The organism is Chryseobacterium kimseyorum (assembly GCF_025971945.1).
Lineage (GTDB): Bacteria > Bacteroidota > Bacteroidia > Flavobacteriales > Weeksellaceae > Chryseobacterium > Chryseobacterium kimseyorum.
In genome coordinates this window covers 1-57,671 of record NZ_JAPDHW010000016.1, presented here as the reverse complement: position 1 = coordinate 57,671, position 57,671 = coordinate 1, and the positions used below count along the sequence as shown (strand labels likewise).

General features: G+C 34.8%; 46 protein-coding genes (1 of these 46 running past the window's edge). 6 read left to right on the top strand and 40 right to left on the bottom strand.

Annotation, left to right across the window (positions count from 1 at the left end; all coding sequences use genetic code 11):
• From OMO38_RS17330 to OMO38_RS17240, 19 genes are all read right to left on the bottom strand, one after another.
• Positions 1-159: the start of a M23 family metallopeptidase gene (locus tag OMO38_RS17330; RefSeq protein WP_264751447.1), read on the bottom strand. 708 nt of this gene lie to the left of the window's left edge; the window shows 159 of its 867 coding nt (coding positions 1-159); the start codon lies at positions 157-159; its stop codon lies beyond the left edge, outside the window.
• Between the two features lie 4 nt (positions 160-163).
• On the bottom strand, positions 164-2,152 hold the full coding sequence (locus tag OMO38_RS17325; protein ID WP_264751446.1) for a type IV secretion system DNA-binding domain-containing protein: 1,989 nt from the start codon (positions 2,150-2,152) through the stop codon (positions 164-166).
• A gap of 54 nt (positions 2,153-2,206) precedes the next feature.
• Positions 2,207-3,073, bottom strand: coding sequence for a DUF4138 domain-containing protein (locus OMO38_RS17320; protein WP_264751445.1), 867 nt, complete (start codon positions 3,071-3,073; stop codon positions 2,207-2,209).
• 5 nt (positions 3,074-3,078) lie between these two features.
• Positions 3,079-4,290, bottom strand: coding sequence for a conjugative transposon protein TraM (gene traM, locus OMO38_RS17315; RefSeq protein ID WP_264751444.1), 1,212 nt, complete (start codon positions 4,288-4,290; stop codon positions 3,079-3,081).
• Positions 4,280-4,633, bottom strand: a complete 354-nt coding sequence (locus tag OMO38_RS17310) for a hypothetical protein (protein WP_264751443.1) — start codon at positions 4,631-4,633, stop codon at positions 4,280-4,282. The genes traM and OMO38_RS17310 overlap by 11 nt, the downstream gene beginning before the upstream one ends.
• Before the next feature lies 1 nt (position 4,634).
• Positions 4,635-5,249 (bottom strand): conjugative transposon protein TraK, encoded by a 615-nt coding sequence (traK, locus tag OMO38_RS17305; protein ID WP_264751442.1) that lies wholly within the window; start codon positions 5,247-5,249, stop codon positions 4,635-4,637.
• Positions 5,250-5,271: 22 nt separating this feature from the next.
• Positions 5,272-6,519: a type IV secretion system protein gene (locus OMO38_RS17300; protein ID WP_264751441.1), complete on the bottom strand. Its 1,248-nt coding sequence runs from the start codon at positions 6,517-6,519 to the stop codon at positions 5,272-5,274.
• Between the two features lie 2 nt (positions 6,520-6,521).
• On the bottom strand, positions 6,522-7,349 hold the full coding sequence (locus tag OMO38_RS17295; RefSeq protein WP_264751440.1) for a hypothetical protein: 828 nt from the start codon (positions 7,347-7,349) through the stop codon (positions 6,522-6,524).
• A 4-nt stretch (positions 7,350-7,353) separates the two neighbouring features.
• A complete protein-coding gene (locus OMO38_RS17290; protein WP_264751439.1) occupies positions 7,354-8,094 on the bottom strand; it encodes a hypothetical protein in 741 nt (246 codons plus the stop codon).
• Position 8,095: 1 nt separating this feature from the next.
• The gene (locus OMO38_RS17285; protein WP_264751438.1) at positions 8,096-8,779 is read right to left on the bottom strand and encodes a hypothetical protein; all 684 of its coding nucleotides are present in this window, start codon (positions 8,777-8,779) and stop codon (positions 8,096-8,098) included.
• Between the two features lie 10 nt (positions 8,780-8,789).
• A complete protein-coding gene (locus tag OMO38_RS17280; protein ID WP_264751437.1) occupies positions 8,790-9,443 on the bottom strand; it encodes a hypothetical protein in 654 nt (217 codons plus the stop codon).
• Complete coding sequence (locus tag OMO38_RS17275) at positions 9,430-12,492, bottom strand: TraG family conjugative transposon ATPase (RefSeq protein WP_264751436.1); 3,063 nt, start codon at positions 12,490-12,492, stop codon at positions 9,430-9,432. The genes OMO38_RS17280 and OMO38_RS17275 overlap by 14 nt, the downstream gene beginning before the upstream one ends.
• A 16-nt stretch (positions 12,493-12,508) precedes the next feature.
• On the bottom strand, positions 12,509-12,829 hold the full coding sequence (locus OMO38_RS17270; RefSeq protein WP_264751435.1) for a DUF4133 domain-containing protein: 321 nt from the start codon (positions 12,827-12,829) through the stop codon (positions 12,509-12,511).
• Position 12,830: 1 nt separating this feature from the next.
• Positions 12,831-13,151: a DUF4134 domain-containing protein gene (locus OMO38_RS17265; RefSeq protein WP_264751434.1), complete on the bottom strand. Its 321-nt coding sequence runs from the start codon at positions 13,149-13,151 to the stop codon at positions 12,831-12,833.
• Positions 13,152-13,268: 117 nt separating this feature from the next.
• On the bottom strand, positions 13,269-13,802 hold the full coding sequence (locus tag OMO38_RS17260) for a hypothetical protein (protein ID WP_264751433.1): 534 nt from the start codon (positions 13,800-13,802) through the stop codon (positions 13,269-13,271).
• A 24-nt stretch (positions 13,803-13,826) separates the two neighbouring features.
• A complete protein-coding gene (locus OMO38_RS17255; RefSeq protein ID WP_264751432.1) occupies positions 13,827-14,477 on the bottom strand; it encodes a ParA family protein in 651 nt (216 codons plus the stop codon).
• A gap of 43 nt (positions 14,478-14,520) precedes the next feature.
• The gene (locus OMO38_RS17250; protein WP_319804256.1) at positions 14,521-15,894 is read right to left on the bottom strand and encodes a relaxase/mobilization nuclease domain-containing protein; all 1,374 of its coding nucleotides are present in this window, start codon (positions 15,892-15,894) and stop codon (positions 14,521-14,523) included.
• Positions 15,895-15,986: 92 nt separating this feature from the next.
• Entirely contained in the window at positions 15,987-16,355 is a 369-nt protein-coding gene (locus OMO38_RS17245) for a hypothetical protein (RefSeq protein ID WP_264751430.1), read from the bottom strand.
• A complete protein-coding gene (locus OMO38_RS17240; RefSeq protein WP_264751429.1) occupies positions 16,352-17,164 on the bottom strand; it encodes a hypothetical protein in 813 nt (270 codons plus the stop codon). Before OMO38_RS17240 ends, OMO38_RS17245 begins: the two co-directional genes overlap by 4 nt.
• Before the next feature lie 1,431 nt (positions 17,165-18,595).
• Between OMO38_RS17240 and OMO38_RS17235 the strand changes: the two genes are divergently transcribed.
• Entirely contained in the window at positions 18,596-19,561 is a 966-nt protein-coding gene (locus OMO38_RS17235; RefSeq protein ID WP_264751428.1) for a YihY/virulence factor BrkB family protein, read from the top strand.
• Positions 19,562-19,884: 323 nt separating this feature from the next.
• On the opposite strand, the gene OMO38_RS17230 is transcribed toward OMO38_RS17235, so the two are convergent.
• Positions 19,885-20,484, bottom strand: coding sequence for a hypothetical protein (locus OMO38_RS17230; RefSeq protein ID WP_264751427.1), 600 nt, complete (start codon positions 20,482-20,484; stop codon positions 19,885-19,887).
• A 435-nt stretch (positions 20,485-20,919) separates the two neighbouring features.
• Here OMO38_RS17230 and OMO38_RS17225 point away from each other — a divergent pair, with 435 nt between their 5' ends.
• The gene (locus tag OMO38_RS17225) at positions 20,920-21,522 is read left to right on the top strand and encodes a Crp/Fnr family transcriptional regulator (RefSeq protein ID WP_264751426.1); all 603 of its coding nucleotides are present in this window, start codon (positions 20,920-20,922) and stop codon (positions 21,520-21,522) included.
• 358 nt (positions 21,523-21,880) lie between these two features.
• Here the strand turns inward: OMO38_RS17225 and OMO38_RS17220 are convergent, their stop codons facing one another.
• The 7 genes from OMO38_RS17220 to OMO38_RS17190 form a co-directional block, all read right to left on the bottom strand.
• Positions 21,881-22,738, bottom strand: a complete 858-nt coding sequence (locus OMO38_RS17220; RefSeq protein WP_264751425.1) for a toprim domain-containing protein — start codon at positions 22,736-22,738, stop codon at positions 21,881-21,883.
• 440 nt (positions 22,739-23,178) lie between these two features.
• On the bottom strand, positions 23,179-24,267 hold the full coding sequence (locus OMO38_RS17215; RefSeq protein WP_264751424.1) for a hypothetical protein: 1,089 nt from the start codon (positions 24,265-24,267) through the stop codon (positions 23,179-23,181).
• A gap of 54 nt (positions 24,268-24,321) precedes the next feature.
• Positions 24,322-24,972, bottom strand: coding sequence for a hypothetical protein (locus OMO38_RS17210; RefSeq protein WP_264751423.1), 651 nt, complete (start codon positions 24,970-24,972; stop codon positions 24,322-24,324).
• 2 nt (positions 24,973-24,974) lie between these two features.
• Positions 24,975-25,226 (bottom strand): DUF3853 family protein, encoded by a 252-nt coding sequence (locus tag OMO38_RS17205; protein WP_264751422.1) that lies wholly within the window; start codon positions 25,224-25,226, stop codon positions 24,975-24,977.
• Positions 25,223-25,780, bottom strand: a complete 558-nt coding sequence (locus tag OMO38_RS17200; protein WP_264751421.1) for a hypothetical protein — start codon at positions 25,778-25,780, stop codon at positions 25,223-25,225. Before OMO38_RS17200 ends, OMO38_RS17205 begins: the two co-directional genes overlap by 4 nt.
• 546 nt (positions 25,781-26,326) lie before the next feature.
• The gene (locus tag OMO38_RS17195) at positions 26,327-27,172 is read right to left on the bottom strand and encodes an RteC domain-containing protein (RefSeq protein WP_264751420.1); all 846 of its coding nucleotides are present in this window, start codon (positions 27,170-27,172) and stop codon (positions 26,327-26,329) included.
• 46 nt (positions 27,173-27,218) lie between these two features.
• Positions 27,219-28,742 (bottom strand): helix-turn-helix domain-containing protein, encoded by a 1,524-nt coding sequence (locus tag OMO38_RS17190; RefSeq protein ID WP_264751419.1) that lies wholly within the window; start codon positions 28,740-28,742, stop codon positions 27,219-27,221.
• Positions 28,743-28,797: 55 nt separating this feature from the next.
• Between OMO38_RS17190 and OMO38_RS17185 the strand changes: the two genes are divergently transcribed.
• Complete coding sequence (locus OMO38_RS17185) at positions 28,798-29,223, top strand: transposase (RefSeq protein WP_264751418.1); 426 nt, start codon at positions 28,798-28,800, stop codon at positions 29,221-29,223.
• Positions 29,224-29,381: 158 nt separating this feature from the next.
• Here the strand turns inward: OMO38_RS17185 and OMO38_RS17180 are convergent, their stop codons facing one another.
• Entirely contained in the window at positions 29,382-29,576 is a 195-nt protein-coding gene (locus OMO38_RS17180; protein WP_264751417.1) for a hypothetical protein, read from the bottom strand.
• A gap of 1,891 nt (positions 29,577-31,467) precedes the next feature.
• On the opposite strand from OMO38_RS17180, the gene OMO38_RS17175 reads away from it, so the two are divergent.
• The 3 genes from OMO38_RS17175 to OMO38_RS17165 all read left to right on the top strand — a co-directional run bounded on the left by OMO38_RS17175 (position 31,468) and on the right by OMO38_RS17165 (position 35,685).
• The gene (locus OMO38_RS17175) at positions 31,468-32,064 is read left to right on the top strand and encodes a Crp/Fnr family transcriptional regulator (RefSeq protein WP_264751416.1); all 597 of its coding nucleotides are present in this window, start codon (positions 31,468-31,470) and stop codon (positions 32,062-32,064) included.
• Positions 32,065-32,381: 317 nt separating this feature from the next.
• A complete protein-coding gene (locus tag OMO38_RS17170; RefSeq protein WP_264751415.1) occupies positions 32,382-33,107 on the top strand; it encodes a hypothetical protein in 726 nt (241 codons plus the stop codon).
• Between the two features lie 2,032 nt (positions 33,108-35,139).
• Positions 35,140-35,685, top strand: a complete 546-nt coding sequence (locus OMO38_RS17165; protein ID WP_264751414.1) for a peptidoglycan-binding protein LysM — start codon at positions 35,140-35,142, stop codon at positions 35,683-35,685.
• A 499-nt stretch (positions 35,686-36,184) separates the two neighbouring features.
• Here OMO38_RS17165 and OMO38_RS17160 read toward each other — a convergent pair whose 3' ends face one another.
• The 12 genes from OMO38_RS17160 to OMO38_RS17105 all read right to left on the bottom strand — a co-directional run bounded on the left by OMO38_RS17160 (position 36,185) and on the right by OMO38_RS17105 (position 57,401).
• Positions 36,185-36,736 carry a hypothetical protein gene (locus OMO38_RS17160; RefSeq protein WP_264751413.1) on the bottom strand — a complete coding sequence of 184 codons (552 nt, stop codon included), beginning with the start codon at positions 36,734-36,736 and terminating at the stop codon, positions 36,185-36,187.
• Positions 36,737-36,796: 60 nt separating this feature from the next.
• The gene (locus OMO38_RS17155) at positions 36,797-39,640 is read right to left on the bottom strand and encodes a DUF11 domain-containing protein (RefSeq protein WP_264751412.1); all 2,844 of its coding nucleotides are present in this window, start codon (positions 39,638-39,640) and stop codon (positions 36,797-36,799) included.
• Between the two features lie 2,070 nt (positions 39,641-41,710).
• A complete protein-coding gene (locus tag OMO38_RS17150) occupies positions 41,711-42,358 on the bottom strand; it encodes a response regulator (protein WP_264751411.1) in 648 nt (215 codons plus the stop codon).
• Positions 42,355-43,002: a sensor histidine kinase gene (locus OMO38_RS17145; protein WP_264751410.1), complete on the bottom strand. Its 648-nt coding sequence runs from the start codon at positions 43,000-43,002 to the stop codon at positions 42,355-42,357. Before OMO38_RS17145 ends, OMO38_RS17150 begins: the two co-directional genes overlap by 4 nt.
• Before the next feature lie 138 nt (positions 43,003-43,140).
• Positions 43,141-45,897, bottom strand: a complete 2,757-nt coding sequence (locus tag OMO38_RS17140; RefSeq protein ID WP_264751409.1) for a PAS domain-containing hybrid sensor histidine kinase/response regulator — start codon at positions 45,895-45,897, stop codon at positions 43,141-43,143.
• Positions 45,898-45,921: 24 nt separating this feature from the next.
• Positions 45,922-47,349, bottom strand: a complete 1,428-nt coding sequence (locus OMO38_RS17135; protein WP_264751408.1) for a hypothetical protein — start codon at positions 47,347-47,349, stop codon at positions 45,922-45,924.
• A gap of 16 nt (positions 47,350-47,365) precedes the next feature.
• Positions 47,366-50,170, bottom strand: coding sequence for a hypothetical protein (locus tag OMO38_RS17130; protein ID WP_264751407.1), 2,805 nt, complete (start codon positions 50,168-50,170; stop codon positions 47,366-47,368).
• A 9-nt stretch (positions 50,171-50,179) separates the two neighbouring features.
• Positions 50,180-50,980: a COG1470 family protein gene (locus OMO38_RS17125; RefSeq protein WP_264751406.1), complete on the bottom strand. Its 801-nt coding sequence runs from the start codon at positions 50,978-50,980 to the stop codon at positions 50,180-50,182.
• An 82-nt stretch (positions 50,981-51,062) separates the two neighbouring features.
• On the bottom strand, positions 51,063-51,608 hold the full coding sequence (locus tag OMO38_RS17120) for a peptidoglycan-binding protein LysM (protein ID WP_264751405.1): 546 nt from the start codon (positions 51,606-51,608) through the stop codon (positions 51,063-51,065).
• Between the two features lie 200 nt (positions 51,609-51,808).
• A complete protein-coding gene (locus tag OMO38_RS17115; RefSeq protein ID WP_264751404.1) occupies positions 51,809-52,354 on the bottom strand; it encodes a peptidoglycan-binding protein LysM in 546 nt (181 codons plus the stop codon).
• A 184-nt stretch (positions 52,355-52,538) separates the two neighbouring features.
• Positions 52,539-53,081: a peptidoglycan-binding protein LysM gene (locus OMO38_RS17110; protein WP_264751403.1), complete on the bottom strand. Its 543-nt coding sequence runs from the start codon at positions 53,079-53,081 to the stop codon at positions 52,539-52,541.
• Between the two features lie 411 nt (positions 53,082-53,492).
• A complete protein-coding gene (locus tag OMO38_RS17105) occupies positions 53,493-57,401 on the bottom strand; it encodes a response regulator (RefSeq protein ID WP_264751402.1) in 3,909 nt (1,302 codons plus the stop codon).
• Positions 57,402-57,671: the final 270 nt, after the last annotated feature.

The window sequence follows — 57,671 nt, the reverse complement described above, 5'->3', positions numbered from 1 at the left end:
CTTTTCTGCATCAGGTTTTTCTTTCTGGAAATTATGCTTTGGTGCACTGGATTCTGAATGCTTGTTTTCTTTTCTGGTCAGAGTATTGAACTGTCCAAAAACAAATGAATAGCAGAGCAAAATCATTGCAGCTACCAAATATTTTTCTTTCGATTTCATAATTTTATTCTTTGATATTTTCCTTGACAATGAGTTCTACTTCCTTATTGATTTTTCTGAAATTTGTCATCAGAACTTCCTCCTTACGATTAACACCTTTTTTATCCACGAATGAATAGTAATTTGGCATCGATCGGTAATTTCGTTCTTCTTCCTTGATGGCTTTCATATCCAGATTAATCTTGCCTCTTATTGCAGAAGTCTTATATTCTTCGGTACTATTTTTTTCGCCCTGCGCAATCATTCCAACCATCTCCCCGGTCTTTAATGCTGCAATTTTTCCTGCCGGAATCATAAAATCCATTTTTTCGTTGATGCTGGTTGTTGTTCCTTGTTGTGAAATAGACTGGGAATATGATTTTTGCTTAATCTTACCAAACAATTTTTCGAGCCATTCCAAAGTATTTTTATCTCTTGCCGAACCTGAGAGTATATTCCCAACAATAGCAGAAATAGTATCGGCAACTTCTTTTTTGTAAAACTGACGAAGCTGAGGAATCTCCTGAAGTCCTAAAACCACGGCAACTTTGTTACTTCGAGCCGTTGCCACTATAGTGTCAATCTTATGAATATAGATCGTCGGAAATTCATCAGCGATAATTCCACCTGGCAGATTATGCTTAGAATTTATAAGACGAAGAGTCCTGTTAAGGATTGAAGAATACAAAGCTGAATTGATATCCTGAGTTGCAGGATCTGAAGCTAAAATCATAATCGATGGATTTTGCTTATCTGTTATTTTCAACTCAACTTCATCTGCAGAAAATACCCAGAAGCTTTCTTTGGTTGCCAGACGGGAAAGGAATATTTTCAAAGTTCCAATCTGACCTTCCAGCTGATCAAAAGCTTTGTTTTCATATGCAGTTTTGAATGGGGAAAGCAAGGAAAAAATCTCTTCGTTGGAAAAAAGTGTATCAAAAATCTCTTTATAACTACGATTCATAAACGATAAAATATGAGGCAGGTCTGAATATTTCCCATTCTCGAACCTTGCAAAAAAATAAATACAGGAAGACAGAAAATTGATCGCCGATTGTGTAAAAAAAGCTTCTGAACCGCCTCCTGAACTTGCTCCGCCTTTTTGGAGAGATGACACCATTGATTCTGCCATTTCCTGCGCTTCAGCTAATGTTTGAATGTATTTTTTATGAAATGGATTTACTCTTCTGGACTTTTCAACTTCGTTCAGGTTGATGACATGAAAACTATAATTGTATCCAGATTCCTTACTTTTTTTCTTCAAGTACTGGTAATATGCGATCTGAGCTAAATCCGGAAATTTAAAATCATAGATGCAAAGACAGAAACCCTTAGCAATCATCTGACGAATCGACGGGTTAATGACACCAAATGATTTTCCGCTTCCTGGTACTCCGATGACAATTGTACCTCGAAAAGGGTCTATATTGATATATCCATTATGGGTTCTGTTATTATATCGGAATTTATAAGGAATATTAATAGACGTGTCCGTATTGACAAGTTCTTTGTTTTGATCAAAAGATTCTTCTTCCACATTCCATCGGTCCTTTCCCATTTTCTGCTGCATTAGTTTTGAAATACTGTCCGCGCCCATCTGAAGAATAACAGCTCCTAGAAAAGAAAGAGCGGCATAAATGACCTGATACAAATTAAGCCCTGGAAAAATTTTCGGCAATGAGCCATTTCCGGCCTCTTCTTGAAAACTCAAGGATGAGAAGATCATAGCCAAACCGACAAGCATCGGTACAACAATTTCTATAGCAATATTTAAGTCTTGCTTTTTCTTTGCTTTCGTCCCTGTAGCCACCAAGCCAATTAAAATCAACGTAGCAATCTTTGCATGGATCGGTGGATAAATGAAACTCATTTTTGTAAAATTCTTCAATAAATTGGTGATTACAGGTACATCAGCATTCAGATAGAATAAGGACATACAATCTAATGCGACCATCGCGTACACAACTTTCTGTAGAAACCCGTAAATTTTTATTTGATGTTGTTGTTCTTGCATTTTCTTATCAAAATTTAATGTGTAGAGTATGATCAAGTGAATACGGAACTTCCGCTAGAAAGTATCTGCTTTAAGGATGTCAGAATAGTTCACTTTCATTTCAATAGTTCTTCCCGACAGTTGCTCTTCAATCAACCTTATCATCAATACCTTTGAATTTGGATATGTGAATTTTTTGAAGACATAAATATTTCGGAAATTTTTCTTAAAATGCTTTTGAGGATTCAGCTGAAAAAGCGGGGTCATCTCAATGCTTTGATTGTTTGTTGCTTTATAGATTTTTTTGTCTTCAATTGAAAATTTTAACGCTTCAATATCATAGCTCAGATTTGAGTTATTTTTAAAAGTCATATCGAGAAAAATATAATCGCTGATCACATAAACATTATTGAGCTGAAGGCTGAGATTAAAGTCTTTCTCTACTCTTATTGGATTATTCTCAGATTTTTTCTGAATGATGTCCATTGCAAATTTTCTGAGCTCGAGATTGGAAAAGATCATTTTATCAAACTCAACAGGCTGCATTGCTTCCGGTTGAATATGAATATTTGTGACTGTATTCAAGCTTTCTGAATTTTTGTAAATGGCTTTATATTGAGCAATGAAGGACTGTCCCACAACGGTAATAATCCCAATTTTATCTCCATTGAAAAATGCAATTGGTTTTACTTTTTTTTCCTTCAGTTCAGAATTTTGTTCATTGGTAATTTTTATTCTTGCAATACTGGAAGTTGGTAAATCACCTGTCAAATTTTCAGTGGATAAGTCTACATACTGGATGGGTTCCGGAGAAATAATATGCAGATTAATTCCTTCCGTAATTTCGATTTCAGGCAAACCAGAGATTATTTGTTCCTTAGAGGCTGTCTGTGCATTGAGATTAGCAGCAAATAATAACAGTATATATATAATTGATTTCATTTTTATTATGGTTTGGTTTGGTTTTGAGATTCTTTCAATTGTTTTTCGTCAATCAGAAATACATAAGAATTGTACTTCAACTTGGCTTTGTTGGTTTTAATTAGATTGGCAATAGATTTAGAGGTGGATGTAAATAATTTGGAACCGATGGTTGTAAAAAATCCTTCTCCTCCCATATCCATCTGGGTGCCCTGAACGGAATTGCTTCCCATTTCACGAATCATATCTCTGAATACGCTTTGAGGAACATACAGACCTTTCATCCCGTCGACATCGTAAATTGAAAGGTTAATAGGGAATATTTCTCCTTTACCAAAAACAGAAATGATTTTAAGATCAACCCGTTGCATGGTAAATCCCGAGATTTGGCCATACAATATGGAACCTTTAGAAATCTTTCTGTTTCCAACAAAAATGTCTTCTAATAATCGAAATCTAATCCTGCTTCCTAAAAATCCTTTATTATCTTCATCAATTAAAGCCTTGATAAAACTGTTGTCCCTTTCTTTATAAACCGCATTAAAAGCAGTATTAATACCCGATTTGCTGACATTGAATGTAGTATTCAGGAACTCTTCCATTTTTTCTCTGTTAGCTTTGAGTTTATTTTCTGCGGTGAGTTTATTCTGATATTCAGGATCTCTTGCTTTCTCCAAAGAATCCATGACCAGCATCTGTTGCTTCAGATACTTTACAGGATCATGTTGTACAGTTTGTTCCTTTCGTTTGGAATTCTCAGCTTGAAAATTGCTTTCAGGTTTTCCATAGGATTTGTCATTCAGCATCTTAATAATCTCGGATGATCTTTTATAATCTTGACCCTCTTTCTCTTGCTTGAGATCGTAATAAGATGATAAATTTCCCTTCGCCTGATATTGATCTTGTCTGGAAGTGATCGCTTTTAAAGAATCTATTCGTCGTTTCTGAGCAAAGGATAACTGATCTTCGTAATTCAAAAGGCTATCAGATTCCTTTCCCAATCCGTCAAGCATAGTTCTATTGTCGTCTTTTTTAAAGAATGCATCATAAGCATCGTTTTTGGTCATAATAGAATCCTGAGTTTCTCCGAGAGACAGCGACAGCTCCTTTGGTTTTTCCTCAGGTTTTTCTCCTTTCACAAACTGAGCACCGATGTAGACAAAGAGAAAAATAAATGGTAAAGCAAGGAGTGGCAGAACATATCTTTTTTCTTTGAAGTTGATTTTCTTAATGTCCATTTTTAAATTTTTGGTATTGATTAAACAGATATTCTATTCGCAAACTGTCTTCTTTCAACAATTCCTTTCGGTCTCTTTTTACTTTCAACAATTGCAGCTCGCCTACAATTTTCTCCATTTCCTTATCATTTTTTCCTTGATTACTTTGGGCTACAGTACTTTTCGAATAAAGAACAGGTGGTTTTATCTTAAATGGTATATCAGAAGGAAAGAAAATGCCTTGTAATAGGGATATGATGAAAGAAAATGATAGGAAGACTATGGAATATGTAAAAAATTTCTTAGGATTTTTGGCTGACCATAACAACCATTTCTGACCTGTCGTTTTTAAAAATGCATTCATTTCAGTAAGAATTTTTAGATTGGTTAGAAAGTTCCTCGTTATTAATAATCCGCCAGTTTTTGAGCAGTACGCCATGAGGATTATTGGGGCTACGGATGATGTCTTCAAAAAATCCTTCGGAAAATAATTTTCTGGTTATGACGGAAGATTTTCTGGTAATCATCTGTTTTCCGAAAAATTGAAATTTGTTATTTTCTTTATTCAGCAAAATAGAATCGGTGTGAATACTTACCATTGAACTGGAAGCAACGATCTGATTGTAGAAGCCTTTTTCTCTAAGATTGGTGTATTCTTTCTTTCCACTGTCATCAATGAGGTATAATGATTTTTGAATATTTTCTTTGATATAGGAATCATCAGGAGCCAGCGTAAAGAAAAGTCGATGGAATAATTCGATCTGAGCTTTATATTCTACCGGTCTGTTCAGAAGAACGTCGGTTTGTTTAGCAAGAACAGGAACTCCATTATCCAAAATGTAGATCGATTTTCTGGAATCCTCGATCATTCTGTAAGCAAAAAAAAATCCAGCGATGACAATTAAAAAGGCAAATGCAATCGCTCCTAATGAGACTATCTTATTGATCTTTATTCTTTGTTCTAAGTTTTTTATAAGCATTTTTCAGATATTTTAAGGGGGATTATTTTCCATTTTTCATAGCGTCTTGAACTCTTCCCGAAGCAGAACCTGTAGCAGAAGATTTTACCGTTGCAGCAACTGCGGTAGCACCTCCCGTCTTGGCAGCCAACACGGCTGTTTTTGCACCGCTTGACATTTTACCTACAGCACTTTTCACTTTTGTCATTACTCCGGCTCCCCCTGCAGTCACGATTGTATCTGCGATAGTTGGTGTCATCAGAACTCCGATACCTGTCACGATATAAGCAACACAGGTAAAGAGTTGATTATAGATCATTCCCGAATTACTTACATAGACCATCAAAGCGTCTAAATTGGTAATAGTTCCATTGCTTAGAAGTGTGTCATACCGTTCAATTTCCATTGTATAGCCGGATGCAATAAGTTGTTGACCTATGTTGATGATGGTATAGGCTACAAAAGTGTACAGATTGATATTGATGAATTTTGAGACCCAGCTATAGAAAGAGTTTTCAAATCCTGGAACCAATGCCATACCGACAGCAATAGGACCTAGAATAATTAATATATATGCCCAAATCTTCTGAATAAAAAAGATGAAATACACACACACTCTGAGAATTGACAGACAACAAAATTCAATGAGTTCTGCAACTAATTTCTGCATCTGGAACTCCATTCTTATCGACCACTCTTTGATAGGCTGAATTAATTTGTCCAGTCCCTCACTGATGTCAAACCATGAATCATCAGCATCTTCAGTGGTATTCTCAATGACCTCCTGCTTCGCATCTTCTTCGGCTTTCAGTTTGATAACGGCATCCAATAACTGCTGTTGTTTTTTAAATCTTTCGATCCTTAGATCATTGACCTCAGATTCAATGTCACTAAAAATGGCAATTCCAGGTTCAGCAATGGCTTCAAAAGGTGCCTGGAGCAGATTAACGAATCCTGTCCAGTACACTAACGTGAATCCAATAAGGACCGGTTTCAGCATCGGTATAATTTCCCATTCTCTGTCTCCTGCGGCCATCTGCCATCCCATGTATCCCAAGTACATTAATGCACCCAAACCACCAATAGCTCTTCCCACCAATGCAGAACCCTGTGCACTGTCTTGTACGCTGTTATCCAGTTTTGTAAAAACTTCCATAAACCATTTTTCAAAAGCACCGTCGCCTTTCAAAAACTGAAGCAGATTACTGTAATCACTATCGGTTTGCGCAAATCCAAAAACCGGCAGTAATAAAGCCAGACAGCAAAAAGTATTTGTGATTGATTTATTCATATCTAATATTTGTGTTTATATTTCAGCATCACCTCTTGAACAATTTGTTTATCTGAAGTAGAAGTTGATTGTGCAGGCAGTGCTGTAGGCAAATGGCTATTTAAAATATTCTTATAGTCTAAAAGCAGTGTCGTTTTATCATTGTGCTTTTTTAATTCCTGAATAAATTTCCTCCATCTGATCAGTGTTTCGTGATACATTACAAAGCGTTTTCCTCTTGGCATATCCATCGTCCGGGACATCGAATATTTTTCTTTGATAAGATCCAATTCCTCCTGCAGCCTTCTTAATGTCCCTGTGGTGGAAAGCGTTTCATAGGTCTGCTGATCTTTAAGCCTCCATTCAACAAAATTCTGTGGAGTATCCGGAAATTCCGTGATGGGCTTTAGCATCCGTTTGTAGTAAAGTAACCAGAGAGGATCGGCATCGACAGTTGCTGAAGTCCAGTGAGCGAAATCCTGAACACTTCTTTTATAAATAGTGTCGGAAGCAGCTTTGATCTTTTTTGCTTCTTCCTCCTGAAACTTCAGCTGCGCCAGTCTTAAATTCTGTTCTCCAGTTGGTTTCAGTGGTCTGATATCATCACCATCCTTATACTCTCTGTTGATTTTTGGAGCCCACATTCCCCATACCGTGGCGTATGCAAAATTGGTTTGTACTCCAAGGAAATATTTAGGATAAGGCCTCCAGTCCCCCCAGCTTTCAAAAGTCATTCTCTTGTGCTGTGCTACGATAGCAGGATCATTCAATCTTTTTACACTTTGTCCAAATAGATTTGCTGCAATGAATAATAAAAGGAAAAATTTTCCTTTTGTAAATAGATTTTCCATAGGTTTAGTTGAATATGTGTTTGTATTTTTGGATAATGTCTCCGACAATAGCTTTGTCGATATTGAGGTAATTTCTGAGTATCGGAACCTGGTACAGATAAGGGATCTTCTTGGCATTTTCCAATCGTAAGATGATATAGAGAATATTCCCATTGATATTTCTAACCCTAGAAAATACTTTTTCAATCAACATTTCCCTATCCATCGCATCCATAAGAAAATCTTTATCTTCATTCAGTATGTCTTGGGTAACTTCCTGCTGAAGTTTTAAAGTTTGCTTACCTATTTCTGTATAATACTTCGAGATTAGCACGGCATACTCCGGATGTTGAGCAGAAAGGTTAAGCATCTTGTTGGAATTGGTCACGATCTTGCCCAAATAGTGATACAGATACATCAATTTCTTACTTTGGGTAAGGGCTGAATTAACATTTTTAAGCTGTTGATAGATGTATTCCTGGATCGCAATTACTTGAGCAGTTTTATTATTGATATCTTCATAAAGTTCTTTTTGCTTTTTATAGGAATCTAAGAAAGCCTGCTCACTTGCTAATCGAACTCCATGATTTACTGTGATTTGGGATAAAAGCTTATCATTGATAACGATCTGCTGGCTTTTTATGGGAAAGCCTGAAAATCCAACTATTACAAAGATTACTGTTTTTTTTCTCATATCTTTTACACATCCATTAAGGACTTCGCGAAATACATTCATCGGCTGAAAGGAGATACTATTCGATTTCATTTTAAAAGGATTTGATATTGTTCATTATACTTTCCACTACTTGCTTATCTCTGTTGACGTAGTATTGAAATGCTCTTTTATTTCTTAAAACTTTCGCTTTGATATCCCTAATCTTTAAAAGCATAGAGGTTGAATTTCTACTGATAGCTTTAACTTCACTTAAAGCATAATCCAGTAAAACCTTACGTTCAGATTTTTCCATCTGATTAATCGCTCCGTATGACAGGATAATCCCGGTAATTAACCTCGTTACCATCTGTAGATCATCGACAAACTGCACTTGGGAAGGCAAAACAGCTATGATAGAAAAAGGTGCTGTATTGATTTCATGAATAATAGCAGTCTGATTATCTGTTATTTTCGTTATTTCCCTACTTATTGCAATTCCTGTGGGTATACCCTGAATCGCAAAAGAGACAATTCGCAGTCTGTCCTGTACTTTGGTAACTTTATCTTTGAAACTTTTCCATTGCGCATGATTAGCAGTTTCAACCGTGGCATTCAGCGTTTGATTTTGTCTCATTTCTTTCTGCCTGCCATGTTCCTTCATCGTTGCATTGATCTCAAGATCCATCATCGGAAAAGAAACATTCTCCTTCTGCCATGCTGGTGTTGAGCTACCACCGGAAGAAGTAATTAAGATATACACCAATGGAAAGGATACCATTTTAAAAATCTTTTTCATCCCATCAGTATTAAAAATTTTTCTTATATCTGTTCATGATGTCTTCTACAATCCCTTTGTCCGTATTAATGTATCCTGCGAAAGGATTGATCGAATTCCAAAAGCCTAATCTGTTCGCTTTTTCTAACCGTAGTTTGATAGCCAAAAGCCACAGTTTAAGAGTTTTCACATTACCCGAAATATTATGCAGAATTTTATAGCGGTCTCCGGCTGTAGCCAAATTCAATTCTCCGGAAGTAAGGATATCGGAAATATCTGTGATGATTTTCAGGCTTTGCTCATACGTTTTTTGTGAAGCTTTTATTCCGAAAATAGCATATTGCGGATGCTCCGAAGCCAACTGAACAACCTCCGAGGAATACGCGTAGCATTTATTAAGCTCAGAGTAAATCTGCTGAACCTGAATACCGTTCTGCAGAGTTCCGGAAACTTCTTTAAGACCTTTCAGTATCTTATTCTGAATATCATTCGCCGCTACCATTTGGGTTCCTACCCAAGATTGTGCATCTTTCAACTTTGACGTCTCCTCTATCACATCATTCTGCTTGGCCTTTAGATTTTCGGAATACAATATCATTGCAGCTGTCACTGTTGGATCGATGTAGGTATTCTGAGCAAGTAAAAAACTCCCGAATCCTAAAAAGACTACACTAAGCTTCTTCATGGTGATATTTTTTGTTGATTAATTCTGAGAAACTGATTTGGCGGTCTTCCAAGTCCTGAGTGATAATTTTGAAAACATTCTTCCCTTTATTTTCACTTTTCATCATTTTGTAAAAAGAATCAAGTTTTGAATCCAAGGGATTTTGGTACAGATTGACCAGTGATACAAGATTCTCTAGACTTTCTCCAAATTCTTTTAAATCCGATACAATTCTGCTGAGTGCTTCATCGTAATTTCCATATTTCTGAACGTAGTACTCCACCGCTGATTTCTCCGGTTTTTCTGTAGTATACGTCAGGTACTGTTCTATCGAAACTTCATTTCCATACACTTCTCCTTTAGAGCCCCGTTTGAGATAAAATTCTTTGAACCTGCTTCTTCCGGATTTGTTGTTAAGATTGTTGATGGTGAAAATCTTGTTCTGCTCCACCTTATTTAAGGAAAGCAAGGCTGATATGCGGTCAAAATTGTCTTTAAATTTGGTCTGGTCAAGAAGAATGAACGTATCAGAATTGTTAATGATACTGTCTTTTACCACGGCATTTCCAATGATATCATCCAGCTCCTGTGTTACCACAACTGCTTCGCCCCAGAACTTCCTAACTGTTTTATAGAGATAAAGGATATATCCACCCATCAGCTTACTGGCGATTGCCTTCCATGCTTCTTCGATAATCAGAGCCTTCCTTCTGTCTTTTCTCAATCGCATTTTCTGGATGAACGTATCCATGATGATGAGAGTCACAATGGGAAAAAGCTTTGGATTATCTTTTACATTATCAATCTCGAATACGATAAATGATTCGTCAAACAAGGTGTTGTCGGCACTTTCATTGAGTGTAGTTCCATAACGCCCACCTTTATAAAAATCCTTCAGAACAAACAGAAATGTTCTTAAATTAAATTCCCTTTCCGTGATACTGTATTTTTTATTGTTCAGATACAGAGGAAGGAATCGATCACAGTAATCATAGAAACCATTAAATGAAAGTTCTTTGGCCTCCAACTTTTTTTCAAGTTCTCTAATTTTTTTGATAATCGCTTTTCTGAACGACTCACTCCAATGCTCGTCTGTTTTTGAGTGATTTATAATCTCATTCGATTTGACAAGGATCAGTTGGGTTTCGTTATAAATTCTACGTCTTACCTCATCATTCAATGTATCATAAGCTTCATATATGGTATAGAACAAACCGCTGTCATAATCAGGATTATTGATATTTTTATCTGGATGATAAAATTTCAGCAATTTTCTTCCAGCTTCCTTTATCTCTTCAGAAGATGCATTGAAAGCAATTTCTAAAACATCATAATAGGTACGTTGTCCTTTAACTTCATTCTCATGTTCAGCATAGATATCTTCTTCGTGAATATTATATTTATTTAAATAGAGGATTAATTCCTCTGAGCTTTTATCATGATACCAAGGAGTTCCAGAATTGAAATACTGATGATAGTAAGACATCAGCACATTGTCTAAAATTGATTTTTGTGCAGACGACATCGATGCATCAGGACCTTGCCAGATTAAGAAAATCAGATTTGTTAAAAACTCAATCTTTTCGATATTGAATTCTTTTTTGTCCATTAGAAAAGGATTCATTGTAATGGGTTTTTCTTCAGTGTACTGAATGTATCTGCCGCCTTTATATTTACAGGTTCCCAAATAAGAATCTCCTGTATCAACGATAACCACGTCATAATTATAGGTGAGATATTGCTCGATGATATTATTCATCAGAAAACTTTTTCCCGATCCGCTTGGACCAAGAACAAACTTGTTCCGGTTATTGATCCTCCCAATCTTCATGGGTAGGTCAGCAGGGTCGACCTTCAACGGAACACCCTGCCGATCTGTAAACCTCAAATAAAAATTGGATTCCTCATTCACGGGGTAACTCTCCTTAAAAAAAAAACACAAGGCCGCTTCGCTTGTCGTCATAAAAAGATCGTACTCTCTGAGCTCTGTAGCATTCCCCGGAATAGCTGAGCGAAAGAGTTCCAGCTGGTTGTATGCATTTCTGGAAACGATGATCCCCTTTGTGAAAAGCTTATTTTCAATCATCGACTGGATGTTTTCCATTGCCTCTAAAGTCGTTGCAGAAAACAAAAGTGAAAAATGAGCATTCACAACCAATTGTCCGTCAACAGCAATATTGTGAAGAAGCGTTTGGATTTCTTCCGCTATGATCGCATTGGATGGAGAATTGTTAGCCGCTCCCTCATGCTTTTTCTTTTTCTTGTCTAGCTCTCTTTGCTGCTGTGCCTGATGAGGGATCGTAATGACCTGATTATAGATAATAGTCTCATAATCCTCCAGTTCATTGATAAATGTAAAATTATCAACAGCTGTTTCAGATGCAGCTCCATTACCTCCTAGAACAGAATATGGTTCAATTTCAGAAGGAAGATCTATATTTTCAACATCGACAAAAGAAACATTTTTAACAAATCGATTTCCTATCTGTAGGTATTCACTTGTACTTTTAATGTTGTCAAAACTCGGAACATCAGACAACTGCATTGATAGAATACCTGATATATAATATTCAAAGTCTTTTTCAAATAAAAACTGGGGTTCGCAATCATTCTGTTTCAACAGCATCACGATCTTTTGACATTTGTCCCTTAACTCTTTATAGCTTTTATCGGAAAAATGATAGTGTTTCATTTTCTTTTTCAGCTTATCATCAACGATATCTGTCAAATAAAGTACGGTTTCAATCGTCTTGAAAAGTCTGCCATCAAAATGCTCTGAGTATTTTTGCTGTAGAAATTGATTGGACTGTTCTGCACTATATTTCTTCTTTGAAAAAATATCGAGCTTTTGTACAATCCTACCCTCTCCAATAATGGATACCACTTGGTTTAAAACAGTATGGAAATTCAAATAATTATCCGGGTCAGCAGAATATTGATTAACAGCATTTTTTATACGGATGCCTATAATCGGATTTCCGTACTGCCCAAACAAAACATCAAAATCCCACCCGAAATCTTTCCCATAGTCGAACCCAATAAAGGGTATGTCAAATGCGTATTTTTTCATTTTCATTTTGATTTATTTAATTGTTGATTTTAAACCCTTCCGGTTTGTTTTGGTTTAAATGCTTAGTATTGATCATCCTCTTAGGAAAAATAAAAATCTGATTGAAGTTTTTGGTCTTGGCATAAAGACCGTGCTTGTCCTGCCTTTTGAAAATGAGATAAACACCTCCTGCTGTTACTGCAATCCCTAATAGAGAACCCAGTAATCCGAATTTCGAAAGAATTAGTGCTGCGATGACACCCACTCCGATGACACCGACTGCATGGAAGATGTATTTCCCTTTGAGTCCAAAGAATACAAGGGGTTTCTTAAGCCCCTTGTAGAGATAGAAACCCATATTAGGCAAAGAATGCTGTTACGAATTCCGGAACTACTAACAAGAAGATCATCGCACCTCCATAGCCCAGGATTTCTTTATTGACATCCTGATCGCCATTCGTCCACTTGTTGTAAACTCTCAAACCTCCGATGAAGCCGACCAACCCTCCGACTGCTTTTAGAATCAGTTTGATAGGATCCCAATAATCCTTGATGTCATTCGCTGCATTGGAAATCGCAGTTGCGCCGCCCTGAGCAAAAATTGGTGTTACGGCAAGGAGTAATAATGCAGCTGTAAATAATTTTGTAAAGACCAGAATACGCTTACTCTTGTAATTCATAATGATTAAATATTTATGGTTAAAATTGTATTATTAAGTCCAGAAAAAGGCATAAGGGGTGTGCTATCCACCATATTATGGCGGATCATTGGGTGTTGAAAGATGTAGATTAAGCTTTTAAATTATTGATTGATAGACCTTGTAACCGTCACGGTCTGCAAGAACCTGTACACTGGTTTCAGCAAGGTTTAGGAATTGATAGAACTGCTTCTGATAGAATTCATATTTTGATGCATGTTGATCTACTACAACTTCTTCTTGAAAATTATCAGACTCGTCAGAGATAGCAATCTTTACTGTTTTCTCAGGTTGTTGATTCACTTGAGATCGTTCATCAAAACTGTCGACATCTTTTTCAGACTCGAATTTGTTTCGCCAATATTCAAGATCATTATTCTCATCCAAACTTTCACCTGCATCTGAGAACAGTTCTTTTTTATTAAATGACTGAGGAGTGTTAATATTTTCTACGTCATCGATACTTACTTCTGTTATCTCATCTGCATTCCCGTCAACAAACTCTTTGAAGGAGTATTCTTCGGTGTCGTCCTTTTTTTTGGAATTATCCTTTTTAAGATAAAGATCGTAGATCGTATTTCCTGCATAATAGAGCAGATAAACAGTAATAATGCTGATCATTATTTTATTCATTTTATAAAGTATTAAGGATTTTGGTTATAAAGTAATTTCAAGGCATTTATTGATATAATCTGTTAATTCCAGGAAGGAATTTTTAACGGCATATTTTTGTTCGTAGGTCAGTTTCCTAGTATCTATCGTCTGCAGGCAATTCCTTTTAAATACCGGACTTTTTAATAAGACCCCGTACTTACTAATCTCAGCATCCATTCCTTCCTGATTCTGATACTTATAGCCTTTATCATATTTTGACCGAATAAATACCCGTTCTGCCTGACTTTCAATCAATCCTAAAAAGTTAATAAAGACCAATGTCGATTTTGCTGAGACATTTGAATACTCAAAAGGAATAACGATAAAATCACTGTAAATAAGCAGGTCGCTATATTTTGCATCCAATGTTCCTGCAAGGTCAAAAAGATAAACCTCATCACTTTCTTTCATCTCAATAAGATTTTCAAAATCACAAACAGGTTCTTCATTCTCCTCATCGATTATCTTCACCTCGTAAAGCTTGGGGATATCAAGAGGCTCATCTTCTTTCCACTTGTGGTAAAAAGATTTTTGAAAATCAAAGTCAAATACATTGACCTTTCTCTCTGAAGAAATTGATAAGAAGTTGGCAAAAGCAATAGCTAACGTTGTTTTACCTGTTCCTCCTTTCTGTGTAGCAAAAGTGATTATCATCGTTTTAATTATTGTTTTAATTGATTGGAAGCTAAACTAAGTCTTACCTTTTCCTTTTCTTTTTTCGCTTTTTAAGCTCATCTTCAGCGGGATCTTTTGCTAAGCCTGAACTTCTACGTAGTTCAAAAAGCATTTCGTTTAAAGCTGTGTCCAGTTCATTTTTTTGTTTGTGTTCAGCAGTTGATGCAACGTGTATTTTAGGATCCAGTAATTTTTGATAATGCTTCTCTCCAATCAAAGCTTGCACTTCTCCTATATAGTGCAATCTGGAGTGAATAGCATAATATTTTCCGTCTTCTGACTTTACAATACTGACCTCATTCTTATTTTGTGTCTTCAGATATTCTTTTACATCATTTCTGATCGCACGAAATGTTTCTTTGTTTTTAAGTTTTTTATTCTCAAAAAGCATAAAAGCTTTGACCTCATTATCTCGATTTTGATTGTTAAAAAAATCCAATAAAATTTGTTTTTTATCACCGTCCCTAACATTGTAGTCTTTGAGACTTTCAAACAGTTTCTTATCTATTTTTTCAGAAGTAAATTCAAACAACTCACTCATCTTCATGATCTCGCTTCCCTTATAGACTGACTCTGTTTTATGATCTATTAAAGTGTAACCGAAAGGTTGATATTCATCGCTATGATGAAAAATCAAGTCTATCCCAAAGACATCTCTCAACTTTTTCTGAAGCTCACTTTCAAATTCAATCTTCGGAATAAGCTCATGTTTTTCCTTTCGCTTTTCTTCTGGAAGCATTGCTTCTTGTTTCCTGTAATCCTCGACTTTGAAAATTTTATTGGAATAAATATCTTTATATTTCCATAGAATTGCTCGAAGCTGCCGTTTTCTGTACTCCTCATTTCTATTGACAAACGCCAGCTGATTTTCTGATATTGTTCGCTGAAATACGCCGTTTTTGAGAATGGTTAAAGATTGGTCATCATTTGTAATTTTGCTCATTTGGTAGCCATTTCTCTCGAGTAGGCTTTTCAATTGATGGACAGAACTTGTTTTATAGTTCAAAAGCCTGTTTAACGCAACCTGCGATTGAATTCCATAAATTTTTTCTAAAGTATCGCCTAACGCCTTTTGAGACCTTAGCTTTTCAAAGCTGTCATTAATCTTCTTTCCTGTCTGTTTGTCAACTCTGGTTGTAACAATATGAACATGATTATTCTCTGTATCATTGTGAAAGACCACAATAAAGGGCTGGCCTCCGTATCCCATTTCATCCATAAATACTTCGGCAATCTTTGCTAGTTCTTCTTTGGAGTGTTCCTGAAATTTGGTAGAAATCACTACGTGAAACTGAGGCTTACTTATCTTTTTGTTTGCCGCTGAAATAGCTTTCAAATAATCCCGAACCTGCTGTTTATTGCTTTTCTCATTGATGAACGAAGGAAAGTTTTTCATTGTCATCAATTCCCCTTTTCCTTCACTGACCTTCTTGTCGTTATAATTTACCCCCGGAAAATTTGAAGATCCGGGAGCCATAATCTTAATGATCATTTAGCCAGCAACGTGTAGATACTCTCAAATATTCTATTCTGTTTCTCCTTCAAAACTATAATCTCTGTTAGCCTTTCTGAAAAATAATTCAGATCCTTGGAACTTACAAATTTTTGACTGTTGGTAATCTTAGCAACCTGATTAATGTTGGTTTCAATTTTTACAAATACATTATCCTGGTTTTCAATAAACTCTAAAACTTTCTTTCTCTCATTATCCATCATCCTATTTTCAACAGAATTAATAATTAAATTTGTTAGGGAGATTTTTTTTTCTGAACAGACTTTTTTCCACTTTTCCTTTTGAATAATCGAAATCCTTATTTTGATGTAATCTCTCTTCTCAAAATCCTTCTTGTTTATCATTCTATTACATTCAAATAATTGATAGGAAACGTGGTCATACCACTAATGGTTCCGTCGAACTTTTCAATTTGGTTTTTCCAAAGTAGCAGGTTGAATTCGACGTTCGTTAATGAAATAATTCCCTGTTCTATTCCTGGACTAACACCATTAGAATTTCCGCTTACTAAAATATTGTTCAGCGAACCTACATTTCCATTCGACATAAAACCTAAATCCCGTAATGGTTTGGAAAGATTTAACATTACGTAGTTTGAATTGATAGGTGTTGAACAATTGATACTCACATCCAAATAGCCAATTGTCCCAAATCGCCTCGCATCAATCTGTCCGGTTATTCCAAGTCCTGATGTTCCTAATCGATATATTTTTGATGATAAAGCATACTGTCGTGGATTTGTAGGAAATGGCAGATAAGTGCTCCATGAGGTTTGCTCCACAATAGTATTTGCGGAAAGTGTTTCGTCCAATAAGATCAGAGCATCATAACAATTGGGCTCCTTAAACATCTGATTCCAAAACTGTCCATTAAAATAGTAGTAACCTTCTTCAACAACATGAATCACTTGCCCGGACAGATTTGATGAAGGTTGCGTAACGTAAACAATGGCACCTTTTTGCAATAATGAATAACTTTTATAGGCAAGCTGATCACCAGTAATTCTTGGCGGAATTATGCCATCAAAATGATTGAGCGAGTCTGGTTTGCCGACAACATGCAGAGTTGCTGAAGGATTCTGCGTGTTGACTCCAACTTGAGCTTTAATATGAACAGCTAAAACAAACACTAAGACTCTAAATAATTTTTCCATTGCTTTCTGAATAATATTTCTTTTGCAAAACTGGACAATAAAATCTTCGAAAGCAATAGATTTACAGAGGCTTAGGCCAAATACAAACAGTATGGAAACATCTGGATTTAGAAAAAATTAAAAAAGAATAAATTGGAGCAGTTTAGAATCATAAAGTAAATTTCACTCCAAATAAAAAAAACAAGTTCCGCTGTTTTTTCTCCTTTTTGCAAAAAAGGCAAGATCGTCTTTGAACTCGAAAATTTGCCAAAATTTGTGGGTACAAAGACACATCTTGCTCAAAAAAGTCATTTATCTTTCGCGACTCTGAAAAACAATTAGTAGTATAAAGAATCACTGGTATTTACTCTCTACTCTTTTTGATGGGAAAATGTAAAAGAGAAGCCTTTAAATATGAAAAATAATAAGTGCTTGTGAAATGAGAATAAGCCATAGTCTGGCCAATCAGATTGTGATTTTAAACGACAATTACATTACGCAGCTGACGTCTGTATATTTAATGCAGATCTGCATTGCACTGATATTAATATTACGCGGGTTAGATGATCATACCGTCCTATTTTTTATACATGGCCTAATTCTAAATTACTCACGTTTCATTGTTTTTTATAGGCAACCTGTATTTTATTTACGCAGTTGGGATTCCACCTGTAGTCGAATTATACAAGTAGTTCCATATTGTCTATTAAAGTATCTATTATTTTAGGACAAAATAAAAACGTAATCTCGCAACAAAACACCAGTAGAATTACATAATTTGGCCCCAATACACCTATGACACTTTTATATAAGTTGTTCATTCTGATAAGAATGTTTAAAAAGCCGCTTAACTTTCATGGTTCTGATAAATAATTTATAAGATAGTAAATCAGTGAGTTTTATCTTTATTGTTTTTGATGGGAAATTGTAAAAAGTGTAGCCATTAAATAGGACACAAAAATAATAACTGCTTGAAAATTGAGAATTCACAGAAGTATTGTAAATCTGATTAATGATTTTAACCTGTACTGATATTACGCAGTTGACCTCTAGCTATTTAACGCAGAAATGCAATTGCACTTATATTCATATTACGCAGGTTAGATGATCCATTTGGTCCTATTTTTTATTAAATGCATTAATTCTGATTTACGCAGGTTTCATTCTTTTTTGCCATTAACCTGTATCTGGTTTACTCAGGTAGGCTTCCACCTGTATTCGGACTATACATATACTTTAAGATTTTTATTGAAGTATCTATAAATTTTAGGACAAAGTAAAAATATAATCTCGCAAGAATGCACCTGCAGAAGTACGTAAAATCTTTCGCAGAGGCACCTGTGACTCTTTTAAAAAAGTTCGTCCTTCTTCAAATAGGTATAAAATTTGAATATCTACTTTTATCGCGATGTGTGAAAATTGTGATTTACCGTCTTTCTAAAAAAATAATCTATGAAAATACTAAATAACTTTTGGACAATACTAAAAGGTACATACAAGGACTGGAGTGCAAGGGATTTAGGGACAGAAGCTGCTAGCTTAGCATATAGTGCAATTTTTTCTATTCCAGGTCTTTTAATCATAGTGATATGGATCACAGGAATCTTTTTCGGAGAAGAAGCGGTACGAGGAGAAATCACCAAACTGATAGGAAGCATGATGGGAAAAGATGTTGGTAAGAGTTTAGAAGAAATGATTATAGGTGGTATGGTCGACAAAGAAAACATTGTGATGAAAATTATTGGAATCGTGACACTTGTTTTCGGTGCAACATCATTATTTTTCCAATTTCAGAAATCATTGAATAAGCTCTGGGATGTCACAGCGGCCCCAAAAAAAGCTTGGCAAAAATTCATCCTGGATCGGGCCAATTCTTTAGGAATGATTGTAGTTATCGCATTTCTTTTACTGATCACATTACTATTAAGCTCTTTTATTGGCCTTGCGAATGATTGGGTAATTCGTCGTTTTGGCATTGAAACATTGATAATGGTGAACATTGTTAATATTGTTGTGGGATTAATGGTAACAATATTTTTATTTGGTGCGATGTTTAAAATTTTACCTGATGTTGAAATTGAATGGAAATCTGTATGGGTAGGTGCAGCCGTGACAGCAGCACTATTCACCTTAGGGAAATACATTTTAACATTTTATTTCGACAAGTTTAACCCTAGTTCTTCCTTTGGCACAGCTGGAACAATTATTTTATTATTGCTCTGGGTCAACTATAGTTTTCAAATCATATTCTTCGGTGCAGAGTTTACAAAGGTGTACACCAAATTTATGGGACACAAGCTTAAGCCATCGAATCATGCTAAATGGAGCCCCCAAACAGTACCGGCAGAAGATGCTAAGGAAGTCATAACAGGTGCTATAAAAACTTCAGAGAAAAGTTCCAATGACACCATGATATAATTTGCACATAGCAATAAGTGAGGATAAGCACCAAAACACGGATCTATAAGTGAACACTGTTGTCATCTTTGTTTTTATTTTCTGTGCCCTATTTCAATATTTGTATCTTCCGTATTAGCTTTTAGATACTTGCCATAGACTGTAATGCAAAAACTTTATAACTCTTTTTTAGCACGATTTAATTTCTGATTTTGTTTCAAATGATAATGAAAAAATATCTTATCATAATCCACTGATTATTTATAGTTAAGGTTATATATGGGCACCACTACAAGGGTTAAATCGGTGGGTTGGTCTAAAGTGAAATTATTTGCACCTTTTTTTTATTCACTGTATTGTACCAAATGTAAATTCATCTCGCCAAATTCTACTGAATATTCTCTTTTTACAATCTTAAACAGTGGCGTTTTATATATATATTCTAAATTCTCCAAAATTTCATTATCACTGAAATTTAAAATATCACCAACCAATAATTCTCTATTACACACGATTTTTTGAACATCTGCACACTCATCATTGTTTTTATCAAAATACAAATAAAATATGTATAAGTTTTTTGTATTTTCCATTTCATTATTTTGAAATGTATTCGTTTTTACATCCTTTATTATTTCCGAATAATAATCATACCACCGACCAATTATGAATTCAATTGAACTTTTTGACTTAACGAGATCTAATAAAAATTCTCCGGCTTTTTTTCTATATTGATTTTCATTTTCAAAAAGCAAAACGTTTTGAATTTCAGAAAGAAAACTTTTAAAATCTTCTCTTACTACTTTACCTTTATAATCCTGAATTGATTTAAATACTGAAAGATAACTTTCTTCGGTATCTTTTTCAGTTCCAATCTCATTAACATATACTCTTAGAGTAGAAATAATAAAATCTCTTAATTCTACTTGTTTATCATCTTCCATATAAAATATTTTGTTGGTCAATAAGGCTTCACATATCAATTATATGCTTGAGATTTCTTTCACAATTGATTGATGTAAAATGCAAATCTAATGGAAATTGTTAAATAATCAAATAATCAAATAATCAAGTTTTCATTCAATGTATAATTTAATCACATTCATTTCATATATTATGGAATATTTATTGGTATCGATTTAAAATAATCTCCGACCTAATGAATAGCAGTGGTAATATGACCTTCGAGGTTCGTCTCTTGCACGTCCTGAAAGAGAATATCCACTTGACGATTATGACTAGAATTATTTTTCAATATGGAAGTTAAATTGTCACTTACTTTGATCTTAAGCTTGAGCACAGTGAGCTTACGTATTAGAATGATGATTATGTTAAGGGAATTATATAGTAAACCAACACCAACCATAAAAAATATTATTATGTCTCTTCCACAAGAACTTCTACAAACTATAGGAGCAACAGAAGAAAATTATAATCCCGGGGATTATATTTTTCATGAAAACTCGAGCCCGCAATTTTACTATCAGATAGTTACCGGCGAGGTAAAATTGAGCAATCACAATAGTGATGGCAAAGAATTTATTCAAAATATTCTGAGCTGCGAAGATGCACTTGGTGAATCGATGCTTTTTACAGAAAAAGGATATCCAACAAATGCGATTGCCTTGACTCGGTGTACCATTATAAAAGTTGCTAAGATTACATTGCTCAATTACTTAGCAAATAAGCCTGAACTTTATCTAAATATTTGTAACTCGCTTGCAGAACGACTTAATCAGAAGTTTCTTCTGATGCAGAAAATATCGAGTCCAAATGCAGCAGAAAGATTAAAAGAGGTTATCGAGGTAATGAAAAAAGAACAAAATCATAATAATGTGCAGCCTTTCACATTTGAAGTTCCTGTAACCAGACAGCAACTGGCATCACTAACAGGATTATGTCTTGAAACGACTATCAGGACTATAAAAAAGATGGAACGAGAAAATATACTTCGTATTAGAAATCGTAAAATCATCATTTAATGAGCCAATTTGTTTTAATTACCATATATGTGAAGGTAGATTTTGCACCAGAGTCTAGTTTCATATTCTCTAATCAATTAAGATTATGTAGAGGAAAAAAAGCTGCTTAAGTTTAGTCTTAAAATCCATGAAAAGATTAAATATTATTATCGCAACATCAAAAAAGCTCCGAAAGTAAAAAGACAAAGAAATTACTAGTAAAGCTGGACAAACGATATTATCTTCTGATGCAGTAGATAATTTTACAGCATTTCTAATGATGGCTGAAAAGATAGACCTTCATTAAGCTGAAAAGCATTTCCAGAAGCATTCGTAACAATGAAAAAGAATGCTACTTATACTCTACTAAAAGATTCACTTAATAATCGCAATAACGACCTGAGCTGCAAAACCATTCATTCAAATCATTAAAACCAGTATAAATTGATGCACAGTCTCGAACAGCATTGTATTGATTGAAAAGCTTATCTGTAATTAGTCGTCCATTGGAATCGTTATCCAGAAAAAGGGATATTATATTGTATTTTTTCATCAACTCCTCAGCTTTAAAAAGCATGGCAGTTGAATTTAAAACAAGGTAATCTGAAACTTCATTTGCTCCTCTTTGAATATTTCTATAAGTCAGGAAGTCAAAAAATCCCTCGAAAATTTTCACTTCCCTCTGACAATCCATACCACTTTTTAATAATGTAACATCTTTTTTACCTAAGCAGATCTTAGTATACTTATTTCGGATCTCATACCCTCCGGAATCGTTTAAAAAACCAATTCCGAAGAACTTTTTACCATTTATCTGGTAATGAATTTCTTTTACGAAATGAATTTGGTCACAAACATTTCTATATTTTAAATATTGCACCAATGCAGGATGTTTAACCTCTTTTACCTGTATAATTTCATATTTTGCATTTGACCGGACTTCTTCTTTCTGATCAATTTCCTGAGGTTGGAAATTAAATTTTTCCAAATATTTCAGAGCATCCGAGACAGAAGTTTTGTTGATTTGCTGCACAATTGAGATGATGTCATAATTTTTTCCTGTTCCGAAGTCAAACGCTTTATTATTTATATAATCAACTGACAAGCTGGGCACTTTTTCCTCTCTGTCCAGCGCAAAATAAAAACCCGTTTTACCGTTTTCTTTTACAGGAAAAAGATTGAACGATTCAAGTACTGTCCGGATGCTTACCTTTCCTTTTATTTTTTCGCAATTCATATTTTTCTTTTTAAAGCAAATTTTTTATCCCCATTTCCTTTTAATATAGAATAAGACTTTTATTATTTTTATATATACTTTTAGGAGTTCGCTTGATCAGCTTATAGCAAAACATTTTATGATGCTTTTGAACGAGCAAAATTCCGAACTCTAAATAAGAGCAATTCCGAAAATTAAATCAGCACAAATCCGAATACTTTCTTTCTTTCGAATGAGCGTAAATCCGAATGGTATTTTCTCTCATCACTTATTCAAACGATTTACTCACAATTTTCAGAACATATTCACATTTTCAAATGTTCGTCAAATTATGGAACGACCGCAATTCCGAAAACGGATCATAGAATTTCATCTTTTTAACATCACTTTAACTTCAGCGAGAGCAAATCCGAAATTGGAATGAGCGCTATTACGAAATACAGATGAGTACAATTCCGACTTCATATAATAACAGGATAACCATTAGGCAGCAACCCTCCCATTTTAGTATCCCGGTATAACTTGATTATGATTTCCTGGATTGTGTTCAAGAATATTCTCCCTTGTGATTCCGTTGACTTTATTCCCCTCAATCTGCTCATTGTGATGAATTCGCTAAAAGCCTTATTGATCAGTTCTCTAGTTTGCGGAATATTTTTGTACTGATAGCTAAACTGAATCATCTCACTTTCCTGCAAACCGTATCTGTTTCTGAAATATCTTAACCGTCGAACAATATCGAGCTGCTCCCTGTTATGTTTTTCTACATCAACATCCGCGATCATTTTAGTAGAAAAAGGAAGGATATAGATCAAATCACCTTTATACTTAAAATTGAATGATAAATTATTATACAGGTTCAGGTTCAGCCTAGCCGGCTTTAGAAATTTAAAACATACATCATTAGCTGTTTTATAGTTCAGCCCAAATTTTTTATTTAAGGTTGAAAGCTTTAAAGCCGTTCCTTTTTCTGGCAGCTTCGAAAGCCAGATGGCAAAAATAATATGTTTGTTATTGCGGATATTGTACACTAAATTATACAGTACATAATTGTATTCCGGAATGACCAATAGTTTTTTCAGCCAATAGCTGCTGATCAAAAACGTGGTGTACCCCCATCGATCATATGTGGGTGCAGAGATGAGACCTCCAAAAGTTTTGATTTCCTTACCTTTTGAATTCAGCGATTTATACCAGCTCATTTTGAACTTCGCCAAAAATTCGTAAGCATCAACGACCTGTTTGCTGGAACCACTTGGAGAGATCTTACTGTTCCTAATCTTCATCGAAGCAAATACATTATGTTCCGTTTCAAATTCTTCATCGAATAAGGAGAGTTGACGGGGCCGATCTTCCGGACGAAACTGCTCACTGCTGATAATGGAAATAATATTAAAAATAACCCGTAAAGCATTAATCGGAATATCAGCAGTTCCATTATCATCAAAAATGAAATCATCGACGAAATGGTTACCCAATCGTATTTTATCGGGAACTCTTTCGTTATTATTTTCAAATTCCTTACGAACAAGTCTTACATGATCTGCCATATTAATTCACATTTTTTTCAGATTTAAATTCTTTACCATAAAATTACTTCCTGTCTAAATTTTTGGACGTTCGATACTTGGGATAACTGATACTGAAAGTTGATGCTCATGATCCCTATTTTTCATGTATGGTAATATGCTTTTTATGGAAGACTTCCAATTGGTAAGAGGTCGATTGGAATTATTCCGCCAACCCTTACGTAACCAATCTTCATATTTTTCTTTAACACGTAATTCTAATTCAGTATCGTACGTTTCCAATGTTTCCGCGTATTCAATAAATTCCTCATAACTTGGAATTTTTTTATGATCTACCTTAGGTACTAACTGCTGTATTGATGTTAGAATTTCCACATTCTGTGTTCTAGGAAATACAGCATTTTTTTCAATATTTGATTGTGCTACTTTGATTGGCTCAGCAATTTGTAGGGGATAATTTAACATTAATCTATAATAGCCCGGGATTCCGTTTTGGCTTTTGAATTCTATCAACCCAAATTTTGCAAGTTTCTCTTTTGTGGATTTAATCGTTTTCCTGGTAAGTCCCAACGTTTTACTCATCGCCACATCAGAAATATGGAAATCATACCGGTTATTGTCGTAGCCCGTTTTCAGCAGGAACAAATACATTGAAATTCCGGTAGCACCTATTTGGTTTTTTTGATTAAAATCCCAAAATCGTTGTATCAATTCAAGATAGTACATTATTATTTTTTTCCGAAAAGCGTTAATGCTTTTTCCTTGTCAACAATGATAATATTCCTGTTTTGAATGATAGCATCATCCAATATTCCTGATGACTTTACTTCAGAAGCTTTTGAGACAGAGCAACCCAAAATTTTTGCTAAGCCTTTCAGCCCATACTCGTATTTCTTTTCAGAACTGAGGCCTTTTGAAATCTCCAGGAATTCACCAACAGTCAATTGCCAGATAGGAGTATCAAGATTAATTTCTCTCATGTTTTCTGGTTTTGATTTGTATTTTTATAGGTATAAATCCAGTTTCTTGCGGCTGACTTCCAACACTTCACAGATCTGTCGTAACCAACCTTCCCGTTTTTCGATTGATATTGGGAATAGAACTGATTTGCTTGATCAGATCGAAGATCCTGCTCTAGAAAATATATCTCAACCTCAGAAAATACCGGAAAAGAAAAGCACATCTTATCACTGGATACTGTTCTCTGATTCTGTACAGTTTCGTTTTTTCCGAAGAAATCATCTTCGAAATCAATAATCTCGATAAAACTTCCTTCATAAGAATTGTACTTGGGTGAATAAATTATGAATCCTGCATGATGCAGCTCTTTTATACATTTGTAGTATGTAGGGAACGATTTTATTCGACTTAGCTTCATGACTTCTCTGCGACTAATTCGAAACGGATTTTTGTATTCATGGATTTTCCATAACTGGAATAAAGAAACATATAAACTGACATGTCCTGCAGTCATCTGCTGATCCTTAATAACATTTCCAAAAAAATCAATAATTTTATTAGCTTGCTTCATCATTATTGACTTAAATGTTTAAAGTTTGTAAGCAGTTCCCTACGTCTCCATGATTGTAACACAAAGTCCCTCCTACTCTACTGTAAGAAATAGTTCCGGTGATCCTCAGATATAACGTTCCCGAAGAAATGGTATGCATCTTCTTGAACCCGGAGATCCGAAGCGATAATTTGTATTCATTTGTCTTAGCGTAAAATAAATCTTTGATATCTTCCAGCACTTCAGTGTTAAACTGCTCTAGATCTTCTTGTCTAATAATAAGTATAGCCATGATTTCAAAATTGTTTTGTCTGACAAAGGTTCAAAATCACGGAAAATATCTTTCGGTAGTTTTTCGGTACTACCGAAAGATTTTCCTGTACATACTATGCATAAACACCTCGAGTTTCAAACACTTTTGAGTGATACGCATTTTTTACAGAAATCAATAAACACCAACACTATCGACTACTGACCTAAAAGGTTGTTGAGATTTTTTAGTGTGGAATAGAGGTTTGGAAGGATATTAGGAATTCAGTCCAACTAAAATTTCAGGCAGCTATGGGTAGCTTATATATCCAAATCATCAATATACTGCTCAAAATTTTTCTGAAGTAAAGAAATAAATTTAGTCCTGTCAGACTTTCTAAGTCGTATCTCACCTAAAGTTTTATGATAATTTCCTAAATTGATATGGAGTGAATTTTCCGCCCATCTGAAAATTTCCGCGAGATCAGAATGTCCGCCGTTGAAACACTTGGTTTGATGAAGCGCATATAAGAGTTCGATCAGTGCAACCTTCGGAGCTGTCCATTCCAATTTTTTCATGTGTGCGATTGAGCTTTCCTTGACATCTTTCGAATTTATTTTGTTCGATAAATATTGATCCAACAGATCATTGGCCAGGATCTGAGATACGATGTGATCATGCGATGTTGAAAATTCCTCATCATAGCTATATAATTCAGGACTAAGCTTTAATTTAAAATCAAATTTAAACCTGACGAAATATTTTTTATCCAGGTAAGTGGATTTCCGGCGATAGTAGCTGATAAATTCTCTTTGCTCATTGTAAAAATATAAAAGATTGGCCCTTTCATTTTCATAATATGATTGGAGAGCTTGTGGATCTGCGTAAGGTTTTGAAGCTTCTATTGCCAAAACCTTGGAGTAATAAATGTAAACTGCAATAAATTGAGGTTTGGTATTCTTGAAAAAATGAATTTCGTCACTCCAGTCTAAAAATTTATATTGTCGCAAGTGATCTTTCAATTGTCTAATGGCAGTATCTGTTTCCATCAAAATTTCCTCAGATCGACTGACGATATCGTTATCGCTCCTGTTAATCTGGTCTACTGTTGTTGTAAGATTCTTCCAAAGCTGATCATTTTTTTTTCTAAAATTTTGTCCTGTCATACGTTTATATATTTTGATAACGTAAAAATCGGATATAAAAAATTAGCTATCCATCCTGTTGCTTCAACTCCTCTACTCGCTTACGAACAAAGTCAGTAGGTCTTATTCCATGAATTTCCAAAAAATGATTTGAAAAGATCTGTCTGTTTTTCATTCCGGCTTCCTTGGCCAACGTGTCCATACTGTATTTCAGATAGATACTGTCATTCTCCAAAAGCTTCTTTGTGATAAATTGAATACGGACATTTTTGATATAGTTGTTATAGGTTGTCTTTAGATGAGTATTTAAAACATAGGATAGCGCATTTCTTTTACACCCAACCATCTTTGCAGTCTGCTCCAACGTCAAATTTTCATCTTTAAACTTTTCCCTTTCCACAAACACTTTGAGATTTTTTTTGATAGTATCTACAACTTCATCACTATATACCTCTTTTGAACGATGAACAACTACTTTTGAATCTTTGTAATTGATTTCTTCAGGATGACTTAACTTGTCCAGCAACTGATGGTACTTTAAAGTAAGCCTATGCTCCCTTTTTCTGAATCGATTCACTAAATACCACAAGATTATTAAACCGATAGCAATAATGATCAAGATAAAAACAATACCATATTTATTTTTTCTGAGAAGGCGCTCCCGGTCTTCAGTTAGTGAGTTGATATCATACTCCCGATGAATCCTCGATGATAAGAACGCGAAATCTGCCTTCAAAATTGAATCAATCTTGATCAACCGATTCGTATAGTACAGCTGTTTGCTTTTATCATTTCTCTCTTCCGCATCCTTAATCAGTAATTGATAGTTAGCAGTAATTTCCGGGGTAATAAATTTGAATTTAGTAATGATAGAATCAACTTTATTCAAATAAACCAATGAAGACGATCTGTCCCCTGAAATCCAATAAAGCTTTCCTAAATAAAAGTCGACGGTAGAAAGAGACGCGTAATCCTGTTCATGGATCAAAATGCTTTCTGCGACCTTCAAATATTGTAATGCTTGTTCATTATTACCTTTACGTAATTGCTGAATACCTTTTCCTTTCTGAAAGTATGCAAACTCCAGCGGATGCTGATCTGCATTTCTTATTCCTTTAAGTCCTATTTCAATAAGAGAATCTTCTTTACTGTACTGTTTCAGGTTTTTATAACAAGTACTCAGACGATAAATACTGTTGAAATATCCTGTTTCATTGTTGATTCTTGTATTTGGATGATCTTTTTCAGAAATATTCCGCTCATAGTAATCAGCCGTTTCAGTAAAATGATCCGCTGCGTCCTCATAATACCCCAAATAAGATCTGACCATTCCCAAATGGTAAACGATCTTATTCCTCATGTACAGATCTTTCGTGTTTTTAGCATTTTTAAAAGCAATAAGATATTGCTGAAGAGCCTTTCTGTAATCCCTCTTATTATAATAGTAAATAATACCTTTTTTTAAATACGCCCATGATATCAAATCAGCATCCTTAGTCTTACTTGAAACTGCAATTGCACTGTCTGCATACTTTAATTTTTGATCTACCGAACGACTATAAAAAACTGCTTCATCGAACCCTGCGATCAATTTAGATATCTTTTTAATTATTTAATCGAATCCTTAAAAAAAATTACAATTATCAATGTTGCACAAAGTAATACATATTGGACAATCAATAAAAAACCTTGTTGATCATCAAGGAATTAAAATTGATAGAATCTGTAAGTTCTTCGGTCAAGACGAAGATTTTGTTAATAATATTTTTGAAAGCAGTTCAATTGATTCTGATATGCTTTTAAAATGGTCAAAATTACTTGACTATGATTTTTTTAGACTATATAGTTCACATCTGATTTTATATTCTCCACCAGCTGCTGTTAAGAAGAATAAAGAGAACTCCCCTAAAGTAGCACACTTTAGAAAAAACATTTACACGCAGGAAATTAAAGATTTTATAATGAAGCAAATAATTTCGGGAAAGATGACGCAAGCAGATGTCGTAAAAGAATACTCGATCCCAAAAAGTACACTTCATCGATGGTTGCAAAAAAATCTGCCTGATAGCTAATTTATAACTTGTTTTTGATAGCAGTACTTCCGATCCAATTTTGAGGTTTAATATTTAAGAATTCTACATATAGTTTCATTATAAATAGATTGGCTACCGTATGATTTCTGATAATAATAAGACCTCTGCCAGCAAACTATTTTTTTAAAATGTTCATTTCATCGTAATAATGAGGGAAATAAATCATAGTCGCAATCGTATGTATAATTTTTCAGCATATAGTACGCACGGTTGTAACAATCTTCCCAGTTTTTGTTTTTGTCAAAATCAAACTTTTCGCTTCCGCCAAGAAAATCAAACTTTTTAGCAGCGGTCAGATCCTTGTGATAATGATGATTGCATAGCAAAGGCATCGGCATTTCCTTATTTATGAGTACTTTATATTGACCATTTAATAGGGCAATGGTCGCAGAATTTATTTAGCATCAGTCAGGAAAAATGACTTCCAGCAGCATTGGGCCACCAATCGATGTTTGGGCCATCACTGAGATGATCCGTCACCTCTTATACATTTTTGTAGTTATCCAACTGATATTGAATCCATTGTACCCAAGACATATCAGCCTGTTTTGAATATACTCTGCCGGACTCTTCCAAATATACTTCAACTAAAAAAAGACCTTTCTCATTAACTCCATAACAGGGAAGGTCATATCATAAAAGATTGAAAGTGGCAAAACCGAACTTTGATGTCCAATGTTTATTAGCTTTAAGTTGATTAGTTGTTAGATTTTGCCAACTAATGTTTCTTTTAAGAACACCCCTTTTGTTAATTATAATCATTCCCGGCATAGTTTTCCAATTTTCACTGAAGCCAACAACGTTATAATTTTTCCTGTCAGCAAAAAAGCCGAGCAAGCTTTACTTTGGACTGAGAGATGAAAAAACATATCGAAAAATAGCGTAGAAATAAAATTTTCATAAATAATGAAGATTATTATATGTTTATCAAGAATAGCTTGATTTGCAGGCATTGCTTTTCAAAGAACTTAATGTTTTGTAATTTGGATTTTTAACACTAAACAAATTTATAATCATTACCTGATAAGGTCAATGGTTATTAGTACCAAAAATATGATTAGATGTAAAAACTTTTAGACATATATTATAGCTATAGGAGCTAAGGTCGGAAGATGGTTAGGTCATTTCTTTGATCGTTAGGAAATCGGTTGATGAAAAATCAATTATGGAAGTTTCTTTGTTGACAATGATGTAGACTTCATAGGTCTTCTTTTGCTTGCGGTACAAACGGAAAATTTCTTGAATTCTGAATCAGCAACTCATTGTAGCTTTTACAAACATGGTTCCGAATACAATACCAACCATTAAATATTTCAGATTGTGATACCATTTGTGATGAAAATGGTCTTCGTTAAAGCAGATACTTTCACGACGACATATGTCCTAGAACAAAGAATAAACTCCAGGATTCTTTGTTTCAGCCGTATTTAAAAAAACTCACATTTGCAGGGACTCATAGGAAGAATGTGGGAAAAGATAAATCATGGTACAGCTGACTGCCCTTTAGGATGAACAAAACAATTGTTGGCTTGGCCAAATTTTCGACTGTGGTTTTCAAATGCTAATTTTAAAAAGATTTCTTATCCATTCAATAACAAAACCTGAGTTATCTTGCCATCGATTTATATGATTAAATATACCATTAGCAAGAATGTTAGGGGAATAAACTTTCTTTTCACCGATTGCCATTGGTCATTAGGTCTCAACAAACTGTTTTTATTATGTAATTGTGGGATGTGGCTTTATTTCATGCTTACACACTATTGAATTTACAGTTGAAAAACGTTTAGTCTATTGTTCTTAATTGAGTATTATTACCAATTACTTAAAATACAAGCAATATAATACTAGCACTAATTGGTAAAAATTTTATGCTTGAGGGTAATCTAAATTTTATTTCATATTTTTCACTTGAATGATTTCTTTTAAAGGTGATGATGAGTGTTCAATAAACCTGACTTCTAGATGCACCCCCATCCCACTCTTTTTATTAATATAATATTAAACGTGCATAGAGACCATTAAAATAGTCCATGCTAACTACTGGTATGAAGTATTTTGACCTATTATCTATTTTTTACTTATAAACGATTATTTTTTACTTCCTATTACTACAATTGTTCAATTTCGAAACAAAAATCATTTTCGGATGAAATTTTTTGAGTAATGTATTTCATCTGATCTTGATTTGTAGTACATTTAACCAACTAATAATTGCGTGATATGATAATTAATGAACATGTTCTCTTGTCTCATGGTGCGGATATATTTGAGTACAAAAGGGGAGAGTGTATTTTTTTTGAAGGATCTGTGCCAAAATATTACTACCAAATTATAAAAGGCGTTGTGAAATTGACTAGTCTCAACAAGGACGGCAGAGAATTCGTACACGGATTTCCTTTTGAAGGACATTGCTTCGGCGAGAGCTACCTTTTTACTGATAAAAATTATGCGATCAGTGCATTTGCGGAGAGTAAGTGCCATGTTATAAGGATTGCCAAGGACGCAGTTTTCAAAATTTATTCAGAATATCCAGACACCTTGTGGAATGTTGTCAAATATTCGGCTGACAGACTGCATTTCAGGTATATAATTTCAAGTTTTCTTTCTATTGGTGATCCTTCTTCGAAAATTGAAATATTATTTAAATACTTAAAAACGTATTTTCATGGAGAGGCTGACTCTTTGTTCGTTATTCCATATACACGAAAACAGATTGCTAATTTAACAGGTTTGCGGTTAGAAACTGTCGTTAGAGTTATTAAACGAATGGAGGCTTCAGAACAATTGCAGATAATCAACAAAAAAATTTATTTCTAGACTAAACCCTCAAAATATTTACCATTAAAGTGAATTAATTAGTTTCAATTTAAATTTTCCCTTTCTTTACTCTCTAAGCCTTGATTTGTTTAAAATATTTAATGATTCTGGTTTATTTGCATATAGTTTTGTAATGTAACAACTTACAGTTATAAAAGGTTACCAATAATGAATAAAAGGAAGTAAAGATTAATTTCATACGTAACATGGAATAAAAATACATAAAATTCAAAAAGATTGATTCAAGTCATATAATTACACTATTATAATGTTTTATATTTACAGTATTACTAACCATAACTAAATAATATTATATCATGAAAACTAAACTTTACCTCTTAGGGATGTTGTGTATAAGTTCGCTTGCATTCACTCAGTCGGGAAATGTAGGGATTAATACAGAAACTCCATCTGCTACATTAGACATCAATGGAAATTTAAAAGTTAGAACTACTCCGACCTCTGGAACTCTAACGAATTACACCGTTTTAGGTATTAACAATACCACTAAGGAAGTGACCAATTTAGACAATACCCTTTTTGCCTCTGCAAGTACGACGACTAATGGTACAGTCACAAAAGTTTCAGCGACTGGTATTGGGTCTGTCTTGGGACTTACGCTAACTAATGGTTTTCAAAAAATAAATTTTCCCGCAGCTGTCATAGGGGGAACCGCAAATTTTAACGCTGCAACAGATGTTTATACAGTGCCATCAGACGGAATTTATTCTGTAAAGTTTAGTTTCCGCTACGGAAATGGAGTTCAGCTTAGACTTTTGTCACTAACCGGTGGAGATCCTAGAATTGCTATATTTAATGGAACTACTTTAGTGGATGAAAGTATATTCAGTGGAGCGAATGTAAATCTACTCGGTGTTTTAGGAGTACTCAGCTTAATAGTGAGTGAAACAGATATTGATTCAGTGTATCGTTTTAATGCAGGTGATCAGATCACTTTTCAATCTAACCAGAGTGGGATCAATCTTGATTTGCTGAGCGAAAATATCAGAGCATCAGCAGTTATTTATAAAATTTCTAACTAATAAAAATATTCAAAAAAATCCACACTATACGGTGTAGTGTGGATTTAATTGGAATATGACCTCAATACCAAGATATTTTTTTTAGCAATTCTATTCCGGCTGGGGTCTAAATTTTATGGCTTTTTTTTTAGTTGTCAAATGATCTTCTTATTATTATCCTCCGCCGTCTACTGCTTAGATTATAATTACAATAACCATTATATTTTTCTTGATCATTTAATGTCTAAAAATCATAACTTCTGTACTAAACAGCCTTTATAGAACCAGTGTAGTCTAAATCTAGGGTTTTTATCATCCTTCGTAACAAATGGTTTCAATGGTGAAGGGTAAAATGCTCGCTGTATAGTCTCTCATAATTTAATGAGATAAGATCAGGAATTTTTACATTAGGTGCTTTTAAGAATGGTGGAACTATTGCTGCTGCACAAAAAATAGACCAATATGAATTTACATCTTATGTAACTATTTTTCTCACAGCCAATTGCTAGGCGAGGATATAGCGATGAAAATTTTTCAACAAACGCTGAATCCAGAAAAACTGGATACATTTTTAGCTTTATTGCCAATTTCAGAGAGCAATATTGAAACAGCTTAAGGATAACACAAATTTAATATATTATATAAAGCAGGCTTGGATAAATAGTATTTATTCAGGTCTCGTTTTCTTTTTAGTTGGCTGTCATTTTCTTATATTCTTTAGCATCTTAAAAGTATACAGCAACTTTTTTATCATTGTTCTTTATGAAATTGAAGTTGTGATTTGCTTTCATTTTTTATTATCTTTAAGATACCAAACAATAATAATATATGTAGTGCTTACTTTCAGCATGTTATGATTTTATTTCAATCTTTATTATCTTTCGGCTACAAAAAATCCGAGATTCAATTTAATGTTTTTCAATGGTTTTATATGTTTTTAGAGGGAAGTATTTTCTCTTATATGAATATGGTGTCTTAAGACAATTTGATTCCATTTTTCCAAATTGTTTATCTGTATACACATAATTGCTACCTTCCCTGCTTTCAAAAAATCAACTTCATTCTCTTGACATGTATTTCAGCATTTTCTCTACTCGGATAGTGAAGGATATAGATTAAAAACTGATAAAGTGTAGGAAAGGAGAGTACTTTTACACAAAATTTCAGGACCTGGCAACAATCCAGTTTTTAAAATTCCTCCTATTATAATGCTTTTTAAAATTGGATATCAAAAGTTGAAAAACTATTCGGGAGAATCTGCAATAAGAAGTCTCAAAAAAATCTAGACTTGTCGGATAATTCCAGTAATGTTGGGTGGCAACTTCTTCCATACGGTTAACATTACCACCTTACATATTGACGAGATATTCCGTCAGCAGCCCGTAGTAACTTCCCAACCACCATAAAATTTCCGTCTGATTCTCATTTTTATATTCTATTGGCTGTTTCCAAATGTTGTTTTGTACTTGGCTCGCTGGCTTCTAACTAATCTTTTACACGATCGGAATGTTTAGTGTGAGCCTACTAAAGGAGCATAATGTCGTAAGGAAATTGAGGTGAATCATAGCCTAGCACACCAAATGATTACCCATCATCTTTTGTTTCAGATTATGAAAAGTAGTGATCTGAAAATAATACATATCAGCAACCCCAAATATCGTTACCGAGGATTTTCATTTGCGCGTCTTTGAGTCTGAGGTATGCAGAATCAACGATCTAGATAGAGCGGTCATCAGCTAATATTTAATTTAAGAGGTATACAAATCCACACACCATTGGTCATCGTGCAAATCACAAACAACACGAAAGTAAGAATGTCACTAAATTTTATTAAAGGGACATATCTTTGAGAATTAGACTAACAGCAATGTATATACACCCCCAACATTTTCAAGCATTAGGGCTTTCTATTTAGATCATATGAATAAAGCGTGTAGTTATTTTACTACATGAATTTACATTTTTCACTACAAAGAAACTTTTATCGCTGCCGTAGATTTGTAGTGTTCAAAAGACGGAAACTCAACAACAATAAAAATTAAATATTACGATCATGACAAAACATATTGCAATCTCAGTCTTAACTATCGGAGCAATCATTTTAGGAACCAACAATGTTCAGGCTCAAAATACTACCGCAACGACAACCGTAAACATTACCCTGAACGATGTGATCTCTATTGATGCGGGAAGTACAGCAATCGGTAATACAGTTGACTTCAACTATGCTACTGCAGCAGACTATAACTCTGATCAAACCATTACTAAAGCCAACTCTTTGAAAGTGACTTCAACGAAGAACTTTAACGTTAAAGTAAAAGCGGGGGGTGCCAATTTCATGAATGGAACCAACCTAATCCCTGTAAATGTTTTGACGATTAAAGCTGCTGGATCTGCCGGAACAATGGGAGGAACAAAAACTGCTGTCGTTTTATCTGCAACGGATCAAACTTTAGTCACCAATGCTCCTCTTGGAAGTGCATTAACATTGAATCTGGATTACACGATTCCAGCTGCGAAATCATCTTCTGCCGATATTTTAGGCAAACCGGCCGGAACTTACACGCAAACAGTAACTTATACTGCAACCGCTTTATAAGTAAATTTTTTTCATATTAATATTTTGTGATTTGGTGTTTCGAAGGCTTCCTACAGGAAGCCTTTGATTTTGTACGTATTGATGCCGATGCAGAAAAAGTTAAAAATCCGGGAATAAGTATCTATCAGCTGTAAGGTCGAATCTATGTTTAGGGCTTTTAAATCAAAGATTCAGTAAATTGTTAAGCTGTCTTAATTCTTTTTGAAAGTTATCAAATCTCAAAAAACGATTTATTCAATACGAAACAACGAATTTACAGACTCCATACCTTAAAAAAAATATAGTTTACACCGATTCTGTAAACATTTCTATTAGCATTATAACAGTTCAGGATAAGATCATCGTACTGTATTATAAAGCCTGCCTTCAGCATAGGCACCTTCTATTGTAGAGTGATCAGATATTATAAAATCAAACGCTGCCTTATTTTTAAAGCAGCGTTGGGTTATCTATCTATTCTTTGATTACTTTGTAAGCAATTCTAACATTTCAGTATGAACTACAATGTTGCTTTCCAGAAGCTCCATCTTGTACCATTAAAAACAGCGAGTCTTTTTGCTCCGGCTTTATTAACGTAGACCATCATTCCGGGAGCGGGATTTATCACATTCTGGACATCTTCGACAGTAGGAAGGAGCATAGCTTTCGAAGATGATTCCAGCACCAGAATTCCCTCCGCAGCAGTAGCATCTGAACCAATAATCGCTTTTGCTCCAATAGTTTCTGTAACCTGTGTCAAAGAAGGCTGTATGGATAATGAAGAAGTTACATCTCCGTTCTGTCCGCTTAAATCCATCCATGTTCCATTAAAATATTTAACTCTGGCATCTGTTGCGTTGCTGGCATCTAAAGCGATTGTTCCTTCGGCTGGAGCTATAGGCATTGTGCGTAAATAAGGCAGTACAATTCCTTTATTCTGCCCTGCAGCAAATTCAAGAAGAACTGAAGTTTTTTGTCCTGCAGGTGCTGTACCGATTGCATCACCAATTATTATTTGACCGTTTAACATTGCCATCGCAATCGTAAACGCAGTTACATATAATTTTTTCATTTAATTTCTAATTACAATTTATGTAGTCATTTGACACACGTTTTCTAAAGTACTTAATTTTTACGGGCAAGCTGGTGTTGAGAAACATGTCCATCCCGTGTTAGCAGGTGTTACAGTATCAACCATGTAAATCTTGAGACATTTCGCAGTGGTATCATAGACCATCATCCCATCTATAGGTGTAGTTATTGCGGACAGTCCAGATGTAGGAACTCTAGTGATTACAAAACCTTTTGTATTGGATTCCAAAACAGTGTGCGCTCCCTTTCTAACCATCGGCCAGTTGTCGTTAGTAGTTCCCGCTCTATTTAAAAGAGTGATGCCATGCTGAGCTGAGATTCCTGCAGATGTAGTATTTGGAAGACTGTAACACACACATGCTACAGAATTCAGCCCATACCCGCGGCCAGAGACATTGGTCGTACCAACAATGTTTTGATTTATGATTATTGTATTACCCGACGACGCATTCCATGGAACAGTATTGATTGTATTTCCGTTAAATAGTTCCAACGGGAAAAGAGCTCCGCCTGCAACTTTACTCCCAAACAAAGAGACTGCTCCTGTGTTACTGATAACAACTCTGATGAGCGGTGCAACAGCATTACCTGAATAGTTCATGATAGAGGGTGTATTTATTTCATACTGATCGCCGTCTGCGAAACGGACATTAATACCTTGTGCGGTAACGCCTGACTGAAATTCAATTTCTGAGCCCGCAATATTAACACCATTCACATTCAAATTAAAAGAATTATCCAACGAGAAAATATCCAGTACAAACCCATTATTGGTTGACGGCTGTACAAATGTTTTAGAAACGCCTCCACTTACAGCAAAATTCTCACCAGCGACCTGCTCTGTACACTGTGCTGCTGCTGCTGCATACGTAAATGAAATATTTCTGATATTATTACAATTTCCACCTAAGCCATTATTGGTGCATTCAGTCTGTACATCTGTCGGCATCTGTGAAGGGTTGGGATTTGTTGCATCTGGATCTGTAACATCATTGGTACGTAAAATACCTGCACGGAAATTTTGAATTCCCGCATTAAGATTACTGGTTACAAGTAATGTGACAGTGTATCCGATCTCGCATCCTGTAGGAAGATCAATATTTGAAGAATAGGTTCTTGTGGTTGAATTATAGGTCACTGCAGTTGATTGATTTCCGCAACCTTTACCATCAAAAACTATCGATTGCGGCGTAAAACCGATTGGATGAACAAAAGTAAACTTTGATCCAGTGACTGAACTTGGTCCGTCATTTTTGGCTTTTACAAAAAAAGTAAGCACATCTCCGGGAATAACGGCCGTCTTATTAGCCGTAAACTGAGAAATCTTTAGATCAGCAATCCGTGATACAATGGGTAAAGCAAGTATTTCCATGGGCCCTTTAACAAATGCCCAAGTGTCCATTGATTTCTGGTCCCCAAATTGTCCACCAGTACCCGTAGCATTTAATCCCCAATTGTGACCGTTTGTATTACTGTTAACTCCTGTACTGTTTATGGGCGGAAGATGCGAATTATTTTTTGGAAGAGAATTGCTCCCGTTGGAAACATTCGGAATATCAATATCATTCCAGTAGACCATACTGGATTCAACTTGAGAAAGATCATTTTTATTCAAGAGGTCAATGATAGTACCGTTCTGATTATATTCCATATCGATGTATGGAAAGTGAACCTCCGCCCCTTGTAATTGAACTGATATCTCTGCTTGATGTGTACCTGCTGGCAAAGATTGGCCGGCACCATCTTTTCCATCCCATAGTATACTGTTGGCGTTTTGATTGGCAAAACCTGTCAGAACCGTTTGAGAAAATGCTGCGGGAGTCGCGCTGCTCTTAATAAGAATCGTATATTTTGCAGGTCTGTTGGAATTAAAATTAATATATCCTCCTTTAGAACTGATCTGTCCCTGAGTGCCTTCCACTCCCTGTGAACTAACCTGCGTTACAACAGGCACAATAGGTACGATTTTTAGCCAGGTACTTCCTCCTGGAACAGCACCTATGCTGGATTGAGGAAGATTGGGATCAGGAAGTGTATAGAAAATTTTATGCGTAATTTGTTGTGTTGTTGGCGTGATAATATCTGCAGCCATAGGATTATGTACATCTGTCGCTGACAGATTGGTAACAGTGAGACTTTTGTAAATTGATTTTAACTGTGCATCTCTGAACCCATTATTATTAATGAAAAATGAGAAATAAAGTCCATTATTTCCATTATTGTTTATTCTATATGTGAAACCATCATCCGTTAAACCGTATACTATCCCTCTGAATCCGTTGGTATTCGGATTGCCGGTTCCATTCGACAGATTAAGAAGAGTCGTATATACACGACCCTGAATAAATGCAGTATTTGTATTATTAATCACAGAAATATCCCACGCAAAAATTCCTGCCGTACTACCTTGTGTCCAATTGGCATCCGCCAAAATGGTAGCACTGGGCTCGGAAGGACCTCTTGCCAAAAATTCAACCCGATAAATACCATCCCCACCAGCTGGAACGGTATAGTAAATGGGAGTGTACTTTGTCGTACTATTTTCTCCGAAAAGCTTAGGGCCATTTTTCTCCTGTTCCCTGCTTGCTATCTGGCCAGCAATTGTAGCATCATTCACGATAAGAGTTCCGGTTGGATTGTACAACTTTATAGCGGAACTTGTTGTATCAAGTTGAGCACTTGAAGCGAGCGTAATACGTTCGCCTTGTTTTGCATATACATAATGGGTTCCATTGGTAGGAAAAGGCCACCTTTCCGTATCTGCCGTGAGGCTGCATCTCAGATATGCGCGATATCCTAACTTTCCGTTGGGATAGAGGTCTTTTGACCCGTCAGCAAACAATAGATTGTTGCTCAGTAACAGAAGTGTTACACTTAACAACATCTTGAAACATAATTGTAGTTTCAATGATAATAAATTTGTCATGAATAAGATTGATTGATAATATCTTTTTATGTCAGACCTTTTTAGCAAGGTATGTCAATATATAAATCCTATTAAAGTATGTTTGTGCTGGTGAAAAAATACTAAGAGATACCTGCATAGCTTCAACTTATTAGTACACGATAAAATGCCAACTGTGTTTTAAAGGAAACAAAGAAAGGTTAATGCTGTATTGCGTTATATCATTTAATAATTTCGAGCTGCAAAAATAAGAAATTTGACAATAAATATAAATCCGTATTTAATGTTATTAATCATAATTTAATATGCTAAAATATTATTATAAGTATATAGATTATTTTTAAGGATATTACTGGTAATGCATCTTGAACTATATCAATCAAAAATATATAATGAAAAAAATCAAAGAATAATAAGAACGATACTTGACTACTGCCAAAAAACGGTTGGCCCTTTTTCGTGTGTGGACATTTTTAATTGCTGGAATTTCGAGAAACTGTTTAGAATTTTAGTAAAAATGTGTATAAATAACTGCTGTTCCTAGGGTGCAGAATTAGCGGTAAATAAGCCAGGATTAGCTGAAGCAGTTGCTAGCAGAGAGATGAAATTTTATCAGCTTTATGATTTTGCGAGACTGTAGGAAGTGAAATATATTAATCTTTCTAACAGGTTCAAAGAAAATATTGCCCCGTATTATTATACAGAACTGGTACTCATTAGACCAAGTATATAGTGAAAAAATATTGTTAAATCTATCTATTGAAAAAATACATTCTACGTACCGAATCTGATTTTTTTAGTAACAGTCTAACATGACTTCCAACTAATTTCTAATTCTAATATTTTAAAAATATAAATACCAGTCTGATTAGTTGATTTAGACAAATCTATAACTCTCTCTTTGAGGAGGGACCAATCGCAAAAATCCGGGCCACTTTCCTGGCAATAGATTTAGAGTGTATATGGGGAAATAAAAATTCCCTACCGTAATAGCCGTTGAATAGTCTCTCTTCAATTTCCATTAAATCAGACCGTCTTTTTCTTTCTGGCAAATTTAAGAGATAACATCATCAGTTTCATCAGTAAAATTCTGTTGGTATCAAAATGGTTCTCAGATTTATGATTTTTCAAAGATTGTTAGAATTTTTTTTTTTCAATCCTGGAGCACACTTTAGCTTGAAAAAATTTGTTGCGCAGCCAAATAAAACTACATCTCAGAAATGTCTTCAGATTCCTTCTTAGATTTATTTTTTATTTTATTTATAACCAGTCGTGTTAAGATCCCGCTTATGCTGCCAACCAGGATACTCGCTAAAATCTGTACATTCTGAGAAATAGTAAAACGTTCAGGCATTGTAGGGATTTGGTGTTCATTTAATATTTTAGAGGACAAAATTACAAAAACAGTAAATACATTCACTCATACAAAATGCATTTATTAATATTAAAATTATACATCTACTTTCATTATATTCTGCAAACATTAAAACAACTATGGAAATAGGTAAGTATATCTTGTCATAAAGAAAGATGATCTATAGACTTTTAAAATTTTCCCTGTATAGAATGTTAAGTATACTGAATTCTGTGATTGGGATTATCAGTTCTTCTGATCATATAATAGTGGGTCGGTGAACTGATTTATCCATCTTTCCGAGTGTTTAACGAAATTGCTGTTGACCAAATTATTAGTGCAGTAAAATACTTTTCAATCCTCTTTCGGTTTCTTGAACAAAACCCAGAAGTCACGAGTTTTTCGCCACAGCTTTTAATGAAAATATTGAAATCTCCGAAAAAGTTTTTGAGTAAAATAAATATTTGTTATTTATTTACTCTGGTTACTTTTAGTTTTTACAGAACGGACACTATTCAAATTCACTGCGGGGCCTTTTATATATTTGAGCAATAAGAGAGCAACTTCTGAATTCAGAATGTGCTGGGATTATGAATGCAAACCTATTACAATCCCTTCTTAGTGACGGCCAGGTGCGTTTTGTTGAAAGATTATCCGATTTCTCGGAATGTTAAAAAGCGGATGATAGCAAATATCTACTGATTGTACAACCTTAATATTTCTACCAATTCTGGTATGGAACGAATTTTAAGCTTCTCAAATAGTCTATTTTTATATGTACTGATCGTAGATGAATGAAGATTAAACTGATTGGAAATTTCTTTAAGGGGCAGGCCTTCTGCAAGCTTTGTGGCAATCTGCAGTTCGCGATCAGAGAGTGTTTCAAAAGGAGATTTTTTTGCAGAACCACTTAATGACTCTAAAAGCATCGCTTCTTTAACATTGTCACTGATATATCGGCCTTTTGTGAGCATAGATTTCAAAGCCTGCTCAATCACTTCAGTGGAACTTTGCTTGCTTAGATAACCGCCAGCACCCATCTTTAGATAACGCATCCCATACACCTCTTCATCTTGTGAAGAAAATATAAGAATTTTTAAATCAGGTTTGTGAATTTTTATATAATCTATCGCTTCCTGAACGGTGCCATTAGGCATATTAACATCCATAATAGCAAGATCCAATTCATCTTTCAGAATCATTTTGTACAAGGACTTATAATCCTCTACTTCTATGATTATCGCTTCCGGCTTGAGTCGTTTAATCGTTTGAATCAAACCCATTCTAACGATACCATGATCATCTGCTACAATAATACGAACATTTAATTTTAAAGCATTCATTCATTAAATTTAGGTAAAAATAGGGAAACGGTAGTTCCTTTTTCAGAAGATATAATATCGATGGTTCCCTGCATCAAGGATATAAAATTTTTTACAATTTTCAAACTTAATCCGACACCTTTTTCTCCGGCCGTGCCATTGAAAATCGGATTGTCATAGCTATATATTGTTGATAAATATTTTTGATCGATTCCCGTTCCTAAATCAATCACAGAAAGTATGACCTTATCACTTGATATAGCCTGCTGTAAATAAATTTCTTGACCAGGAAACGAGTATTTTATTGCATTGTTAAAAATTTTGTCTAAAACAAATTCTAACAGCAGACGATCTGTTGTAAGACTTCCACTTTGATCTCCATTGAAAAAAAAATTAATATTTTTTTCTTTTAATGCTTTCGCGTATTTCTCTTCTAATTGTCTAAATAGATCCATAACCTTGATCCTCACAGGCTTAATCTTAAAATCGCCATATTGTGTTTTTAACCAGACTGTGCTATCCTGAACAGTTCGCAGGTTTTTCTCTGCATCACTTTTAACATGTGGCAACAACTTATAAAAATCTTCTACACTGATCGTCTTTTGGTCCAGCGCTTCTATAATCCACAGAAAATTTCCAAACATTTCTTTTGAGTCGTGAGACATTATTGAGATCAGTCCATTTTTGAAATTGATTTCATTTTCGAGCTTTTGTATTCTTATCTGCAGTTCTTTGACAAGATCGTCCATCTTATAAGTATATTAATTTTTTCGTGAATATTTTAAATCTAATTATTTGATTTACTAATTGTCTACTTCTTTACCAAACCATTTCCTGATCATATCTGAAAGAGTTTGTTTCAATAAAGGTTTAGTTAGGAAATCCGACATGCCTGCCTTCAAGCATTTTTCCTTTTCGCCTAGAAGACTGCCTGCCGTTAATGCAATGATAGGAATTTCAATATTTGTTTCCAAAGCTCTTATCTTTCGCGTTGCCTCAATTCCTGTGAGCTGCGGCATTTGGATATCCATTAAAATAAGATCTGGACTTTTTTTCTGGTATTGTTCAACCGCTTCTACTCCATCTTTAGCCTCTATTATTAGAGCCTGCGGAAGAATATCCTTTAAATAGGTTTTTGTAAGAAGCAAATTAACTATATTATCTTCAGCAATCAAAATTTTTATTTTGTGAATACTGACTTCAGTCTCTACTTCAGTCTCTACATTTTTTATCTGCTCCAGTTTTTTCTTTTCAGAATTCTTTAAAGTAGACAAAATCCGGTACATTTCTTTCATACGAATCGGTTTGATCAGTCGATTTTCTATTTCCAATTCATCACATGCATCCTGTAAATTAGTGTCATCGGAAGAACTATAAAGAACAATATATGGCGTTACATCGGTAGTGCCAGGAATCATATTTCTAATTTTTCTGATAGTTTCAATCCCATCCATGATCGGCATATGATAATCTATAATAATCACATCGTATTCAGCTTTATCCATGATCAAAAGCAATGCTTTTAAGCCACTATCGCATTCTGTTACATCGATATTTTTTCGCTCCAGCATCCTTTTCAGTATTTTGCGATTATTCTCGTTGTCGTCCACTATCAGAACTTTTTTAATACTGCTTAAGTTTAAATCATATTCTTCGTCCTGAGTATCAAACTTCATATCAAAGAAAAAATCGCTTCCTGCACCTTGCTCGCTTTCTACCTGTAAAACACTTTCTAAAAGTGCTAAGATCTGGTTTGAAATTGTGAGTCCCAAACCCGTGCCCCCATATTTTTTGGTGATACTAGTATCTTCCTGTGCAAATGCTTCGAATATTTCAGCCTGTTTTTCCTTGTTGATTCCAATACCTGTATCCCGAACTCCAAACCTAATTCGTTTTTGGCCTTCCCCTAAATTATCTAAAACCCTAACATATAAAACGATCTCTCCCTCTTTAGTAAATTTTAGAGCATTACTCAAAAGATTAACAAAGACCTGCTTTAAGCGCATTGCGTCTGTCAAGATGTATGTTGGAATGGCATCGTCAATATCAATGAGCATTTCCAAATGCTTTTTAGTATTATGATACGAAACAATATTAAAAGCTTCCGAAACTAATTCTTCTATTTCTACCTTATCCAGGTTTAATTGAAGCTTCTGCTTCTCTAATTTTGAGAAATCCAAAATATCGTTAATTATGCTGTACAGGGACACTCCAGATTGGTTTATAATCTCTAAATACTGCCTCTGAGTTTCGTCAAGACTGGTTTCCAGAAGAAGATCCGTAAAACCCATAATTCCATTTAACGGAGTTCTGATCTCGTGACTCATATTGGCAATAAACTCTGATTTTAGTTCATGTGATTTTTCTGCTAACTCTTTTGCTGCTAGAATCTCATTCTCTGTTTTTTTTCTTTCAGTGATGTCGACTGCATTCGCCATTACCTGCAAATTACCATCAATATCTTCGTCCATAGCACTCATAAAATGCCAAACCGCTTTTTTTCCATTTTTCTTACGGATGGTCATTTCGCCAGATGCATGATTTGAAATTCTTATTTCCCTTAGGTAAATTTTAACATTATCATGCTTTTCGGGTATAATGAGATCAAAAAGGTTGAAGCTTAGTAATTCCTCTCTTGTAAAGCCAGACGCCTTTAAGCCTGCATCATTAACATCTAAAAAATTACCTTTTGTATCATGAATGCTTATAATTCCCTGATTTTTTTCAAACAGACCACGATACTTTTGTACACTTCGTCCGAGTGATTCTTTTTTTATGACCATCTCTGTCACATCTGTCCCGATGTTATACGCCAATCCGGATTCCGGTTCATGAACAAAGGTCCATTCTATCCATCTCACTTCTCCGGATTTCATAATGTATCTATTAGTGAAATTAGATGAAGATTTACCTTTCAGTAATAGATCTACCTTCTGAGCCGTACTGTCCCTGTCATCTGGATGAACAGATTCCATAAGAATATTACTTTTTAAATCTTTATCACTGCACCCTAAAATTTTACAAAAGGCAGAATTTATTTTTAAGAATTTACCTTCTGAAGATAAAATACCTAACAGATCGTCGGATGTTTCAAAAAGTACATCATAACTGTTTATCAGCTGCTCCTTTTCTATTATTCTACACCATTTTGACGCCTGATACAAAATCTTATGAACAATGTCGTTCTCTGCGACATCAAGTTCTTTCTTTTCCCTGTCAAACAGATTTAAATGAGCGGATAGATTGTCCTTAAGATCCGGGATGCTATAACTTCTATGAAATGTAAATTCTATGTATTCATATTCATAAACTGAAGTCTCATCATCCTGATTAAAGTAAGGATTCTGATGATAAATATGATTGGGAGAAGCATCACTCGTAGCAAGAACGTAGACTTTGCCATCTGAGGTTATACTCATGGTGCATCGCTCAGTATTAGTCATCTTGGCAGCCGTATACACCAGAAAATCAAAAACATCGGTATATTTTTTTTCCAATACTTTTAATTGATCAAAATCGTGCTGATCCTGAGAATGAATTTTGCTGTTAAAGTGGTCCATAATAAGAGTTTGAAAAAGATATTATTAGATTGCCGTAAAGCTATAATAGACATTGATAGAGTATGTACTATTTTCCTTCCCAACCAAACTTTGGGCATCCGCGGGAGATACAGTATATTTTACGCTCAGCTGGCGGTCCAAAACCGGTGTTCCGTCAAGGAGTATTTTTTGGGGAGTTTTGGATAATGGTGCATTTACTGAACTTCCATCGATACCAATCTGTAATATGTTGGAATTGATGTTGGTCTGGAGGCCGCCTTTTTTGAAATAATTTTCGTCTGATTTTACATACAGTTCAAAACTTTCATTATTGGATAATATAATTTGGTTTGGAATTACTTGTGTCTGACCATTAGCATATAGGCCTGCTGTATTAAAATTGAAGTTTACATTTCGACCGGAACTGGGGATAGTGATTTCTGACCGGGGAAGCACCTTTAACTGAACAGCAGTATTCTGAAGACTATTAATTGAATTATCTGTACTTCTGGCATTAAGGTTCAATTCAAATGTATAAGTTCCGGCTTCAAAAAAATAGTTCTTAAAATCATCTGCAGATACGTAAAGCTCTGGAATGAAACTGCTTCTGTTACCTTCTACGACATTCAAATTACTAGTAGAAAAATTCTGAAAATTTGCTGATAGGGCTTTGGTCGTAAGAGAAGATCCGTTACTGCCCAACTTAATACTGGCTATATTTCTGGATCCTGGAACACCTTTAGAAGACGTGAATTGAACAGTATTGTTAGCAGCCTTAGCCCAAAAATTAAGATCGACCGTATGTGCAATTTCCGTATTTCCTAAATCCCATACTCGTGTACTCGTACTACGATAGTCATTCAAAGAAGAAATTTCTATATATTTTGTTAAAGCGGTTGTGACCCATCGTATAGATGGAGAAATCACTAAAATTGTTTTAAAGTTGCGTGGGGTGAAATCATTGTAATTCTGAGTGATATCCATCGAATAATTTCCTGCTCTAAAGGCATTGGCTGTAAATTGTGAGGCAGGAATTTTAAATGTAAAATTGATATTTCCCCGGCTGAATCCTCCCCCAAAGCTGCTTGACGGCGGTTCAAACCATTTTATTGAACTAGTACTGAAGAACTGAAAACCTGGTAAAGATCCCGAAAGTCCCGTTGATGGCAACTGACCTCCCATACTTTCTAACTGCCAAAGAAGGACAGAACTGGGTAAAGTAAATAATGAAGAAGAGTGAGTGAAAGTTGGTCCGGACGTAGAAGTAAATGTTGGAGCTGTAGGTAGAAATCCAAAAAAGGTATAATCCCAGTTTGTTCGATTAGCATTTGTCATTAACCTTGTAGGTACTGATGTAAATTCAGTCCTGTTAAAAATATTATTTTCTGGAATGGACAGGTACACGTCTTGGGCGTTCATGACTGATGATCCGAACAACATAATAAAAATTTCTACTAAAAAAAAAATCCTCATTTTCATACTTCTAAATTTAAAACTTTTTCACCTTTATGATGGTGTTTTTCTTGGTGTATTCAAAAATCACAATTGTTGAATAACCTTCTTTTGTAACTTGAATAATTTGGCTGGGTTTTGCATAATTGTATTTGTCGTTTTCAATATAGAGTTCGTATTTTCCATCTTTTAGAAAGAACTCAAACTCATCTTTTTGGTTAACCACTGAGGTATAAATCACACCATCTTCGCCTTTTGCATACACGATTATCCCTGTTACATCAGTCTCTAAAACATCGTAGGCTTGTTTAATCTCTGTTAATTTCCCACTTACTCTGATGTTTTTTACCAAGCCTACTTTTCGGTTGATATTGCTTTTAACCATCATAACAGGATCTATCATTAATCGGGCACCCGCACTTTCATTCACCTTCAGTGTGTATATACCTTCTGGCACATTTTGAAAAATTACTTTTCCATTCTTATCCGTCATTGCAACATAATTGTCCAGTTTTACAATTTCATTTGCGAATATCGGTTCGCCCGACTCCAAAAGTCCATTGAAATTTTTATCTTCAAAAAACTGAAACGTCACTTTATGATTTCCAAGAGCCGTAGCTGCGGTGAAATATTTTTTAATTCCCACTCTAAACTGGTAATAACTGCTACTGCTTGCATATTCAGCCGTAGATTTATACCCGGAAACATTAAAATAACCAGTGCTGGACCATGAAGGTGAAATCTTATATTCCAGATTACCGGTGACATTGGTATTTAAATTTTTATAAAGTTCAGAATAGAAACTTCCTGCTGATAAAGATCCAATGAGATTATTATCAAGGATCTGGAAATTGTACGATGCGTATAAATTGTAGTTAATAAAATTTCGATCTACATCGTAGTAAGAATTTAAATCAAAAACATTGTTTGCATTCCATTGGGCTGTACCGTTGAGAGAGAATGATTTATATCTATAAGATAAAGTTGTTTTCAAACTGTTAAACCAATCTGTTCTATTATCCTTTTTTGAGTAAGAATATTCCGCTGTCAAGTTTAATCCGTGGGCACCTAATGTCGTGCTGACGTTAGCCTCTAACCGGTAAGAAAAAAGTTCGTGTGATATCTGGAAATTAGCTGTTTTTTGCTTTTCCACCTTAGGAGAAAACAAAAAATTCCAATTCTTTGCAGAAAACTGATATCCAGTGGCCAACGCTTCCGTACTGTTAAAATAATAGCGCAAATTAGCGGTTGGCTCAGCTTGAATTGTCGTAGTCTGGTAAGTCAAAAACTCAGGATCCACCTGCGAATTCTGATATTGTATAAATGCACGCTGAGAAACAGAAAATTGGCGAGCGATGCGTTGATTTGAGAAAAAAGATCCTCTTTTAATCCCTGCATAACTTTTGGTAGCAAAGGAATTAACAGATTGCAAATCCCATATCCCTATTTTCCCCTCATAATTGGCTCCCATTAAGGCTCCTGCATTTTCATCCTTATTTGAAAGCCCTTTTTCGTGGCTAACACCAACCTCCGTCCTGATTGAATGTTTATCGTTAATTAAAATTGACGATACTGCATTCGCCAGCTGGGTATCTACGTTTAAACGCGGATCATGATCGAAAATATAAGAAACTTTTCCATTAAAAGATTTTGTATTCCCAAATCCATATTTTGCGCCTACAATGGTAGATCCTTGTACTTGTTGGAAATAAGTACCGTAAAGATTATAATTATTTTCCAATGCAAGAACTTCAATCTGCTTATTATTACCAAAATGAGTAGAAAATTTTGCACCTCTTCCGAAAACAGGGTATTCGTAATCATTACTATTAACATTACCTAAACGTAATTTAGCATTTTTTCTCTCTAATTCCAGCCAAGTATCATAGAGATTATAACGGCCGCCGTCAGCAAAGTAATCTGCACCAATATTAAGACGCGATTTCACATTTTCTGTTACCCGAAACGCTGTATTTCCTCTTAATTGAAGATAATTGAAACCGGAGCTGTTTTCATTATAGCTGATTTCCGCAAAATTGCTACCGCTCACTGATTCGGTTTCTCTGGAAATTTGTCTGTTGTTTGATAATATTAATAAGCGTAATGTGTTACTTCCCACGATTTCATTCGTTAACAAGTCTGTGGCGATTGCGTTGATATTAAATTCCGGAAAAAGCGTATTTTGTCTTCTGGCTACAATTTTGATCTCGATTGTTTGTTTTTCTAAACCTTCCAGAGAAATAGTATGCTGTTTTGGAATCATTTCCAAACCGTCAGGAATGGATTGCAAATCAATTTTTACAGTACGTTTACTGTAGCCTTGGTTTTCTATAATCAATAAAATTGAAGATTCTGGCGCAGCAGGATTAATAAAATTTTCGTAAGACTCCGTATAAATTGCGATGTTTTTGTTTTCATCTTTTTTTGCGAAAAATGAGGCACTTTCAGTTTTCGTGTCCGTTGAGGTAATGTAAGAGACCTGGAAGTTAATCTCATTGGATCTTAGTTTCATAAAATCTACGTTGGCGATCAGTTTTACAGGAAGCTTTTTAGACTGAGCAGCGCCTAAAATAAAATTATTGTTAGGGAAGAACAGCAATCCGGGATAATTGTCCTGCGGAATGATATTCTGAACAGTAATCGCTTCAGAACTTTTATTCTCAATAATCAGAAAATTAGTAAACGTAGAATTTTTTTCAACAGCGACTGTATCATTTTCAAAATAGGTTTTGACATCTTTTTTTTCCTGAGCAGCGGCAAACGAGAAGTGCAGAAGAACAAATATAAAAAGTAAGATTGTTCTTCTTAGGATCGATATCGATATATCATTTTGTAGTTTCAAGACTTAATTTTAAAATTTAAAGTTTTTCTCGCCTACCCGCAAATCATTGGACCCTGCCATTTTGATAATAGCAACGCCGAGAAAATTACCTGAAATGTTCTCAGGTAAAGAAAATTGAACGACTTGATTGCTCTCGGGAAGCATGGAGATTGAAATTGCGGGTAATTTAAATTCTTTACCACTGTCTGTGTTAGTCAGTTCGAACTCTACGGTTGCATCATTGATCGTGTTTCCGTCATTATGGATGCTTACTGCTACTTTTCTATTTCCTGCACTCTCACCAGTAACCTCTGCAATATTGGTAATATCCAGGCTTTTTACCTGATTCCCAGATGGTGTGTAAAAAATATGAAGTCCTACCTCAAATAAGGTAATAATACCAATCCCATTTTGCGTACGTGCTTGATCTGCCTGCTGTGGAAGTTGAGTAAAAAACAACATACTGTTTGTAACAGCAGACTTAGATGCATCTTCAGGAATCTGCATGGTTACTACAATCTCTTTTGTACTTTTCGACGGAACTGTTACAGAGTTTTCTAAAGTAGAAACCCAGGCGGCATTGGAAGTTTTTGAACTGCCCGCATCAAGATAAAGTTTATTTCCGTTTTCATCTCTAATCCAATCCTTATAGTTAAGATTAAAAACATAATCTTTGTCCGAGCTATTCTGAAGTGTGACTGTTCGTGTCACTCTTTCTCCGGGATTGCCTGTGAAAAACAGACGTGTAGGCGACATAGAGATACTTTGTGCCAGAATTGAAGAAGTCACTGAAAGGATAAAGAAAAAGAAAAGATAAATAAACTTGCGCATGGTGTCAATTGTTTAAAAATAAAAGATTCCCAAAACTACTGAAAACGTCACTAAAGAACGTTTATAAACTTATAAAATTTCATTATAAAGCGGTTGCAGTATAAGTTACTGTTTGCGTGTAAGTTCCGGCCGGTTTACCTAAAATATCGGCAGAAGATGATTTCGCAGCTGGAATCGTGTAATCCAGATTTAATGTTAATGCACTTCCAAGAGGAGCATTGGTAACTAAAGTTTGATCCGTTGCAGATAAAACGACAGCAGTTTTTGTTCCTCCCATTGTTCCGGCAGATCCAGCAGCTTTAATCGTCAAAACATTTACAGGGATTAGGTTGATTCCATTCATGAAATTGGCACCCCCCGCTTTTACTTTAACGTTAAAGTTCTTCGTTGAAGTCACTTTCAAAGAGTTGGCTTTAGTAATGGTTTGATCAGAGTTATAGTCTGCTGCAGTAGCATAGTTGAAGTCAACTGTATTACCGATTGCTGTACTTCCCGCATCAATAGAGATCACATCGTTCAGGGTAATGTTTACGGTTGTCGTTGCGGTAGTATTTTGAGCCTGAACATTGTTGGTTCCTAAAATGATTGCTCCGATAGTTAAGACTGAGATTGCAATATGTTTTGTCATGATCGTAATATTTAATTTTTATTGTTGTTGAGTTTTCGTCCCTTGAACACTGCAAATCTAAGGCAGTGATAAAAGTTTCTTTGTAGTGGAAAATGTAAATTTATGTAGTAAAATAACTACATGCTTTATTCATGATTTAAATACAAAAGCCATCAACACTTAGAAAGTATGATGGCCTCTTTATATTTGAATTTTTTAACTTACAATGCTGTTGCTGTATAAGTTACTGTCTGTGTATAGGTTCCGGCTGGTTTACCTAAAATATCGGCAGAAGATGATTTCGCTGCTGGAATCGTGTAATCCAGATTCAATGTTAAGGCACTCCCTAGTGGAGCATTGGTAACTAAGGTTTGATCCGTTGCAGATAAAATGACAGCGGTTTTTGTACCTCCCATTGTTCCGGCAGCTGCAGCTGCTTTAATCGTCAAAACATTTACAGGGATTAAGTTGGTTCCATTCATGAAATTAGCGCCCCCTGCTTTTACTTTAACATTGAAATTCTTCGTTGAAGTCACTTTCAAAGAGTTGGCTTTAGTAATCGTTTGATCAGAGTTATAATCTGCTGCAGTAGCATAGTTGAAGTCAACAGTATTACCAATTGCAGTACTTCCCGCATCAATAGAGATCACATCGTTCAGGGTAATGTTTACGGTTGTGGTAGCGGTAGTATTTTGAGCTTTAGCGTTGTTAGTTCCTAGTATGAATGTTCCGAAAGTTAAGGCTGCGATTACGATATGTTTTGTCATGATCGTAATATTTAATTTTTATTTAGCTGTTCTCTTTTGAACACTGCAAATCTACACCGTCCATAAAGTATTCTTTGTAGTGAAAAATGGAAGTTATTGTAGTATAATAACTACATGCATAGTTCAACAAAAAGCCCTCAACATTTGAATGCTGAGGGCTTTTTATAAATTGCTATTCGATTAATTATAAAGCGGTTGCAGTATAAGTTACTGTTTGCGTGTAAGTTCCTTTGGGTTTTCCTAAAAGGACTTTTGATGCTTTTTCTGCAGAAATAGAATATGCAATATTTAGGGATTGTTTTGCACCCGAACTTGCGTTACTCACCAAAAGCTGATCTATTGTAGATAAAGTCACCTCATTCATAGTTCCCATCAAGCTCCCTCCCGAAATTGCTTTAACCTGTAACACATCTACAGGGATAATGTTTGCGCCACTTACAAAATTTGCACCCTCAGATTTAACTTTCACATCGAAATTTTTAGAGGAATTGATGACTAAACTATTTGGTACTGTGATATTTTTTGAGGAATTATAATCTGCCGTATTTGCATAATTAAAATCTATTGCGCCTCCCGAAACAGCAGTTCCAACATCAATTGAAATGACATCTGCCAAAATAATGTTAACTGACAAACTTGCATGCTCAGAATTTTGTGCTGATACCCAATTGCTTCCTAAAGAGATTAATCCCAAAGACAACGCAGCGATAGCGATTTGTTTTTTCATAACAGAATATTAATGTGACTGAAATAGATGGTGTATGAAGATTAATTATACAATTAAAATTCATTTAAATCAAATTTAAGACCATTATTTGACTTGACCAAAACCTTGGTTTGATTTTATCAAATAATTATTAGTACGATATTTGCAGTCATTTTAATCCCGATGAGGTAATTATTACTACAATTTTTCACTCTTAAATTTTTATAGATTGTCGATAAAATCCAGATCATTAAAATTTTGTAATAAAAATAAACCGTTAATTGTACGATCAACGTCGTTTCCTTGAATGTAATCAATATCTTCTATTACTTATGCGGGTTACAATAGCTTCGTGTCCTTTTTTAATAATTTATGCTTAATTGAGAATCAGTATGTCATCTTCAGCGATCAGAGATAACATAACTCTTGATTTTATTTTATTAATTTTTTTATTATATCTAATCCGATGGATATCTCTACATCTACTTCTTTTGCCATGTCTGAAAAATCAATAGTATCATCAGCTTTTTCCTCCCATTTTAATGCACAATCTGAAAGTCTGAAAAGACCGGCAGTTCCCGCTGTGCCTTTAAGTTTATGAAGAATCATTTTCACTGCTACCGCATCCTTAACCGGTGCTGCACTAATAATATTCTCCCTTGTTTGGATGAGCTCTTTTATAACAATGTCTAAAAATATTTTTTTGAAATCTTCATCATCACCTATATGCTCTCTAAGAATATCCATACTCATGTATTTTTCGGTCACGATTTCAACTTTGACATCAAGATCTAGGTTTTGTTTAATGGATATATATTTTTTGAGCATTTCCGAAAGATCAGCCTGACGTAAAGGCTTTGGCAGAAAGTCATTCATTCCAGATTCCAGACATTTCTCTTTTTCTCCCAATACATTTCCTGCCGTCACCCCAATAATGGGTACATTTTTATAACCTGACAAAAGGCGAATCTTCTGCGTAGCTTCAAAACCATTCATCACTGGCATCTGTACATCCATAAGAATTATGGAAAAATCTTTTTTCTTACACTCTTCCAATGCCTCTAAACCATTTACTGCTTCTGTAAGATGCACATCGGGCGTCAGTGACTTAAGCATCCGATTATTAAGAACCATATTTACGGGATTATCATCTACTAAAAGAACTTCTAACTTTTTCGCAAAAGATAAATGATGTGTTTCCAAATGATCACGAGTAACAACTTCCGTCACATTACTTTGTGTAACATGTTTAAGTGTCCTATAAAGATCATCAGATTTAATAGGCTTTAAAAGAAAATAGGAGTCATCTTCCTTACGGAAAGAATTAATGACATCATGTTCTTCCGAAGAAGTATGAAGAATTACTAATGGTGAGGTTTCATTTTTTTCATTAAATAGCTTTCTGATCTTAGTGATTGTTTCCAAACCAGAAATTACCGGCATATGATAGTCCATCAGTATCACATCGAAGCGTTCACCTCGAAGCAAAATCTGTAATGCTTCCATACCATTGGAGGCTAAGGTAGATTCGATATTTTTATAGGTAAGCATATGCTGTAGAATGATTCTGTTTGCTTCATTATCATCCACCACTAGGACTTTTTTGATAGTTAGATCATTATACTCATCAAATGTTGATTTTTCATATGGTATTTCGATATCGAAGAAAAACAGGGAACCTTTTTCAGGTGTGCTGATCAATGACAAATGACTTCCCATATAACCCAGAATATTGTTTGAGATCGTGAGACCAAGCCCTGTCCCGCCATAGCGTTTACTGATAGAGCTGTTTTCCTGAGTAAAAGCATCAAAAATATGTTTCTGCTTTTCCGCTGGTATACCTATACCCGTGTCCCTAACAGAAAATCGCAGAACAATATTCTGATCATCTACACGAAGTGTTTCCACCTTAAGTTCAATCTCTCCTTTTTCTGTAAATTTTACGGCGTTACCTAGAAGGTTGATAAGAATTTGCTTTAATCTTACCTCATCAAGCAACAGAGTTTTTGGAAGTCCTGGTTCTATATTTAATAGAAGTTCAATATTTTTTTTCTGAGACTGATATAGAATAACATTTATCACCTGGCTCACCATGTCATAAACATTACTTTTATCTACTAAAAGTTCCATTTTACCGGATTCTATTTTAGAAAAATCAAGAATGTCATTAATAATGTTCAGAAGATTTTCTCCAGATTCATTAATATAATTAAGATATTGCGCCTGAAGATCATTAAGAGGAGTTCTCAAAAGAAGATCTGAAAAACCAATCACTCCATTTAGAGGAGTACGGATCTCATGGCTCATATTGGCAAGAAACTCTGATTTTGCTTTGCTTGCAATATCAGCCATTTTTTTTGCATTTTTAAGTTCTTCATTAATCTTTACAGCTGTGGTAATATCTTGTACTGAGACAATAACCCCTCCGATTTCATTATCCGAGAGATACCAAGGTCCGACTTTAAGGTCTAAATGCTGAATTTCTTTTTTACCATCAATATGAATTGCAAAATCTTCATTGATATAGGTCTTTCCCTGCAAAGCAGCGTGATAAATTTCTTTTCGTTCGACAGGAATATTTGGTGATACTTTAAAAAGATTCTTTCCAATGATATCGTACTCATTCATTTTGAATTGATCTTTCCATTTGCTGCTAACAGAAATATAATTGAGATCTTTATCAAACATTGCAACAGAAACAGGTACATACGTTACAAAAGATTGCATCATTGCTTCTTTTTTTGCAATATCAAGAAACATTTTCTTAAAAATATCAATATCCTGAATGATACCGAAAACCCTTATACAATGGTCATCTTCAAATTCCGGAATTGCTTTTACCCTTACCCAAATTGTAACTCCATCATTACGAAGAAGCTGAAATTCATCATCGTACGGAATTCCTTTCGTTATCGCTCTGTTAAATAAGAATTTAACTCTTTCTCTGCTATCTTCTGTATAAAAACCAATGGCATTTTCTAAATCAGGTACATAGTCGTTACTAATTTTATGAATTTCTTTAGTACTTTGCGACCAGTATAAGGTATTTTTCTTCAAGTTTACTTCCCAGCCGCCTACTTGTGCTACAGAACTTGTCTGTTCAAGCATTTTTTTTGTACGAATGAGGTCTTTTTCCAAGGTCATTCGTTCCGTGACGTTTAGGGCAGTGCTAATTATATAAGGCCTTCCCTCCTCGTCTGTTTCAATAAGGTTGTGATACATCCATACTTGCTCGTCTCCATTTTTCGCCTTTAGAATCATGGTTCCAAAGTCCTCCTTATTTGTTTTAATGCGATCAAGATATTCTCTTAAAGCGGGCCAATTATTTTCTGGAACAAGGTCTCTAAGGTTTAGATCTCTCACCTCATCAGCTGAATATTGTAACATCTCTCTTCCTTTTTCATTTACCGCAAGAATGTTGCCTTCCACATCATGCATACTCATCAAACCGATTGCATTTTCAAAGAAACTCCTGAAACGCCGCTCCGAGCTCTCTAATTGACGTTTTTCTTCAGTCTGTTTAGTGATATTGGTTCCGAAACAGAAAATTTCAGAAAGTTCCTGATTTGATTTAAAAGTCCAATCTACAATGATTGAACTGCCATCTTCACTATCTTTAGACGATGTAAAAGATATTTCTTCGCCACTCTTGATAACATCTTTCAACTTTGATAGGTCTTTATTTGCTTCACCGAAAATATCGGAAAAATCAAGTCCTATTGCCTCCACTTTTTTCAATGACAAAATTTTCTCAACTACTTTATTGAGATCTTTAAACCTCAAATCGTCATCCAAAACGCAGATTAAATTATTAGATATATTGAAGATCTGTTGAAAATACTCTCCATAAATTGTTTTTCTTTTCGCTGTCAAAAGTTTAGAAATAACCTCTGAAAGTTTTTTGAGAGCAGTAATCTGACTGTCTGTTATTACTCTGGGTTTATAATCAATCAAACAGATTGTTCCTAGTGCAAAACGTTCATCATCAAAAAATGGTATTCCTATATAGAATCGTATTCCTCCTTCTATTACCAATGGATTTTTCCAGGATCTTTCATCTAAAAGCGTATCATTAATAATGACAATTTCTCCATTGGCGATTGAATATTGACAAATGGTATTCTCACGCTTTACAGAATCGATTTCTAAACCTACACAACTTTGAACAGCCTGAGTCTCACTTTCCATAATCGAAATAATTGAAGCAGGACAATCAGCTATCAGACATGCAGTTTCTGCAAAAACATCGAATTGAGGATCTTTACCCAAATTTAGAAGATCAAAAAATTCTAATTTTTTCAATCTATCTATCTCATTATCAGGAATAATATAATTTAACATAATAAAGAAAAAGTTGTTTCAAAAGTAAACAATTATTAGAATTTATTCGCCACTCGAGCAAAATTCATTAAAAAACTATCGAGCAATAGTTTTAAAACGTATTATCAGGTTAATGACATCAATACAAGTAAACAACTAATAAAATTTGAATTTTCCAATTTTTATAAGTCAAAACTAAGTTCAAATGAAAGAGCTTGATAAACATTAATTTCAGAAAATGTTCAGAATGAGTATAGTCTGGAATCTAAGGTAATACTGGTTTTATATATA

Bases quoted from the DNA above. Each gene is read 5' to 3' on its own strand.
- OMO38_RS17325 (WP_264751446.1), bottom strand. From the start codon at position 2,152: ATGCAAGAACAACAACATCAAATAAAAATTTACGGGTTTCTACAGAAA.
- OMO38_RS17320 (WP_264751445.1), bottom strand. From the start codon at position 3,073: ATGAAATCAATTATATATATACTGTTATTATTTGCTGCTAATCTCAAT.
- traM (WP_264751444.1), bottom strand. From the start codon at position 4,290: ATGGACATTAAGAAAATCAACTTCAAAGAAAAAAGATATGTTCTGCCA.
- OMO38_RS17310 (WP_264751443.1), bottom strand. From the start codon at position 4,633: ATGAATGCATTTTTAAAAACGACAGGTCAGAAATGGTTGTTATGGTCA.
- traK (WP_264751442.1), bottom strand. From the start codon at position 5,249: ATGCTTATAAAAAACTTAGAACAAAGAATAAAGATCAATAAGATAGTC.
- OMO38_RS17300 (WP_264751441.1), bottom strand. From the start codon at position 6,519: ATGAATAAATCAATCACAAATACTTTTTGCTGTCTGGCTTTATTACTG.
- OMO38_RS17295 (WP_264751440.1), bottom strand. From the start codon at position 7,349: ATGGAAAATCTATTTACAAAAGGAAAATTTTTCCTTTTATTATTCATT.
- OMO38_RS17290 (WP_264751439.1), bottom strand. From the start codon at position 8,094: ATGAAATCGAATAGTATCTCCTTTCAGCCGATGAATGTATTTCGCGAA.
- OMO38_RS17285 (WP_264751438.1), bottom strand. From the start codon at position 8,779: ATGAAAAAGATTTTTAAAATGGTATCCTTTCCATTGGTGTATATCTTA.
- OMO38_RS17280 (WP_264751437.1), bottom strand. From the start codon at position 9,443: ATGAAGAAGCTTAGTGTAGTCTTTTTAGGATTCGGGAGTTTTTTACTT.
- OMO38_RS17275 (WP_264751436.1), bottom strand. From the start codon at position 12,492: ATGAAAAAATACGCATTTGACATACCCTTTATTGGGTTCGACTATGGG.
- OMO38_RS17270 (WP_264751435.1), bottom strand. From the start codon at position 12,829: ATGGGTTTCTATCTCTACAAGGGGCTTAAGAAACCCCTTGTATTCTTT.
- OMO38_RS17265 (WP_264751434.1), bottom strand. From the start codon at position 13,151: ATGAATTACAAGAGTAAGCGTATTCTGGTCTTTACAAAATTATTTACA.
- OMO38_RS17260 (WP_264751433.1), bottom strand. From the start codon at position 13,802: ATGAATAAAATAATGATCAGCATTATTACTGTTTATCTGCTCTATTAT.
- OMO38_RS17255 (WP_264751432.1), bottom strand. From the start codon at position 14,477: ATGATAATCACTTTTGCTACACAGAAAGGAGGAACAGGTAAAACAACG.
- OMO38_RS17250 (WP_319804256.1), bottom strand. From the start codon at position 15,894: ATGAAAAACTTTCCTTCGTTCATCAATGAGAAAAGCAATAAACAGCAG.
- OMO38_RS17245 (WP_264751430.1), bottom strand. From the start codon at position 16,355: ATGATAAACAAGAAGGATTTTGAGAAGAGAGATTACATCAAAATAAGG.
- OMO38_RS17240 (WP_264751429.1), bottom strand. From the start codon at position 17,164: ATGGAAAAATTATTTAGAGTCTTAGTGTTTGTTTTAGCTGTTCATATT.
- OMO38_RS17235 (WP_264751428.1), top strand. From the start codon at position 18,596: ATGAAAATACTAAATAACTTTTGGACAATACTAAAAGGTACATACAAG.
- OMO38_RS17230 (WP_264751427.1), bottom strand. From the start codon at position 20,484: ATGGAAGATGATAAACAAGTAGAATTAAGAGATTTTATTATTTCTACT.
- OMO38_RS17225 (WP_264751426.1), top strand. From the start codon at position 20,920: ATGTCTCTTCCACAAGAACTTCTACAAACTATAGGAGCAACAGAAGAA.
- OMO38_RS17220 (WP_264751425.1), bottom strand. From the start codon at position 22,738: ATGAATTGCGAAAAAATAAAAGGAAAGGTAAGCATCCGGACAGTACTT.
- OMO38_RS17215 (WP_264751424.1), bottom strand. From the start codon at position 24,267: ATGGCAGATCATGTAAGACTTGTTCGTAAGGAATTTGAAAATAATAAC.
- OMO38_RS17210 (WP_264751423.1), bottom strand. From the start codon at position 24,972: ATGTACTATCTTGAATTGATACAACGATTTTGGGATTTTAATCAAAAA.
- OMO38_RS17205 (WP_264751422.1), bottom strand. From the start codon at position 25,226: ATGAGAGAAATTAATCTTGATACTCCTATCTGGCAATTGACTGTTGGT.
- OMO38_RS17200 (WP_264751421.1), bottom strand. From the start codon at position 25,780: ATGATGAAGCAAGCTAATAAAATTATTGATTTTTTTGGAAATGTTATT.
- OMO38_RS17195 (WP_264751420.1), bottom strand. From the start codon at position 27,172: ATGACAGGACAAAATTTTAGAAAAAAAAATGATCAGCTTTGGAAGAAT.
- OMO38_RS17185 (WP_264751418.1), top strand. From the start codon at position 28,798: ATGTTGCACAAAGTAATACATATTGGACAATCAATAAAAAACCTTGTT.
- OMO38_RS17180 (WP_264751417.1), bottom strand. From the start codon at position 29,576: ATGCCTTTGCTATGCAATCATCATTATCACAAGGATCTGACCGCTGCT.
- OMO38_RS17175 (WP_264751416.1), top strand. From the start codon at position 31,468: ATGATAATTAATGAACATGTTCTCTTGTCTCATGGTGCGGATATATTT.
- OMO38_RS17170 (WP_264751415.1), top strand. From the start codon at position 32,382: ATGAAAACTAAACTTTACCTCTTAGGGATGTTGTGTATAAGTTCGCTT.
- OMO38_RS17165 (WP_264751414.1), top strand. From the start codon at position 35,140: ATGACAAAACATATTGCAATCTCAGTCTTAACTATCGGAGCAATCATT.
- OMO38_RS17160 (WP_264751413.1), bottom strand. From the start codon at position 36,736: ATGAAAAAATTATATGTAACTGCGTTTACGATTGCGATGGCAATGTTA.
- OMO38_RS17155 (WP_264751412.1), bottom strand. From the start codon at position 39,640: ATGTTGTTAAGTGTAACACTTCTGTTACTGAGCAACAATCTATTGTTT.
- OMO38_RS17150 (WP_264751411.1), bottom strand. From the start codon at position 42,358: ATGAATGCTTTAAAATTAAATGTTCGTATTATTGTAGCAGATGATCAT.
- OMO38_RS17145 (WP_264751410.1), bottom strand. From the start codon at position 43,002: ATGTCTCACGACTCAAAAGAAATGTTTGGAAATTTTCTGTGGATTATA.
- OMO38_RS17140 (WP_264751409.1), bottom strand. From the start codon at position 45,897: ATGGACCACTTTAACAGCAAAATTCATTCTCAGGATCAGCACGATTTT.
- OMO38_RS17135 (WP_264751408.1), bottom strand. From the start codon at position 47,349: ATGAGGATTTTTTTTTTAGTAGAAATTTTTATTATGTTGTTCGGATCA.
- OMO38_RS17125 (WP_264751406.1), bottom strand. From the start codon at position 50,980: ATGCGCAAGTTTATTTATCTTTTCTTTTTCTTTATCCTTTCAGTGACT.
- OMO38_RS17120 (WP_264751405.1), bottom strand. From the start codon at position 51,608: ATGACAAAACATATTGCAATCTCAGTCTTAACTATCGGAGCAATCATT.
- OMO38_RS17115 (WP_264751404.1), bottom strand. From the start codon at position 52,354: ATGACAAAACATATCGTAATCGCAGCCTTAACTTTCGGAACATTCATA.
- OMO38_RS17110 (WP_264751403.1), bottom strand. From the start codon at position 53,081: ATGAAAAAACAAATCGCTATCGCTGCGTTGTCTTTGGGATTAATCTCT.
- OMO38_RS17105 (WP_264751402.1), bottom strand. From the start codon at position 57,401: ATGTTAAATTATATTATTCCTGATAATGAGATAGATAGATTGAAAAAA.